Origin of the sequence: Cryobacterium sp. SO1 (assembly GCF_004210215.2) — a bacterium.
Classification (GTDB): Bacteria; Actinomycetota; Actinomycetes; order Actinomycetales; family Microbacteriaceae; genus Cryobacterium.
Genome location: NZ_CP067394.1, coordinates 2,442,748 through 2,499,604, shown reverse-complemented (window position 1 = coordinate 2,499,604; position 56,857 = coordinate 2,442,748). Strand labels below are relative to the sequence as shown.

56 protein-coding genes (1 of these 56 cut by a window edge) are annotated in these 56,857 nt (G+C 64.6%); 33 read left to right on the top strand and 23 right to left on the bottom strand.

Annotated features, from left to right (window positions below; genetic code table 11):
- Positions 1–1,412: the 3' portion of a PhoX family phosphatase gene (locus tag BJQ95_RS11795; RefSeq protein ID WP_130179039.1), read on the top strand. It extends 646 nt beyond the left edge of the window; 1,412 of the gene's 2,058 nt are visible here — the last part of the coding sequence; its start codon lies off the left edge, out of view; the stop codon is at positions 1,410–1,412.
- Positions 1,413–1,566: 154 nt separating this feature from the next.
- On the opposite strand, the gene BJQ95_RS11790 is transcribed toward BJQ95_RS11795, so the two are convergent.
- On the bottom strand, positions 1,567–2,196 hold the full coding sequence (locus tag BJQ95_RS11790) for a TetR/AcrR family transcriptional regulator (protein ID WP_130179040.1): 630 nt from the start codon (positions 2,194–2,196) through the stop codon (positions 1,567–1,569).
- Positions 2,197–2,295: 99 nt separating this feature from the next.
- Here BJQ95_RS11790 and BJQ95_RS11785 point away from each other — a divergent pair, with 99 nt between their 5' ends.
- The 5 genes from BJQ95_RS11785 to BJQ95_RS11765 all read left to right on the top strand — a co-directional run bounded on the left by BJQ95_RS11785 (position 2,296) and on the right by BJQ95_RS11765 (position 7,676).
- On the top strand, positions 2,296–3,144 hold the full coding sequence (locus BJQ95_RS11785) for an SDR family NAD(P)-dependent oxidoreductase (protein WP_240694915.1): 849 nt from the start codon (positions 2,296–2,298) through the stop codon (positions 3,142–3,144).
- 190 nt (positions 3,145–3,334) lie between these two features.
- On the top strand, positions 3,335–4,048 hold the full coding sequence (locus BJQ95_RS11780; RefSeq protein WP_240694916.1) for a MerR family transcriptional regulator: 714 nt from the start codon (positions 3,335–3,337) through the stop codon (positions 4,046–4,048).
- Between the two features lie 184 nt (positions 4,049–4,232).
- Positions 4,233–5,714 (top strand): alpha/beta hydrolase, encoded by a 1,482-nt coding sequence (locus BJQ95_RS11775; RefSeq protein WP_256041366.1) that lies wholly within the window; start codon positions 4,233–4,235, stop codon positions 5,712–5,714.
- A 55-nt stretch (positions 5,715–5,769) separates the two neighbouring features.
- Positions 5,770–6,186: a hypothetical protein gene (locus BJQ95_RS11770; protein WP_256041365.1), complete on the top strand. Its 417-nt coding sequence runs from the start codon at positions 5,770–5,772 to the stop codon at positions 6,184–6,186.
- Positions 6,171–7,676, top strand: a complete 1,506-nt coding sequence (locus tag BJQ95_RS11765; RefSeq protein WP_256041364.1) for a S9 family peptidase — start codon at positions 6,171–6,173, stop codon at positions 7,674–7,676. Before BJQ95_RS11770 ends, BJQ95_RS11765 begins: the two co-directional genes overlap by 16 nt.
- 87 nt (positions 7,677–7,763) lie before the next feature.
- Here BJQ95_RS11765 and BJQ95_RS11760 read toward each other — a convergent pair whose 3' ends face one another.
- Positions 7,764–8,669, bottom strand: coding sequence for a zinc-binding dehydrogenase (locus BJQ95_RS11760; RefSeq protein ID WP_205750236.1), 906 nt, complete (start codon positions 8,667–8,669; stop codon positions 7,764–7,766).
- A gap of 238 nt (positions 8,670–8,907) precedes the next feature.
- Between BJQ95_RS11760 and BJQ95_RS11755 the strand changes: the two genes are divergently transcribed.
- The 3 genes from BJQ95_RS11755 (at position 8,908) to BJQ95_RS11745 (ending at position 11,293) form a co-directional block, all read left to right on the top strand.
- Complete coding sequence (locus tag BJQ95_RS11755) at positions 8,908–9,894, top strand: GlxA family transcriptional regulator (protein ID WP_130179044.1); 987 nt, start codon at positions 8,908–8,910, stop codon at positions 9,892–9,894.
- Between the two features lie 73 nt (positions 9,895–9,967).
- Positions 9,968–10,603: a hypothetical protein gene (locus tag BJQ95_RS11750; RefSeq protein ID WP_205750237.1), complete on the top strand. Its 636-nt coding sequence runs from the start codon at positions 9,968–9,970 to the stop codon at positions 10,601–10,603.
- A 102-nt stretch (positions 10,604–10,705) separates the two neighbouring features.
- Positions 10,706–11,293, top strand: coding sequence for a small multidrug efflux protein (locus tag BJQ95_RS11745; RefSeq protein WP_130179045.1), 588 nt, complete (start codon positions 10,706–10,708; stop codon positions 11,291–11,293).
- A 219-nt stretch (positions 11,294–11,512) separates the two neighbouring features.
- Here BJQ95_RS11745 and BJQ95_RS11740 read toward each other — a convergent pair whose 3' ends face one another.
- The 6 genes from BJQ95_RS11740 to BJQ95_RS11715 all read right to left on the bottom strand — a co-directional run bounded on the left by BJQ95_RS11740 (position 11,513) and on the right by BJQ95_RS11715 (position 17,232).
- Positions 11,513–12,775, bottom strand: a complete 1,263-nt coding sequence (locus BJQ95_RS11740) for an acyltransferase (RefSeq protein ID WP_240694917.1) — start codon at positions 12,773–12,775, stop codon at positions 11,513–11,515.
- Positions 12,776–12,892: 117 nt separating this feature from the next.
- Positions 12,893–13,561, bottom strand: coding sequence for a response regulator transcription factor (locus tag BJQ95_RS11735; RefSeq protein WP_130179046.1), 669 nt, complete (start codon positions 13,559–13,561; stop codon positions 12,893–12,895).
- Positions 13,558–14,766, bottom strand: coding sequence for a sensor histidine kinase (locus BJQ95_RS11730; protein ID WP_130179047.1), 1,209 nt, complete (start codon positions 14,764–14,766; stop codon positions 13,558–13,560). Before BJQ95_RS11730 ends, BJQ95_RS11735 begins: the two co-directional genes overlap by 4 nt.
- Positions 14,763–15,428, bottom strand: coding sequence for a DedA family protein (locus BJQ95_RS11725; protein WP_130179048.1), 666 nt, complete (start codon positions 15,426–15,428; stop codon positions 14,763–14,765). The genes BJQ95_RS11730 and BJQ95_RS11725 overlap by 4 nt, the downstream gene beginning before the upstream one ends.
- Positions 15,429–15,598: 170 nt before the next feature.
- Complete coding sequence (locus BJQ95_RS11720; RefSeq protein ID WP_130179049.1) at positions 15,599–16,795, bottom strand: glycosyltransferase; 1,197 nt, start codon at positions 16,793–16,795, stop codon at positions 15,599–15,601.
- A 236-nt stretch (positions 16,796–17,031) separates the two neighbouring features.
- Positions 17,032–17,232 (bottom strand): three-helix bundle dimerization domain-containing protein, encoded by a 201-nt coding sequence (locus BJQ95_RS11715; protein WP_130179050.1) that lies wholly within the window; start codon positions 17,230–17,232, stop codon positions 17,032–17,034.
- A 332-nt stretch (positions 17,233–17,564) separates the two neighbouring features.
- On the opposite strand from BJQ95_RS11715, the gene BJQ95_RS11710 reads away from it, so the two are divergent.
- Together BJQ95_RS11710 and BJQ95_RS11705 are read left to right on the top strand one after the other, a co-directional pair.
- On the top strand, positions 17,565–17,762 hold the full coding sequence (locus BJQ95_RS11710; protein ID WP_130179051.1) for a hypothetical protein: 198 nt from the start codon (positions 17,565–17,567) through the stop codon (positions 17,760–17,762).
- Positions 17,763–18,063: 301 nt separating this feature from the next.
- Complete coding sequence (locus BJQ95_RS11705; RefSeq protein WP_130179052.1) at positions 18,064–18,270, top strand: ANTAR domain-containing protein; 207 nt, start codon at positions 18,064–18,066, stop codon at positions 18,268–18,270.
- 110 nt (positions 18,271–18,380) lie between these two features.
- Here the strand turns inward: BJQ95_RS11705 and BJQ95_RS11700 are convergent, their stop codons facing one another.
- Complete coding sequence (locus BJQ95_RS11700) at positions 18,381–18,902, bottom strand: hypothetical protein (protein ID WP_130179053.1); 522 nt, start codon at positions 18,900–18,902, stop codon at positions 18,381–18,383.
- A 245-nt stretch (positions 18,903–19,147) separates the two neighbouring features.
- On the opposite strand from BJQ95_RS11700, the gene BJQ95_RS11695 reads away from it, so the two are divergent.
- Complete coding sequence (locus BJQ95_RS11695; RefSeq protein WP_130179054.1) at positions 19,148–21,865, top strand: AAA family ATPase; 2,718 nt, start codon at positions 19,148–19,150, stop codon at positions 21,863–21,865.
- A gap of 94 nt (positions 21,866–21,959) precedes the next feature.
- Here BJQ95_RS11695 and BJQ95_RS11690 read toward each other — a convergent pair whose 3' ends face one another.
- Complete coding sequence (locus BJQ95_RS11690) at positions 21,960–23,513, bottom strand: GMC family oxidoreductase (RefSeq protein WP_130179055.1); 1,554 nt, start codon at positions 23,511–23,513, stop codon at positions 21,960–21,962.
- Between the two features lie 217 nt (positions 23,514–23,730).
- On the opposite strand from BJQ95_RS11690, the gene BJQ95_RS19545 reads away from it, so the two are divergent.
- Positions 23,731–23,970, top strand: a complete 240-nt coding sequence (locus BJQ95_RS19545; protein WP_165385016.1) for a hypothetical protein — start codon at positions 23,731–23,733, stop codon at positions 23,968–23,970.
- A 340-nt stretch (positions 23,971–24,310) separates the two neighbouring features.
- Here the strand turns inward: BJQ95_RS19545 and BJQ95_RS11685 are convergent, their stop codons facing one another.
- Together BJQ95_RS11685 and BJQ95_RS11680 are read right to left on the bottom strand one after the other, a co-directional pair.
- Positions 24,311–25,627, bottom strand: coding sequence for an alpha/beta fold hydrolase (locus BJQ95_RS11685; RefSeq protein ID WP_165385017.1), 1,317 nt, complete (start codon positions 25,625–25,627; stop codon positions 24,311–24,313).
- A gap of 31 nt (positions 25,628–25,658) precedes the next feature.
- A complete protein-coding gene (locus BJQ95_RS11680; RefSeq protein WP_130179057.1) occupies positions 25,659–25,892 on the bottom strand; it encodes a hypothetical protein in 234 nt (77 codons plus the stop codon).
- A gap of 620 nt (positions 25,893–26,512) precedes the next feature.
- Between BJQ95_RS11680 and BJQ95_RS11675 the strand changes: the two genes are divergently transcribed.
- The 7 genes from BJQ95_RS11675 (at position 26,513) to BJQ95_RS11645 (ending at position 35,583) form a co-directional block, all read left to right on the top strand.
- On the top strand, positions 26,513–26,809 hold the full coding sequence (locus BJQ95_RS11675; RefSeq protein ID WP_130179058.1) for a WXG100 family type VII secretion target: 297 nt from the start codon (positions 26,513–26,515) through the stop codon (positions 26,807–26,809).
- Between the two features lie 67 nt (positions 26,810–26,876).
- The gene (locus tag BJQ95_RS11670; RefSeq protein WP_130179059.1) at positions 26,877–27,167 is read left to right on the top strand and encodes a hypothetical protein; all 291 of its coding nucleotides are present in this window, start codon (positions 26,877–26,879) and stop codon (positions 27,165–27,167) included.
- A complete protein-coding gene (locus BJQ95_RS11665; protein WP_130179060.1) occupies positions 27,167–28,564 on the top strand; it encodes a hypothetical protein in 1,398 nt (465 codons plus the stop codon). The genes BJQ95_RS11670 and BJQ95_RS11665 overlap by 1 nt, the downstream gene beginning before the upstream one ends.
- Positions 28,565–28,623: 59 nt before the next feature.
- Positions 28,624–29,160, top strand: a complete 537-nt coding sequence (locus BJQ95_RS11660; protein ID WP_130179061.1) for a hypothetical protein — start codon at positions 28,624–28,626, stop codon at positions 29,158–29,160.
- Complete coding sequence (locus tag BJQ95_RS11655) at positions 29,157–29,825, top strand: hypothetical protein (protein WP_130179062.1); 669 nt, start codon at positions 29,157–29,159, stop codon at positions 29,823–29,825. The genes BJQ95_RS11660 and BJQ95_RS11655 overlap by 4 nt, the downstream gene beginning before the upstream one ends.
- A complete protein-coding gene (locus tag BJQ95_RS11650) occupies positions 29,822–31,204 on the top strand; it encodes a LysM peptidoglycan-binding domain-containing protein (protein ID WP_130179063.1) in 1,383 nt (460 codons plus the stop codon). Before BJQ95_RS11655 ends, BJQ95_RS11650 begins: the two co-directional genes overlap by 4 nt.
- A gap of 1,148 nt (positions 31,205–32,352) precedes the next feature.
- Entirely contained in the window at positions 32,353–35,583 is a 3,231-nt protein-coding gene (locus BJQ95_RS11645; protein ID WP_165385019.1) for an FtsK/SpoIIIE domain-containing protein, read from the top strand.
- A 116-nt stretch (positions 35,584–35,699) separates the two neighbouring features.
- Here the strand turns inward: BJQ95_RS11645 and BJQ95_RS11640 are convergent, their stop codons facing one another.
- Positions 35,700–36,485: an SDR family NAD(P)-dependent oxidoreductase gene (locus tag BJQ95_RS11640; protein ID WP_130179065.1), complete on the bottom strand. Its 786-nt coding sequence runs from the start codon at positions 36,483–36,485 to the stop codon at positions 35,700–35,702.
- A gap of 169 nt (positions 36,486–36,654) precedes the next feature.
- Here BJQ95_RS11640 and BJQ95_RS11635 point away from each other — a divergent pair, with 169 nt between their 5' ends.
- The 11 genes from BJQ95_RS11635 to BJQ95_RS11585 all read left to right on the top strand — a co-directional run bounded on the left by BJQ95_RS11635 (position 36,655) and on the right by BJQ95_RS11585 (position 44,866).
- Positions 36,655–36,948, top strand: a complete 294-nt coding sequence (locus tag BJQ95_RS11635) for a hypothetical protein (RefSeq protein WP_130179066.1) — start codon at positions 36,655–36,657, stop codon at positions 36,946–36,948.
- Positions 36,941–38,500 (top strand): hypothetical protein, encoded by a 1,560-nt coding sequence (locus BJQ95_RS11630; protein ID WP_130179067.1) that lies wholly within the window; start codon positions 36,941–36,943, stop codon positions 38,498–38,500. Before BJQ95_RS11635 ends, BJQ95_RS11630 begins: the two co-directional genes overlap by 8 nt.
- A complete protein-coding gene (locus tag BJQ95_RS11625; protein ID WP_130179068.1) occupies positions 38,497–39,123 on the top strand; it encodes a hypothetical protein in 627 nt (208 codons plus the stop codon). Before BJQ95_RS11630 ends, BJQ95_RS11625 begins: the two co-directional genes overlap by 4 nt.
- Positions 39,116–39,763 (top strand): hypothetical protein, encoded by a 648-nt coding sequence (locus BJQ95_RS11620; protein WP_130179069.1) that lies wholly within the window; start codon positions 39,116–39,118, stop codon positions 39,761–39,763. Before BJQ95_RS11625 ends, BJQ95_RS11620 begins: the two co-directional genes overlap by 8 nt.
- Complete coding sequence (locus BJQ95_RS11615; protein ID WP_130179070.1) at positions 39,760–40,365, top strand: hypothetical protein; 606 nt, start codon at positions 39,760–39,762, stop codon at positions 40,363–40,365. The genes BJQ95_RS11620 and BJQ95_RS11615 overlap by 4 nt, the downstream gene beginning before the upstream one ends.
- Before the next feature lie 128 nt (positions 40,366–40,493).
- A complete protein-coding gene (locus BJQ95_RS11610) occupies positions 40,494–40,736 on the top strand; it encodes a hypothetical protein (RefSeq protein ID WP_130179071.1) in 243 nt (80 codons plus the stop codon).
- A 44-nt stretch (positions 40,737–40,780) separates the two neighbouring features.
- Positions 40,781–41,905 carry a sensor histidine kinase gene (locus BJQ95_RS11605; RefSeq protein WP_165385020.1) on the top strand — a complete coding sequence of 375 codons (1,125 nt, stop codon included), beginning with the start codon at positions 40,781–40,783 and terminating at the stop codon, positions 41,903–41,905.
- Positions 41,902–42,516, top strand: coding sequence for a DNA-binding response regulator (locus BJQ95_RS11600; RefSeq protein WP_130179073.1), 615 nt, complete (start codon positions 41,902–41,904; stop codon positions 42,514–42,516). The genes BJQ95_RS11605 and BJQ95_RS11600 overlap by 4 nt, the downstream gene beginning before the upstream one ends.
- Before the next feature lie 176 nt (positions 42,517–42,692).
- Entirely contained in the window at positions 42,693–43,577 is an 885-nt protein-coding gene (locus BJQ95_RS11595) for a MerR family transcriptional regulator (RefSeq protein ID WP_240694918.1), read from the top strand.
- 278 nt (positions 43,578–43,855) lie between these two features.
- Entirely contained in the window at positions 43,856–44,428 is a 573-nt protein-coding gene (locus BJQ95_RS11590; RefSeq protein WP_130179074.1) for a septum formation family protein, read from the top strand.
- A gap of 258 nt (positions 44,429–44,686) precedes the next feature.
- Positions 44,687–44,866 (top strand): hypothetical protein, encoded by a 180-nt coding sequence (locus BJQ95_RS11585; protein WP_165385021.1) that lies wholly within the window; start codon positions 44,687–44,689, stop codon positions 44,864–44,866.
- A gap of 95 nt (positions 44,867–44,961) precedes the next feature.
- On the opposite strand, the gene BJQ95_RS11580 is transcribed toward BJQ95_RS11585, so the two are convergent.
- Both BJQ95_RS11580 and BJQ95_RS11575 read right to left on the bottom strand, forming a co-directional pair.
- Positions 44,962–46,239 carry a hemolysin family protein gene (locus BJQ95_RS11580; protein ID WP_130179075.1) on the bottom strand — a complete coding sequence of 426 codons (1,278 nt, stop codon included), beginning with the start codon at positions 46,237–46,239 and terminating at the stop codon, positions 44,962–44,964.
- Between the two features lie 142 nt (positions 46,240–46,381).
- On the bottom strand, positions 46,382–47,242 hold the full coding sequence (locus BJQ95_RS11575; RefSeq protein ID WP_130179076.1) for an alpha/beta fold hydrolase: 861 nt from the start codon (positions 47,240–47,242) through the stop codon (positions 46,382–46,384).
- 87 nt (positions 47,243–47,329) lie between these two features.
- Between BJQ95_RS11575 and BJQ95_RS11570 the strand changes: the two genes are divergently transcribed.
- A complete protein-coding gene (locus BJQ95_RS11570; RefSeq protein WP_205750238.1) occupies positions 47,330–47,827 on the top strand; it encodes a CGNR zinc finger domain-containing protein in 498 nt (165 codons plus the stop codon).
- A 113-nt stretch (positions 47,828–47,940) separates the two neighbouring features.
- On the opposite strand, the gene BJQ95_RS11565 is transcribed toward BJQ95_RS11570, so the two are convergent.
- From BJQ95_RS11565 to BJQ95_RS11540, 6 genes are all read right to left on the bottom strand, one after another.
- Entirely contained in the window at positions 47,941–48,660 is a 720-nt protein-coding gene (locus BJQ95_RS11565; protein ID WP_240694919.1) for a GPP34 family phosphoprotein, read from the bottom strand.
- A 287-nt stretch (positions 48,661–48,947) separates the two neighbouring features.
- The gene (gene bla / locus BJQ95_RS11560) at positions 48,948–49,883 is read right to left on the bottom strand and encodes a class A beta-lactamase (RefSeq protein WP_130179078.1); all 936 of its coding nucleotides are present in this window, start codon (positions 49,881–49,883) and stop codon (positions 48,948–48,950) included.
- Positions 49,884–50,131: 248 nt separating this feature from the next.
- Entirely contained in the window at positions 50,132–51,190 is a 1,059-nt protein-coding gene (locus BJQ95_RS11555) for an ABC transporter ATP-binding protein (protein WP_130179079.1), read from the bottom strand.
- Positions 51,187–52,767 carry an iron ABC transporter permease gene (locus BJQ95_RS11550; RefSeq protein WP_130179080.1) on the bottom strand — a complete coding sequence of 527 codons (1,581 nt, stop codon included), beginning with the start codon at positions 52,765–52,767 and terminating at the stop codon, positions 51,187–51,189. The genes BJQ95_RS11555 and BJQ95_RS11550 overlap by 4 nt, the downstream gene beginning before the upstream one ends.
- A gap of 30 nt (positions 52,768–52,797) precedes the next feature.
- Positions 52,798–53,853: an iron ABC transporter substrate-binding protein gene (locus BJQ95_RS11545; RefSeq protein ID WP_130179081.1), complete on the bottom strand. Its 1,056-nt coding sequence runs from the start codon at positions 53,851–53,853 to the stop codon at positions 52,798–52,800.
- A 215-nt stretch (positions 53,854–54,068) separates the two neighbouring features.
- On the bottom strand, positions 54,069–54,413 hold the full coding sequence (locus BJQ95_RS11540; protein ID WP_130179082.1) for a hypothetical protein: 345 nt from the start codon (positions 54,411–54,413) through the stop codon (positions 54,069–54,071).
- A 397-nt stretch (positions 54,414–54,810) separates the two neighbouring features.
- On the opposite strand from BJQ95_RS11540, the gene BJQ95_RS11535 reads away from it, so the two are divergent.
- Positions 54,811–55,458: a phosphoribosyltransferase gene (locus tag BJQ95_RS11535; protein WP_205750239.1), complete on the top strand. Its 648-nt coding sequence runs from the start codon at positions 54,811–54,813 to the stop codon at positions 55,456–55,458.
- Between the two features lie 302 nt (positions 55,459–55,760).
- On the opposite strand, the gene BJQ95_RS11530 is transcribed toward BJQ95_RS11535, so the two are convergent.
- Complete coding sequence (locus tag BJQ95_RS11530) at positions 55,761–56,138, bottom strand: YciI family protein (protein ID WP_130179084.1); 378 nt, start codon at positions 56,136–56,138, stop codon at positions 55,761–55,763.
- A 59-nt stretch (positions 56,139–56,197) separates the two neighbouring features.
- Entirely contained in the window at positions 56,198–56,836 is a 639-nt protein-coding gene (locus BJQ95_RS11525; RefSeq protein ID WP_130179085.1) for an MBL fold metallo-hydrolase, read from the bottom strand.
- Between the last annotated feature and the right edge of the window lie 21 nt (positions 56,837–56,857).

Below are 56,857 nucleotides of genomic sequence, written 5' to 3'. Positions count from 1 at the left end.
CGTGGGCTTACCTGCGTTCCTCCGCTTACAACCGCCGCATTACGGCATCCACCCCGTTTCGTCTGACCGGTCCGGCCGCCGGGCACGACCTGATGAAGACGCAGGCTGACCCCGAGGGTCTGACCGTACTCGGAACGTTCGGAAACTGCGCCGGCGGCACCACCCCGTGGGGAACCGTTCTGTCGGGCGAGGAGAACTTCAATAACTACTTCCGCTCGCCGGCAGTGACGGCGGGGCAGAAGCGGTACGGCCTGTCGGCATCGCCGTCCACCTACGGCTGGGAGGCCATCGACCCGCGCTTTGACGCCGTGGCGAACCCCGGCTACGTGAACGAGCCGAACCGGTTCGGCTACGTCGTGGAGATCGACCCTCTCGACCCCAGCTCCACCCCCGTAAAGCACACCGCCATGGGTCGGATGAAGCACGAGGGCGCCAACGTCACCGTCGCCGGCGACGGCCGCGTCGTGGCCTATATGGGTGACGATGAGCGTTTCGACTACCTATATAAGTTTGTTTCTCACAAGACCTTTCGCACGGGGAACAGCGTCAAGGCCCGTGCGCATAACAAGACGATTCTCGAGTCCGGCGACCTCTATGTTGCCCGTTTCAGCGGCAACTCTCCGGCGGCCGAGATCACCGGCACGGGCGCCCTGCCGACCGATGGTGCGTTTGACGGCGGCGGCCAGTGGATCCCGCTGACGCTGAACGGGGCAAGCGCCGTTCCCGGCTTCACCGTCGAGGAGGTGCTCCTGCACACCCGCCTCGCCGCCGATGCTGTCAGCGCCACCAAGATGGACCGCCCGGAGGATGTGCAACCGCACCCCACCACCGGCAAGGTATACGTCGCCTGCACCAACAACACGGAGCGTGGCCTGCCCGGAAGGGCCGGAGTCGACGAGGTCAACCCGAGGACGGTGAACCGCGACGGCCACGTGATCGAGATCACCGAGTCGCGAAACGACGCCACCGCGACGAGCTTCGGATGGACCATCCTGTTAGTGTGCGGCGACCCCGCCGTCTCCGGCTCGGCATACTTCGCTGGGTTTCCGCGCGACCAGGTCTCACCGATCTCCTGCCCAGACAACCTGGCATTCGACACCGCCGGCAACCTGTGGATCTCCACCGACGGCCAGCCGGGCACCATCGGCTACAACGACGGCCTGTTCCGTGTCGGACTCGAAGGAACCAACCGAGGCCGCGTCGACCAGTTCCTCGCCGTGCCGCGCGAGTCAGAGACCTGTGGCCCCATCATTCGAGACGACGAGCGAATGGTCTATGTGGCCGTGCAGCACCCGGGCGAAGACGGGAGCTTTGCCAACCAGCACTCCTACTTCCCTGACTACACGACCACCGGCGGCGGCGGGCGGGTCGCCGCCCCACGTCCGTCGGTCGTTCAGGTCTGGCAGGGTTAGAAATCACTGGGGACAGCTGACGGCCCAACCTGGACCACGACCGCGCACATGGTGGGTTGACGGTTCCTCGACCACACGAACGAGCAGACTGCCTCATCGGGCTCTGTTCGTTCGAGGTTCGCGCTGTCGCGCGGACTCAATTCTTGTTGGTGCGTCAGCTCCAGTCGCCTGCAGGTCCTACCAGGGCGTGCCGCCCGCGATCGGAGAGTGGGATCGCTGAAAGCGAGGTCAGGCCGACAGCCGTCAGGTTTGTCCTGGAGACCCCTGAACCCCCGAGAATCGCCATCCCCTCGATAAGGGCCAGGAAGAATGCCCCCAGGGCGTCAGCGTCAGCGTCGGCCTCTACCTCGCCGGCGTCTTGCGCTTCGATGATGCACGCCCGGTAATGGATCTGCATAGCGTTGAAGGTACTGAGAACCGATGCGGAAACCTTCGGGTCTTGGCTTGAGAGTTCCATCGCAGCCTTGGCGAACAGTGAGGGCTGCTCCCGACCCGAGCCGTAGGTGACCGCGACCCTCAAGAGCTGCGCGCGGATGCGGACGATAGGGCTGTCGACACCGTGGCGCAGCGCTTCAACGGCTGCGACTGCGTCCTCGGTGTCGCTGAGGAGGGCACGCATGAAGAGTTCCTTCTTGCCGCCGAATGCGTTGTAGAGGCTCTGTCGGCCGAGTCCGGTTGCAGCGACGAGATCATCCACCGAGGTGCCGGCGTAACCGGTCTTGGCAAACGCCCGGCTCGCTGAGGCGATTACCTCCGTTTCGTCGAACTTTCGTGGTCGTGGCATTCAGCGCGTCCCTTCGGCGGCGCTGGCGACCGCCTCGATTCTTGACTGTTAGGTCAAATATGGCCTACAGTTATTGACTATCCAGTCAGAAACATTACCATGATCGGCTCACCGGTAGACAAAGCCCATAGCGCAGAGAGCGTGACGCGCTGCAGGGCGCCGGGCGGATTGTGGGACTTCAACGAAAAGGAGCAGATCATGGGAAGACTCGACAACAAGGTGGCCTTGGTCACCGGCGGAACGCAGGGAATCGGCCTCGCCACGGCGGAACGGTTCGCGACGGAAGGGGCACATGTCTACGTGACCGGTCGGCGACAGCACCAGCTCGACGAAGCAGTCCAACAGATCGGCCACGGCGCAATCGGCGTGCTGGGTGACGTCAGCAGTGACACGGATCTGGACGTCCTCTTCGCCGCGGTCAAAGCGGGCGGGCGCGGATTGGATGTGCTCTTCGCCAATGCCGGAGGCGGCGAATTCGCTGCACTCGCGGACCTGACCCGTGACCATCTCGAGAGCACCTTCGCGCGCAACGTCTTCGGGACCGTTTTCACCGTCCAAAAGGCACTGCCGTTGCTCAACCACGGCGCGTCCGTGATCTTGACCGGCTCCACCTCCGCCAGCAATGGCACTCCGGCATTCACCGCGTACGCCGCGTCGAAGGCGGCCATCCGTTCCTTCGGTCGTACCTGGGCCGCCGAGCTTGCTAGCGCACGCATTCGAGTCAATACCCTCGTTCCGGGTTCCACGGAGACGCCAGGCCTCACGGACCTGGCTCCAGGGCCTACCGAGGCTGCCGCCATGCTGAAGGCGATGGCTGACGACTCGCCCATGGGTCGGCTCGGTCGTCCCGATGAGATCGCTGGCGTAGCGTTGTTCCTCGCTTCCGATGACAGCACGTATATGACCGGGGCCGAAGTCTTCGTCGACGGCGGCAGCGAGCAGGTGTGACCTTGGACCCGCTGCAGGCCTTCGCCCGCCGACTGGCGTGACACGGCGCACGCTAAACGCCCGTTGCCTGAGTCGGACTCATGAACATGGACTTAGATGGTCCTGACTACCAGGCCGTCAACCGGCAGGGGAGAATGGACGAACCATGCCATGGAGTACACGGGAGATCGCGGAGCTCGCCGGAACGTCGGTGAATACCGTGCGCTACTACCACCGCTCGGGTCTGCTCGACGAACCGGGTCGGACGTCCAACGGCTACAAACAGTACGGCGCCAGGCACCTCGTACGGTTGCTGCAGGTCCGGCGCTTGCGAGACCTGGGCGTACCACTCGCGCAGATCGAAACCGTGGGCTTCGGAGGGGGGCCTCCGACGGCCGCGCTTCTGGCGATCGAGGCGGACCTCACCGTCAACATCGAGCGACTGCAGAGGACCCGCGCCGAGATTCGAGCCACCCTCGATGGGTCCTCTGCCATCGATGTGCCGTCGGGCTTCGAGGATGTGGCATCTCGGCTGTCCGATCCGGATCGTTCGCTCTTGCTCGTCTATTCGCGGCTCTACAACGAGTCAGCGATGACAGACGTCAAACGCATGATTGAGTCCGAGCCGGAGCCCGACGGCGCCAGTGCGGCATTCGACACACTTCACGCAGACGCCGATGACGCGACGAGGCAGCTCGTCGCCGAGACGCTCGCACCCAAGCTCGCCCAGCACCTCGTGGACTACCCGTGGGTGATGGAGCCGGTCGAGCATATCTCGAAGGGTCAACGAGTCACCCGAGAGGCAGTCACCGAGGCCCTTAGAGAGTTGTACAACGTGGCGCAGCTCGACGTGCTGGGGCGCGCGAGCGCCATCGCGCAGGAGCGGCTAAACGTCGGTCAGCGATCAGCGACGCATACAGCCTGAACAGATTGACTGTGTAGCTGGTACATAGTGTTATCTGCTGAACATGAGGCAACGAGAACAGTTATCCCCGCCAGTGGTTTCGGGGCACGGCAACAGCACACGAGCACAATGGCGCGGGATGACGGTGACGGCTGCTGTGGTCGCCCTCGGGGTCCTGCTCGTCGGGTGCGCACCCGCAGGTGGCGTGCCCGCGGACGATCCCCAGAATAAGCCGATCGACCGCTACCACACCCAGGAGCTCGTATGGGAGAGTTGCGAGAGCTACGCGGTCACAGCCCTGGATGAGCAGTACTTCCCCCTCGCGCCCAATCAGCCGGAGTGCGCGCGGCTCGAGGTGCCGATGGACTACTCCGACCCTGAGGGTGAGACGGCGTCGGTTGCGGTTGTCCGGATCGCCGCTCGGGGCGAGTCAATGGGATCGCTGCTGTACAACCCGGGCGGTCCGGGCGGAGCCGGGCTTCTCACAACGATGGGCGCGTCGGTGACGTTGGGGGAAAGCGCGATCACCGAACGCTTCGACCTGGTCGGATTCGACCCCCGCGGGGTCGGTGCCACCGAGCCGGCGGTCGACTGCTACTCGGAAGACAGCACAACCGCAGGCGACAAGGTGTTCGAACGCCTCGGCTCGATCGCGCCGGCGCTCACCGAAGCAGACACTCAGGCGCTCGTCGAGCGGTGCGCTGAAGGATCGGGCGGCATAAATGCCCTCGCGAACATGGGCAGTCGCACCACGGCGAAGGACATGGACGTGCTCCGCGAGGCGCTCGGCGAGGAAAAGCTCAACTTCCTGGGACAGAGCTACGGATCACGCCTCGGCTCGGTCTATGCCGAAGAGTTCCCGGAGAACGTGCGGGCGATGATTCTCGACGGGGCATTCGATCCCACCCTGCAGCTGCAGGATCGACTTCTCGCGTCCTACACCGGTTTCCAGGTGGCATTCGACGCAATGGCAGCCTCCTGCGCCACACAGCACGACTGCCCGTTGGGTACCGACCCGGCTGGATGGACCGCAGCGTTCCAGGCCATCCTTCAGCCCCTGGGAGAGAGTCCGGTCCCCGCGCTGGAGGAGGAAGTCAATTTCGAGGTCGCACTCAGCGGCGTCATGGGCGGCCTGTACTCGCCCGACGCCTGGCCACGCATCATCACCGGCCTGCAAGAGGTGCAGCAAGGCCGTGGGAACGAACTACTCGCACTCGCGTACGGCATCAGCGGCTTCGAGGGCGACGGAGACACCTCCGACGGCAGCACCGAGGCACTCATGGCGATCAACTGCGTCGACGAGGATGAGCTGTCGGCCGACGACCTCGCCGCGCTGCGGACGGATACCTACGAGCAGGCGCCGTTCATGGACCCGGGTACCGACGTGACCGAGGCCGCCCGCTCCCACTGTGCAGATTGGCCGGAGACCGGCGAGCTGGGTATCCCATACGCGCATGAAATCGAAGGGCTCCCCGCCACACTCGTTGTGTCGACTACAGGCGACCCGACCACCCCACATTCGGGCGGCATCCGCCTCGCAGAATCGCTCGGCAGCTCCCTGCTGACGGTCGAGGGCGAAGGACATACAGTTGTCTCGGGTGGCGCGAGCCCGTGCGTGGACGAAATTGCCGCGGCTTATCTCATCCACCTCGAACTGCCAGAGGGCGAGTTGGCGTGCACGCTCTGATTCGCCGACCGCCCTTTCGAGACGCCAAGCACAGCCACCCCGAAGGATCACCGCTATGCACTCGCAACTGAATCATGGCTCACCGCCCCGCCTGATCGCTGTCGAGGAGTTCTTCGCGGATCCGGCCTTTTCCCATCCGTCGATTTCGCCGGACGGATCGAAGATCGCCTACCTCGCACCCGCCCATGGACGACGCAACGTGTGGGTGCGGGGGGTCAACGCGGACCATGCCGACGCGGTGTGCGTCAGCCATGATGACCGACGAGGTATCACTACCTACTACTGGGGTGACGACTCTCGCTGGGTGCTGTATCTGCAAGACACCGATGGCAACGAGGACTGGCACCTGTACCGGGTCGACCTCAGCAGACCAGACGAACCGGCAGAGGACCTCACGCCTCTGCCCCGGGGTCACGTGTCTTCGGTGCCGAGCCGTTGCCGTCGCACCCGGGCAGCATGCTCGTCGCCATGAACAAGCGACCGGTTGCGATCGATCTGTTCCTCATCGATGTGGCAACCGGTGAGATGACCCTCCATCATGAGCAGACCGATCCGACGGAGAACGTACTGCTGGACCAGCACGGGTCGCCGGCGTTTTCCACCCGCATGACGGCGGACGGAACGATGGAATTCTCGGCGATTGATCGTCGAACCGGTGCGCGCAAACAACTCCGACGCATAGGCGGCGCCGAGTACCCCGTGGGCGTGCAGCCTCAACTCGTCACCCCTGATGGGACGGGTCTATTGATCGGCGCGTACGGTGACTCGGACCATCTCCGGCTGATCCGCATCGATCGAGACACCGGCGATGAGACAGTCGTTGCCGCCGCCGGGGGCTCCAGCCTCGACATCCTCGGGACAATGGCACCCGGAGTCCTCCCGCCCACGGTCTTCACCAGCCGCCGCACAGGTGAGGTCATCGCAGCGAGATTCATCGGTGATCGGCCACGCATCGAAGTGCTGGATGACAGTTTCACCGAGGTTTTCAGAGCGCTGTCGAAGCTCTCGGACGGGGTGCTGGGCACTCTGTCCTCCGACCAGACAGAACGACGCTGGGTCGCAACATTCATTCATGACCGCGATCCCGCGACGAGCTGGCTTTACGACCACGCCACCGGGGAAGCCCACATCCTGTTCCGTCCTTATCCGCATCTCGAGCCGGCCCACCTCGCGTCGATGGAAGCGGTCGGATTCTCGGCTCGCGATGGGTTGGAGTTGCGAGGCTTTCTCTCACTTCCCGTCGGAGTGGCCCCCGCGAACCTTCCCCTGGTGCTCCTGGTGCACGGTGGTCCTTGGCAGCACGATACCTGGGGCTACAACCCGCAGGTACAGCTGCTCGCCAACCGAGGCTATGCGGTGCTGCAGGTCAATTTCCGCGGCTCGACCGGCTACGGTCGACATCACACCACGGCCGCGATCGGCGAGTTCGCGCGCGCTATGCACACCGACCTCATCGACGCCGTCGACTGGGCCGTGGCGCAAGGATACGTCGACCCACAACGCGTCGGCATCATGGGCGGATCCTACGGCGGTTACGCTGCCCTCGTCGGCGCAGCGCTCTCGCCTGATCGGTTTGCTGCAGCAGTCGACTACGTAGGAGTGTCCGACCTCGTGAACTTCATGCGGTCGCTCCCGCCGTTCACCAGGCCCTATATGGCCAATAGCTGGTTCCGGTACGTCGGCGACCCCGATGACCCCGCCGCTGCAGAGGATATGCGCTCCCGATCGCCCATCGCCATGATCGATCAGATTGAGACCCCTCTGCTGGTCGCACAGGGAGCCAATGACGCCCGGGTCGTGCAGGCCGAGTCAGACAACATCGTCACCCCACTGAGGGAACGCGGCATCCCCGTCGAATACATTCTCGCCACCGACGAGGGCCACGGCTTCGACAACCCGGAGAATCAGATCCTCCTTCACCGTGCGATCGAGCGCCACTTCGAAGCGTATCTCGGCAGCTAGCGCAAAGCCTGGTTGTTCTGGATGTTCATCGAAACCGTCACATCGAGGCTGAAAGTCAGTCGGTCGACGACCTCGATCCGCTCACACCTAGGCGCGAGTGGGCAGGGCGACAGTGTCGCCTGCCACGTCGATCGCAATCTTGCCGTGAAGTGCATAAGACCGCCTGTTCTCCAGGAGCTCATGAGCCTCGCCCATCCGAGCGAGCGGGAGAGTCGCGCCGATGACCGGCTTCACGAGACCGCGCTCGACAAGGTTGGTGAGGGCATCCAGCTTGCCGCGGTTTTGCCGAGTGAAAACGAAATGATAGGCGGCATTCTTGCCCCACGCCTCGATCAGGTTTTGCGGCTGCGCAATGTCGACGATGCTGACGACGCGTCCGAAGTCGGCGAGCGTGAGCGGGCTTCGTGTGAGCGTGTCTCCGCCGATCGTGTCGAGGACGACGTCGACTCCCTTGCCTCTCGTCATCTCGGCCACGGCATCGACGTAATCCGCCGAAGTGAAGTCGATCGCCTCATCGGCGCCGAGAGAGCGCACGAACTCGTGGTCGCCGGCTTTCGCTGTGGTGATCACCCGTGCGCCCATGGCCTTCGCGACCTGGATCGCTATCGTGCCGACACCCCCCGCGCCGCCATGGATGAGGATGCTCTCACCCACTGTGAGCAGAGCTCGTGTCACGAGAGCCTCCCACACCGTCCCGCCGACGAGCGTCATGCTTGCCGCCTCGAGGTGGCTGAGATTCGCCGGCTTCCGGCCGACGAGATCAACGTTGGCGACGTGCTGCTCGGCGTACGAGCCGGTGCCGCCGAAGATTTGGGGTGTGTAGTAGACCTCGTCGCCTGCGCGGAATTCGGTCACGTGGGAGCCGACTTCCTCGATCACGCCGGATATGTCGTGTCCAATGATCGCGGGGAGAGGGACGTGATCTGCGTAGTCTCCGCGGCGGATCTGAATGTCGAGCGGGTTGACGGCGGTCGCATGGACGCGCACCCGCACCTGGCGGGGTTCGACCTTCGGTACGGGAACGGTGCGCAGTTCGAACGCAGCAACACCGCCGAAACGGGGAAGGACAATGGCATTCATGGTGTCAGTAATGATAGGTATTCCTCATCTGGAGTGTCGGGCGCGACCGCGCCCGAACGGGTGTCATCTCAGTGTCTGGTACTGGGTACCGGCACTCCAGTGGCGGCAATGCCAATATGTGTGAGGATAGTGACAACAGGGCGGTGATGTGATGCAACGACCCCATAGCGTGGTGGTTCTCGTGCTTGATGGTGCTCTCCCTCTGGACGTGGGGATTCCAGCGGAGGTGTTCCATCCTGAGACGGGGTTCCCCTATGAAGTCTCGGTCTGCGGGGTCGAGCCCGGAACGGTGCCGGCGCACGGGGGCTTCGGGTACGCCGTCTCCCGTGGGTTGGAGGCGCTGGCGGGAGCCGATACGATCATCGTCCCGGGCTACGCGCCGGCGGGTCGACAGGTGCCGACAGAGGTGTACGAAGCACTTCGGAGCGCGGCATCCCGCGGTGTGCGGATCGCGTCGATCTGCTACGGTGCGTTCGCGCTCGCCGATGCCGGTCTGCTTGACGGTCTCCGTGCGACGACGCACTGGGACGCGGCGCAGCAGCTGGCGGAGCGACACCCGGAGATCACTGTCGAGCCGAACGTGCTCTTCGTCGACGAAGGACGTATCCTCACCTCGGCGGGTGCCGCCGCCGGCATCGACCTGTGCCTGCACATTGTGCGAAGCGACCTCGGGGTGAGCGCGGCGAACGAGATCGCCCGCAGCCTCGTGACCGCGCCCTACCGGAGCGGAGGGCAAGCCCAGTATTCGCCGAAGAATAGCTCCGTACCCCGCGGTGACACTCTGGCCACGACCCGCGAATGGGTCATGCTGCGGCTCGACCAGCACCTCACCATCGACGGTCTCGCGGCGCATGCGCGGATGTCGCCGCGCACGTTCCTGCGGCGCTTCGCCGAAGAGACCGGCAACACCCCGTTGCAGTGGATCCTGCGCGCCCGGGTCGACGCCGCGCGAGAGCTCCTGGAGACCACGAGGCTGTCCGTCGACCAGATCGCGGATCAGGTCGGCCTGGGAACCGGATCGAACCTACGGCTGCACTTCCGCAGGATCGTGGATGTGACCCCCTCCGAGTATCGGGCCACCTTTGCTGGGGGGAGCGGACGGGCCGGAGATGGATCGCGAGTATTGCTTGCCCGGTAGTGACGCTGTGTCATAGATCTCGGTGACACGGCGGTACTACAGCCAGAGCGCACGGTCGAGTGCAATTGGAGGTATGACAGACCACGTGCGGTTCTACCGCAAACCTTTCCGGATCATCCGGGGGAATCTCCCCGTCTTCCTCATCATCAACGCGATCGTGTTCGGCTTCTTCATCCTCGGACTCGTCGCGGCGATGGTGTTCCCCGAACTCGGAGCGCAGAAGGCGGCTTCCTCGGAAGCTGACGGGACGAACGGCCTGGTGCGCTCTCTCTTCGAAAGTCCGTGGCTGTTTGCGTTGGTCATTCTGGGAGTGAACGTCGTCAGCGCCGCCGCAGCGTGGATCGTGCTCCCGTCCCTTATCGTGCCGTTCGCCGCCATCCCTCTTTTCGCCTACAAGGCGTTCACCCTCGGATCGGGCCTGTTCCCGACCACCGAGATCGCCGCCGTCGGGTGGATCCCGCATTCGTTGACCGCGTTGATCGAATTCCACGCCTACTCAATCCTGGTCTTCGGCGCCTACCTCCTGGGCAGGTCCTGGCTGCGCCCCGCGACCATCGACGCAACCACCCGCCGGCTGGGTTACCTTCGCGGCCTTCGACAGTTCGGATGGCTCGGACTTCTGGCCCTGGGCTGGTTCATTGTGGGCGCGGTCTGGGAGGCATACTCCCTCCGCTACCTCGTGCACCCGCTCAGCGAACTGCTGCTTTAACGGCGGTCCAGCAAACCAAGCTCATTGTGAACTGCTCTACCGTGCTCGCCTCATCTCCGAAGCCGGGTAGCGCCCCCACCCCCAACCAAAGGAAGTAACTCAATGTCCAATCCCGTCGCTGATCTGATCGACGGCTTCCAAGAGCTCGTCGGACAGGTACCCGATTTTGTGCAGCCGCTCATCGTCGCCGCGGCAGGGGCGGTCCCTTTCATCGAAGGTGAAATCTCCGCCCTCATCGGAATCCTCGGTGGTCTGCATCCGCTGGTCGCTATGGCTGCAGCTGTCGCGGGAAACCTGACCTCGGTCGTGCTCGTCGTTCTGCTGGGCTCCCGAGTTCGATTGGCCGTCGTGGCCCGCCGGTCACGGACAGCTCCGGTACCAATGATGGCCTACGCCGGAGCCGTGGAAACGGGGCCGGTCAACGAAGCGGATGCCGCTGTGTTACCCGAGGAAGTCAAGCCCGAGTCGAAAGGACGGCAGAAGATCCGCCAGTGGCTGATCCGATTCGGAGTCCCTGGCGCCAGCATCCTGGGCCCTCTCGCGATCCCGACTCACTTCACCGCCGCCATCTTTGTCGCCTCCGGCATCAGCAAGGGCAGAGTCATCCTGTGGCAGGCCGTCGCCATCGTGATTTGGACGGGGATCACAACCGTCTCTGCCACACTCGCTACCGTGGTCCTCGGGACCTAGAACCAGCAACAAAGGGACGCCATCACCCTCCACCAGCCCTCCCGAGCGTTTCGGTCCTTTTGGCGATCATTGGTTTGGTGTGACACTGCTGTGATGGCTCAAGACATCGTGAACTGCTGAGCCCCCGGAAACGGGGGTTCAGCAGTTTGGTCGTTGTATCCCTGTACGGTGCATCCGTCCGCTGTGTCGTGACTGATCTTGCCGTCGCGGTCGTCGCCCTCAGGCGTTGCTGAGCTGCAGCGCCAGGAGCACCAGGGCAACCGCGGCGAACGCCGTGATGACCGTTGCGCCTGAGATGAGCATGATCACAACGCTCGCGCCGCCCAGCAGAACAGCGGCGGCGGCCTTGGCCCGGGAAGGTGTCGGAGTCCGCAACCTCACCGTTTCGAGACCCGAAACGGATGTCGCCACGATGGCGATAAGGACGAAGGCGACTATCAGCCACACGGGACGTCCCAGCCACCATGCGGCGGTACTAAGCGCCGGGAGATCTATGCCGAATACCATCGCCGAGATGGCTGAGATTCCTGCCATAGCCAGCAGCACCGGCATGTGCCAAAGGTAGATGGTCATCGCGCGTGGAGTCACGAAGCTTGTGATGGCAACGGCTCCGGGACGACGGCTGATCGTCTCCAGTCCTGCCCGAAACAGGGAGAGCCCGCTGGTGTGGGCGATACCGACCAGGAGGAGGGCCGTCGTCGGTGGGTTGACGTTGGCGATGAGATCAGGCGAGTACAGGCCCGATCCACAGGCAAGGGCAAGTGCTGCGACGGCGCCGAACCCGATGAGGGCGCGGGCGCGTCGGCTGAGACGGTCGATGGTGCCGTCGGCGAAGAAGAACCCCAGTTGCTGAAGCGCCAACCAGACGAATGCGAGGTTGAAGAAGCCCAGGGAGTCGATGCCGCTGATTGCCCTGGCAATGTCGACACCCGCCGCGAGAGTCGTGAGAGCTGCGAGGGAGCGCAGTGGGGCGCGCTCGTGGGCTGTGGTGAGGGCGGGCAGTAAGGCCTGGCAGAGTAGAAAGACGCCGAGGAACCACAGCGGTTGGCTGTAATAGAGCCCGGCGACGCCTACGAGGTTGGCAGGCACGCCGAGGAGAGTGAGCAGCGCAAGCCCTGATCCGACGACGGCGAACACGAGCAGCGCCGGCAAGAGAAGCCGGTGTATGCGGGCGGCTATGAAACCTGCGGCTGTGCCGCCCGTGGCGCGCAGGCGTCGGTAGAACAGGATGCCCGAGAACCCGCCGATGACGAAGAACAATGGCACCACCATAAGCACCCAGCTCAGAGGTGCTACCCACCAGGTCCCGTGGCTGGCGTTGCTGAACACCGGCCCCGTGTTGCCGACGGTGACGCCCACCATGATGGCGTGCATCAGCACGACGCCGATGATGCACAGCGCACGCACGAAATCGATTCCCGTTTCGCGCACACGCTCACGGGCGGCGGGCAGCGCTACGGGTGTTGCTTGCTCAATGGTCAAAGTGACCTCCTTGGTCGTTGTCCAAGGAGCCTAAGAATGCGGTGCCGGGGCGCACATCAACCGTCGGTGCCGCCTGCACCCTACCGGGGGCCTAGACCGGAGCGACGTCTCGCAAAGCTATGCGGGTTCGGCCAGCCCCGTGTCGTAGGCGAAGATCACAGCCTGCACCCGGTCGCGGGCACCGATTTTTGCCAGGATCTTGCCGACGTGCGTCTTCACCGTCTGCTCGGCGATGAACAGCGATGCGCCGATCTCCCTGTTCGACCTTCCCGCACCGATGAGCACGAGCACTTCGCGCTCACGATCGGTGAGATCTGCGAGTTGAGCCGAGGTGCGCGCTTCGCGAGGCTTCTGGGCGGCGAACCGGGCGATCATCCGCCGGGTAACGCTGGGGGCCAACAGTGCGTCGCCGGCGGCGACGACGCGGACCGCATGCACCAGTTCCTCCGGCAAGGCGTCCTTGAGGATGAAACCGCTCGCGCCCGCTTGAAGCGCGTCATAGACGTAGTCGTCGATGTCGAACGTGGTGAGCATGAGGATACGTGGCACATGCGCTGCTGGGTAGGTGGGGCCCAGGATGCGTTGGGTCGCTTGGATCCCGTCGAGCTGCGGCATCCGGACGTCCATCAGGATCACATCGGGGTCGAGCCGGGCGGAGAGGTTCACGGCTGCGGCGCCGTCGGCGGCCTGGCCCACGACGCGGATGCCGTCGTGTGCGTCCAAGAGCGCCGCGAAGCCGGCACGCACCATCGCCTGGTCATCGACGATCAGTACGCTTATTGTCACGGATTCTCCTTTTCCATACCGGGCTCAGGATGCCACCGAAGCACTGCTTCGACGGTCCAACCACCGTCGGCATCAGGACCGGCCTCGAAGGTCCCGTCGAGGAGCGCGACGCGTTCACGCATCCCCGTCAGGCCATGGCCTTCGCCCTGTACCGGCGGCACGCCGGCAGCGGTGTTGTGCACGCGCAGCCGGAGCATCAAGGGCTCCGTCCGGACCTGGACGGACACGGAGGCGCCTGGGGCGTGGCGGACCGCGTTGCTCAGCGACTCCTGGACGATGCGGAACGCCGCGATCTGCACGGTTGGCGGGACGTCGGGGGTCAGGGCGATGAGCTCCAGTGCGACGTCCACGCCGGTACGCCGGGTGCTGTCGATCAGAGCGGGAATGTCCTCGATTCCCTGTTGCGGGGCGAGTTCCGCGGTCTGGTCGTCGGTGCGCAGCACGCCGAGGAGGCGGCGCATCTCGGTGAGGGATCCGCGGGCAGTGGCTGCGATATCGGCCAGTTCTTTGGCGGCGTTGTCGGCCAGATCGGGGACGCGGTACCGTGCGGTGGACGCCTGTACCTGGATGAGGGACAGGCTGTGAGCCACGACATCGTGCAGTTCGCGGGCAATTCGGTTGCGTTCCTCCACCAGGACACGGCGGGACTGCTCCTGCGCGGTGAGATCCCGCTCGCTGGTGAGTTCCTTGGTGGCGCGGATGCGTCCGGCCAGGAGTATCGCGACCATATATGCGACAACGCTGATCGACGCGGCGACGATGAGATCGGCTGTCGGCGGGTTCGCCGCTGCAACCTCGGGTTGCAGCAGAGGCGCCGCGAGTGAGCCCGCGTTGCCGACGAGCAGCGGGGTCAGACCCATTCTCCAGCCGTGCAGGAAAGTGATCACGCCGACGAATGCGGCAAACGTGATCAGCGCAGGTACCGTCCATGGCCACGGCCCGACACTTTCCGGAATCACGAACAGCGGTAGCAGGAATGCCGCGAGCGAGAACAGCCCGATGGCAATCCGGGGGCGGGGGATGGCGACGAGCAGGGAGGCGGTGAGCACGACGCCGAGCAGGAGCGCAAGCGGAACAGCTGTGCCGTAGACGGCGGCGTGGACGGGGACGAGCACGGCCGCCAGCGCGACGGTGGCGATCATCAGGAGTGTCAGCTGAACAGTGCTCTTCCTGCTGTGTCGCACGGTTCCATCCATGTCGGTCATCCTGTCACGCTCGGCTGGCGAGCCGTGGCCACGGCATTCGTCTCAACGCGTGTGACGACTCGGCCGAGGCTGTAGCGTCGCCGAAATTCCATCAGCCGATCGATGACCAGGCCGATGAGGAGGGCGAGTGCGGTGCCGAGAAGCGCGCTCAGCAGCGGCTGTTTTTCAAGCCACTGGCCGGCTGCGAGGCCGAGGCCCGCGCTGTACGCCGCCCACGCCACTCCGGCGACGACGCTAAGCGGGAGGAACCGCCGCCACGGGTACCCCACCGCACCCGCTGACATGTTGACGGCCACGCGTCCGACCGGGATGAAGCGTCCAGCGAGGATCAGGCCCGCGCCGCTGTTTCGAAGACGTCGCTGCGCCCACTCGAAGCTTGCCGCCACTCGCGGTCGCCGCATCCAGCCAAAGCGCGTGCTCCCGACGGCCCGACCGATCGTGTAAGCGATGTTGTCGCCGATGATTGCTCCGACGGCTGCCACGGCAGCGAGGACGACGAGGTTCGGGCCGCCGGCTGATACCGCGACGGCCGCTGCGGCCACGAGCACTGTCTCGCTGGGGATCGGAGGGAAGAACCCGTCGACTATCGCTACCGCGAACATGACGAGGTAGAGCCACGGGGAGGTGACCGCCACGGTGATGAGCTCATTGATGAAATCCATAACCTCGACGCTACGAAGTGTGGTCATGCTGGGGCATCACTCGGAGGTATCCGCGCACCCATACCGCGGAGCTGTCTTGCTCGCGACGTGTTCCCGCCATCTGCCTGTCCCGGCATTCTGGTGAGTAGGCGCAGAGGCAGTCGTCCACTCCGTTGCTCGGAGAGCCCTTGTCAGGCCGCTGCCCGATTGCTCCCCAGCAGGGTGCCCACGACGGCTACGTAATCGGCAATCATTCGTTGGCGTCCGAAGCGATCGCGCGCGGAGAGACTGCGGCTGCGGAGCTCCACTCGTCGGTCGAGTACGTCATGCCAGGTCGCGGCGATGTTCGCGGGGTCGTGCGTCGTGACGAATCCGATGCCCTGCACCGTAACTGCGGAGTCGCCGACATCGGTTGTGACTGGCGTCGCTCCTGAGGCAGCGCCTTCGAGGAGGCAGAGTGGTGAGGCCTCACCGAAAGCACTCGTGAGCGAAACGATGTCGGCGATCTGGTAGATCGTCGGCATGTCGTCGCGAAGGCCGAGGGCGTGAACGTTCGTTGTACCGCTGACACCCGACTCGGTGAGCAGGGTGCGGAATGCGTCGTTCCCCGGCGTCATTCCAGCGCCGCACACAAGGAAGTGCGTCTCGGGACGCTGCCGCGACAACAGGACGGCGGAACGCAGGAACAGGCCGGGATTCTTCATCTCGTCGAATCTGGCGGCAAGCACCACGACGGGCGCCGCGGCCGGTATCCCCAACCGACTTCGTGTAAACGCTTGCTCATCCTCCGTTGCGGGGCGAAAGCGATCGGTGTCAATGCCGTTGCCGATGACGAATCGCTCAGTGGTGGGCGCGAGGAAAGGCGCGTAAGCGTCGCTGGTGGACCGGGCGCACGAGATTTCAGTTGTCAACAGACCGCTGGCAGACGCTTCGCTGAGCCAGGAGAGAGCGGCCCCCGAGTGCGTCGGGTCGGATCGATGAAGGCAGGCTGCGACCGGGATGCCGGGCATCCAGCCACGCTCGCGTAAGGCGAGCAGGAGCCCGATCGGCTGTTCCTTCAAAGACAGTACGACATCGGCTTGCCGGACCGCGTCCGCGGCGATGCGCAGCTGGCGTTCGGTGAATGTCGCTGGCGCCGGTGCGTCCGCGCCGGCCAGCCGCCCCAGGGTTGTCACCTCGATGCCTGACTGGATGAGGTGCAGGTACCGGGGGTCAGTGTGCAAGTGCTGCACGGACGACTCGCGGCGCGCTGCCGACGCGATTGACAGGACGCTGTGCACCTGGTTGGCCTGGCTGTGTAGTCCGGCGATGAGATCGGTGTGCAGGATGCGGGCTCCACCGGCGAAGAAGCCTTCGTAGAGCGACAGCACTCGGATAGGACGGTTCATCGCGACGCCTTTCGGGAGGGAGCATGGTGCAGGTTCGGGTGCGGCGAATCTTCGAGAGCATCAGGTGGCATCAGACAGAAAGCGAGGATGCCGTTCGGACAATGTTGTAAGGAGCACGGCGCGAAGTCGATTAACTGACAGTGTGCATCGGATGAACGACCGCTGACGATTGATCGCGCGGAGGTTGCTGGCGCGGGTCCCGGTCGATGCTGGTTTGCTGCTGGCGCTCCGATCGTCTACTCGGCCTTCCGAAGTCGCTTCTTTGCCGCGCGCTCAGTGAGTATGGTGAGGAAGTCCCTCACAGGTCGGTCGGCGAGGGCCGCGAATTCGGATCGAGTAACGTCCTCGATCTGAATTCGGGGGAGATCGGGGAACTTCTTCTCGAGCCGGTCGACGACTTGGCGGATGGTCTCTTCATCATCTATGTCCGTGGTCACGATCTGAGTGTCCTCAAAATGCCAGGCCCCGTCAATTCCCACCCGAACGCCCGGTGGTTTTCAGAGCGAGTGTTCATCTGCCGCACTGTATGGCACTGCTTTGAGTGGGGAAAGGCAGCGCACATCCCAGCGCCTTTCCGGTGAGCACCAGCCGCAACAACGTGGCCCAGTTCCGGTGTCTGCTGCCAGCCGAGTCGCTCGGACGGATCGTGGTTGTCCTGGTTACGACACCCGCTATTAAACAAATGGACAGCTACGCCAGTGGCATACGAAGAGCACACTTGAATCGCGGAAGACATCCGCAGGCAATCCGGAGACGTGAGGCACTCTCGATGGACTATGAACAGCTTTTCTCGGTTGTGGGGGCCGGGCCGGCGATGTGGGAAGTGCGTCACGAGGTCACCAACGAGCTGGCGGGCGCCATTCAACGCACGCCTCGAGGATTCCTGGTCCGGGACGATCAGGCGCACCCAATCGGTAGCTTCGACTCAATCACCTGCGCCCTCGAAAGGCTGTACGAAGTGGCGTAACAGCCAGGTCTGCTGTTCGAACATCAGAGACACCGACACAACACGGGCTCCTCCGTCTGTGAGAACGAGGACCTCGCGGGATGTTGTTCCCTCCGGGCAGCTGAAGAATACGCTGGGTCGCGGTCGCAAGGCTGAGTCGGCCGGGCACACTGAAGGAATAAGCCGGCCTCTAGCCCTCCACCGGAAAACTCGACGGGCCCGAGACAGCTCACCGAAGATGGTATTGACCCATTCGGGGGACGTGCTTCAGAATGGATGCGAGCCTCACCACCCGAAATCGAGGCGGAAAGCCAGACAGAACGTGTCCATCGAAAGCCATCAACAGTTCAAGCTATCCACCAGCTGGTACAACCCAGAGGTGCACCAAGCCACCGGTGTGATCATCGCTCAGACCCACACGGACCCAGACGATGCGCTGCGACGCCTGGTGGGGTATGCGGAAGCCACAGGACTACTCGTGGATGCCGTGGCCGCGGACGTTATCGCTTGCCGGATTACCTTCATCTAACGCCTTCGGTTGCTTTTCCGGGCACTCGTGGAAACTATCAGGGCTCTGAGCGACGAAGGCGTAGACGAGAGAAACTCCGGGGTGGGCCAGAGGGGGTCCTCCGCCTGACACTAGTCAGCCAGGGACTGCTCTGCCGCTGCATCCGACTCATCGACCACTTTGACAAGTTCGAACAACACGACAACCAGTCGAATTGCCCCGTGGGCGGCCAGGAGGACACACGCTTCAAGGGCCCAGAGAGCGACGCTGGTTGCGCCGGCGGAGGCCAGGGCTGACGCAAGGAGCGAACCGAATGCGGCCGCGAGCGGGGTCGTCACCACCGACATCCAATTGCGCTGAAGGCTCGTGGACGCCATGAGGCGCACGGTGCGAAACCGCTGGTCGATACTGCTCAAGCCGAAGAGCACGACAACGCCGGAGAATCCACCGACCATCGCCGCGACGCCAGCAACTCCCAGCGCCAACGCACTGACAGCGACCTGCCGTCGCTCTGTGCCGAGGCCGTCGAATGGCGCAGACACCGCGACGGCGGGGATCCATAGCGACACCACGAACTGGGCAAGCACCATGCCGATGAGGGATCCCGTCACCACACTCGGATGGTCGAGCAGGAAGTCGCCAATCCGTCTCACAGTAGGTCCGATGTCCGTGACGATGGGAGCCCCGTGATCCGCGATCGGTCCACGCGCGTGATTGCTCTCATCTGATGAGCGTATTGAAGTGGCTCAGGCCGAGTCATCCGTGGAAGTACGGAGATCTCAGGGGGATGAGCAGCGAGTCGTTGACGGAGGCCATCTGGTGTGGCCGAGATGACAGGCCGACTCACTAAGGTGGGTCGAATCGGAGAAAGCGCGACCGCCGTGAGGAAGCTGACAAAATGACCAGAACGCTGCTTCTGGCAGAGATTGCCGCGATGCCGCACGGGCAAGCGAGACAGATTCTGGTGACCGGTGAGGCCGGCATGGGCAAGTCGACGGTGATCGGCGAGGCCGCGGCCCGGTTCACGGCGGCGGGCTTCATCGTGCTGCGAGCCACGCCCTCGTTCGCTGAGCGGCACACGTCTTACAGCATGCTTTGGGACCTGCTGGAACCGCTGGATTTGAGTTCGTTCACGAGCGTTCCCGATGAGTATCGTTCTTTTCTGCAGATCGCGATGGGCCGTCAACCCGCTGCCACTGAGCTGCCGTCGCTGGCTACTGCCATCGCTTTCGAGGGCATTCTGGCCGATATCTCGTCGCGGAGACCTGTTGCGATCGTGATCGATGATGCCCAGTGGGCGGATGCCGAATCGCGAGCCACAGTCGAGCGCGCCTTCAGGCGTTCGGCGAGCCACCGGGTGTACCTACTCGCAGCGAGTCGGCCGACCGTCGATTCCCCCAGCAAAGCACTCGACCTGGGGTTTGACCTCACAGACGAGCGCGTCCTTCAGGGCCTGTCGGTTGAGGAACTCGACGGTGTGATCCGTCCGGGCTGGCCGTCGACCCTGACCCAGGCGCAGGTGGTCGCCTTGCGCGAGCACACGGGCGGTAATCCGCTCTGGGCACTCGAACTGATGAGCCGTGGGTCTCTCGCTGACCTTGGTGCCCGCATGCTTGGCACGGTCGCGGTTCCACCGTCGCTGGCGGGGGCCATCGCCGAGCGGTTGCGCTTTTTGAGCGCGGAAGCCAGCGACGTCGTGTCGATCGTGGCGTTGCTGGGCCATCCCAAACATGATCTTCTGGCTGCCGTTCTGTCGTTCGCGGGAATCTCAGAGGGTGCCGTTGATGACGCGGAAGCCGCCGGCTTCCTGTCCTTGACCACGGAGACGGTGAGAACGCGGCATCCGCTTCATGCTTCGGCAGCGGCAGCTCGTCTTACCCCTGGCCGTCGCCGAAACCTGCACCGGTTCATTGCCGATGCGGTGCACGACCCCGTCGTCAAGGCGCAGCATCTGCAGCAGTCGCAGCCCAGCGGGCCCGATGAATTCATCTCAGCAGCCCTCTCGGAGGCCGCGGTTGTCATGCGGCAGCGTGGGGCCCGTCTGCGCTCGGCTCACTTCGCTGCCCAGGCAGTCTGGCGAACCGATCCCGCGTCTACGCAGTATGTGGATCGGGTGCTGAGTCAGGCGCAGCAGCTCTCCTCCGCCGGAGATCTGGCGGCGTGCCTCACCGCACTCGAGCACGTGGCCACAGAACGGCTAGACATACACCAGTTCGACGCCTTCATTGCCCTATCGACGAGTGCACTCGCATCCGTCAGCGGTCGGAATGCTGTGACCGCTTTCCTCGTTCGACACCTTGACAAGGCAGCGGACGATCGGATCCGGCAAGCGGTCGTGCAAGCGCACATGGTTGCTGACGATCTCATGACGGTCACGGAGCGCGGCCAACTCTCGTCGCTGGCATTCGACCGGCTCAGAAGTGTCGACGCTCCAAACGCGGTCCATCGAGCGCTGAGGGGCACCATCCGGTCTCAACTCGACGCCGGCGGCGGTCTCAATGCGGAACTGATCGACGAAAGCACTCGCCGTCAGGGCATCCAGATCGTGTCGGGTCTTGAGGACACCGGCCTGGCCGCGACCGGGTTTCTCGCGCATCTCGTCGACGATTTCGCCTCCTCGCGTCTCGCTCTTTCCGAACTCGTGGACTGGGCCAGGACCGAAGGGAAGGACGGCATCGAGCGTGCGTTCCTGGCGCACGCCGCCCACGTCGAGCTGACGGGCGGGAACGTGGCGGCCGCGATAGCACTCCTGGCAGAGTCAGGTCACCGTGCCGACTCTTCCAGTCTGCCCGCCAGCGTGTTGCCAATCGTGGGTCTGGTGCTGGTCAGCGAGGCCAGGCACGATGAGCTGCGTGAAATGCTCGGACGTTGGCACGACTCGGATGTAGGCACGGGCCAATTCGTGAAGATGATCGTGCCCGCACTTCGCGGGTTCTCCGCTCTTGCGCAAAGAAATTGGTCGGCTGCTGTCGATCATCTTCGACAGGCTGCGTTGGTTGCCGATGCGCTGCAACTCGTCGAACCCGGCAGTCGCTTTCGCATCGACCTGCCTTTGATCGAGGCACTCTTCATGATGGGGAACAACGAGGAGGCAGCGGATCGCCTTGCCGTGATGCGCTCGTTCCTGGCAACGAGGGACCGACCGCTCGCACGCATCGGCCTGCACCGGCTGACTTCGATGGAATTCGCTGCGGCCGGCCGTCTCGAGGAGGCACTCGCCGAAGCCGGCCTCGCTGTAGACGCGGCTGTCCACGCCCACCGCTTCGCAGACGAGGCGCTGTGCCGCCTACAGCGGGCTCGAGTGCTGAGCCGACTTCGCAAGGTGACGCTCGGCCGCCGGGAACTCGATATGGCTACGGAGCGTGCCAACGCGAGCGACAGCGTCGATGTCCGTGAGCAGGTCGCTGCCGCCGTCGCGACAGCGCGCAAGACCAGGTCGAGTTCCGCGTTGACCGCCGCACAACAGCGGGTGCGGGTGGCTCTGGTTGCGGGTCACACCAACCGGGAGATCGCGGCCGAACTGTTTGTCAGCATCCGCACCGTCGAATCTCACGTATCGGCGATTCTGCGGAAAACCGGCGCGGCGTCTCGTTCCAAAATCCGGGACCCCCGCTGACGGCCTGACGCCACCTGGCGACCCGCGCCGATCACGATCACCTTGCGCGTGCCGGGCCCAACAGGCCTCTCCAGGCCTGTTGGGGGGAGGCTACTTAGCCCCTAATGAGTTCGGCTGCGCGCTCCGCGATTGCGTAGACCGTGGCATTCGTGTTTGCCGAGACAGGCGACGGCATGATGGATGCATCGGCCACCCGAAGATTGGCGATGCCACGAACTCGGAGTTCGGGGTCGACAACCGCAAGGTCGTCGGTGCCCACGCGGCAGGTTCCGGCGTAGTGGAAGTAGACCAGTAGGCTCTCCCGGAGGTAGTCGAGCACATCCTCATTGTCATTCAGCGGTCGGCCCGGCTGAGCCTCGTCTCCGCGCCACGCGGCAAGTGCAGCGGCGCGGCCGATGCTTTGAGCCACGCGTAGACCTTCCGTCATGACCTCGACGTCGCGTGGGTCAGAGAGGTAGCGGGGGTCGATGAGGGGCCCCATGGCCGGGTCGGAGCTCTGCAGTCGTACCGTGCCGCGGCTGTGCGGCACTATCGCCGAGAATCCGATGGCGTATCCATTGTCTGGACCGGGAAGCGTTTGGGCGCGGTACGGCTGGCTGATCAGAAGGATTTGCAGATCGGGTCCGGCGGCGGAACCGGTGGTCTGTACGAGGCCGATTCCCTGGCCCCAGACGCTGCTCGGAATGGTCTCGAGCGGGGATGCTGCCTCATAGAGAACCGTGGACATCGGGTGATCATGAAGATTTGTGCCGACACCGGGTAGGTCCAACGCCAGGTCGATGCCGAGCTCGGCCAGGTGGTCGGCAGGGCCGATACCCGAGAGCAGCAGCAACTGCGCGGAGCCAATCGCCCCCGCGGTGAGGATGACTTCTCGCTGGGCAGTGGCGGTCATCGAAGCTCCAGAGATGGTGAATTCGACTCCGGTGCACACGCCGTCGCCGATGACGAGGCGGCTCACGGTCGCGTCGGTGACGACGTGGAGGTTCGGGCGAGCCATCGCGGGACGCAGGTACGCATCGGCGGCGCTCTGGCGCACACCGTCTTTCACGTTGACATCCGCCAATCCGAAGCCGTCCTCAAGTCCGCCGCTGATGTCGTCGGCCATCGGGTAGCCGAGTTCCGCAGCAGCGGCCAACGCAGCCACCACGGCGGGGCTGGGATCGGGTGTGGGCCCTACCGTCAGCGGACCATCGGTGCCGCGGAGGGCGCCGTCGCGCTGGACCGCGCACTCGCTGCGCCGGAAGTACGGGAGCAGGTCATCAAATCCCCAGCCCGATGCACCCTGCTTAACCCAGGAATCGTAGCTGGACCGGTGGCCGCGAGCGTAGGTCAGCCCGTTGATGCTGGACGAGCCGCCCAGGGCCTTTCCGCGGGGGGCCGCGATGCTCTGGCCGGTGAAATCCTGAACGACTGTGTTGTCGCACCAACTTGCGGACGAGCCGAGCAGCATGGGCCAGACCACCGGAGTTGCCATCCCAGGCAGGGGAGTGCTCGACCCGGCCTCGAGCAGGAGGACCCGCACTTCGGGATCCTCGGTCAGACGAGTGGCGATGACACTGCCGGCTGTGCCTGCCCCCACCACGATGTAATCGTATTGAGCATGTGACTGCGTCTGCTGAGTCTCGGTCGGCTGGTCGGTGAATGACATGGAGTCTCCATCGGTAGTTGGTGAGAGATGTCGAAAGCGACACCGTTCAACCGAAGCTACGGATTATCTGCGCCGATTCCATCAGTGGAAGCACTGACGTGTCCCCGTCTTGGCCGTCGGCCGCCCAATCGGGTTCAGGCGTTTCTACTTTGGGTGATGGCGCCACCCGCTCGAATGAAAGCGATCTACGTCGCTGGGTTCGGTTCTCGCCGTTCAGGTGAGCGGAAGTGACGCGATTGCGGGTGCGGCTGCCACGCTCAGCACCTTGGGAGCAGGCCGTGCCGTGGTGCCGTTTGGCCGGCTCACGGAGCGGTTTGGTCGCCACACCTCTCTCGGAATCGGCACGATGATCTCGGTGCTCGGAACCGTGCTCGGTGTCGTCGCAGCGGCGCCGACGGTATTCCCTCTCTTGCTGATCGGGTTCACGCTCCTGGGCGCCGGGCGGCGCCCAACGTAAGATCCATCAGTCCGTGGTTTCACCGATGCAGATGGTCGCCGTGATTTCTAACCTCGAAAGATGACAACAGTATTGAATCCAAACGAGTCGACAGGCGCGGCTGCATCAGTAGTGCTCATTTCTGGTGCCTCATCCGGCATCGGCTTCGCGGGGCGGGGAAACGGCGGATCAGAGACCCGCGGAATGGTCCCGTGCCGGAACACTGGGGTCTGTGAACGTCGGTTGCCCGTCCTCTGAGCCGATGTGCTCACCGTGCTTGTCAAGCGGCCACCATGATTCGAACTCTGACGCCTCCAGCGGGACACGGCGGGCGCCCGTGACGGTGATGGCACCCTGTCGGTCACCGCCCGAGAGGGAACTCCGTTACCGGAGTGTCGACACCGTGAGTGCCGTACGGGAAGGCGCCGTGCACTCCTTCGTTGTTGATGAGGAGGAGGCTGGTGTTCGGAAGCTTTGTGCCGGTGGTTCGTCCGCTTTCCAGGGGGGTGAGTGCGTCGACTTCACTCTGAATCACCAGCGTCTCGGGGAAATCCGCCGGCGGGCCCGGCATCGCCAGCTTGCTCGGCCACCACGCGCACAGCGGCGGCGCGTCCAGTCGGCCCAGTTGCTTCGTCAACGGTGCGACGTCGGCGGTCTTCGCGTTCTCGGCCGTCCAATATCCCGCACCCTGGGTCCACTGACCGTCGTTGCAATAGGCGAAGTCGACGGTGCTGGCGAAGGTACGCGTCTCCGGCTCAGCGGGAGCGGGCTGTGATTGAAAGGCGATCTGTGCGCGTGCAGCATCCACAAGTGGGGTGGGGACAACCGCCGGGTCAAGGCGGTCAAGGATCCGGGAGGCCGCGCCCGCAGGGTCGCCCGTCGGGGCCACCGCACTGTCGGCTTCCGACTCGCCCTCGGCGATGATCTGTTGCACGAGTTCGGCTGCGACGGGGTAGGGGACATTCTTGCTGAACGTCGCCAACGCTCCCGTGGTGGTCCAGACAAGTCCAGCCGCTTCCGAAAACTCCGGTTGGTCGGAGGCCGCGAAGTATCGCGTCCAGATTGCCTCGGGATCGTCGCCGAGACCGTAAGCGGCGTCGTTGCGAGCGATCCGATTCATCAGGTGGAGGCGGAACTGTCGATCGAAGCCGGTGTACTGCGCCGACAGGAAATGCTCCATCGAATCGTGGGTGACATCGAGGGCGGAATCGAAGACCATCCGGTCGATGTTCTCAGGAAAGAGCGACCCGAACCACGTGCCGAGCCAGGTGCCATACGACGAGCCGAAGTAGGTCACCGACGGCGCTCCGAGCAGATGGCGGATGAAGTCCATGTCGTAGGCGGTCTTTTCGGAGGTGACGGTGCGCACTTCGGGGACGTCGGAGCAGGCCGCGGCGATCGCCTCCAGCTCACCCTGCTCGCCCGCTACCGGGTCGTACCGATACTCGCACTCCACGATGCTGCTCTGGCCGATGCCGCGCTGGTCGAAAGTCACGAAGTTGGTGGTCGCCTTCAAGTCGGGCGTTGCCTGCTGGATCTGCGCGGCAAAGGGCAGGCCGGGCGCGGCGGGACCGCCCGGGTGAATGAGCACGGTGGAGTTGTAGTCGGGATCGTCGGTCTCGATGTTCTTTGCTTGCGAGATACGCAGATCCCAGGTCTTTGTGGGGGTCGGGGTCATTCCAATTCTGCGGCACCTTGACCGTGGCGCACTACACATTGCTGATGTCGGTGTCTGTGGGATCGAGCGCCGAGGCGAACTGGCAGTTGTCCCACGAGAGTTCCTGGTCGGCGAGCGGGCCGGCGAGTGCGGCGACGTCGGGCATCGTGGTGTGCTCGCTTTCGGCAGCGTCAGGGCTGCAGGCACTCAGCAGCCCGATGCCGATCACAGCGAGCACGGCAACTAAGCGCCTCGCTCCGGACCGGTTGGTGACGGTCGATGACATCCGAATCTCCTTGTAACGGCGTGAGATTCCATCACACACTATGTCCTAGGGACCGGGTCAAGCCGGGCCCGAAAATGCCCAAATGGGCCCAACATCGGCCTGCCGCTCACCCGGATCGCCGCCATGCGCAGCGCCCACGACGATCCGGGCGAAGCGCTTCGGACACTCGACGCCGAGCTTGCCGTGACGATCGGGCGCCTGCAGCGGATGCGCTCAGAGTTCGCGGACATCGCAGAGCACGGTGCACCGCCCGAACGAGTTCGAGGAGCTGGCAGCGGGCGAGACGGACGACCGTGCCGCCGCCTCTGAGGAGATCCAGTGACCAGCAAACCGCGACTATCGATGTACCGGCTCGATCCGTCCGTCGTCAAGACGGGCGATCTTGACTGTTCCGTAGACCCACTGGAGGCGATGCCGGCGGCGGTCCCGGTCCGGGCCTGAGGGGGAAGTGTGGTGCGGGAGGCGCCTTTCTCTCGCCGACACGCCGCGTAACCCGTTAGACACGCCGTGTAACCCGTAGGAGGGTGGACGGCACGTTCCAATGTGTATAGCGTTGCTTCCGGACAGTGCACCTACAAAACAAATAGACCAGACCACAATGCAAATTGAAAGGCCTTGACATGGCGAATTTGAACGTGACCTATGACGAAATGGATGACGCTGCCAAGCGACTGCAGAACGGTCAGATGGACTTGGAGTCCAAGCTGGGGGAGTTGAAGAACCTCGTCGGCGGCCTCGTCTCAGGCGGCTTCGTGACCGAGAAGGCGTCCGTCGCATTCGAAGCCACCTACACCGACTTCAACGAATCTGCGACGAAGATGGTCGGTTCACTCGACGGCATCAGCGAATACATCAAGCAGGCGGCACTCGCCCTGCGAGGCACAGACGAGGAGCTCGCCAAGGTCATCAAGGGCTGACAACAAGTCTCCAAGCGATCCGGCCGCGATCGCGGCCGGGTCGTCCGGTCTGCGGAAGGAACCCTTAATGCCCGACCTTGTGGTCACCTCCATCGCCGTCGACGAAGCGGCTGAACAGCTTAAGGCGATCTTCGACGAGTTCACCAACGCCAATAAAAGCAGGGATGATCAAAAAGACATCTGGGGGCACGAAACAGTGGAATCCGCGATGTACGACTTCGTCGAAGACTGGTGGGTCAAACGGGAGAAGCTGACCGTGAACCTCAAAGACCTCCAGGCCAAGATGCAACAGGCCTCTGAGACGTGGGGCGAGACCGAGATCCAGCTCGCTGACGTGATCACCCCGGCGGACACCTGATGGGGGCACGCGCCGCCGACTGGCATTTGCTCGACCACGCCACCGATCCCGTGCCGAGCGGGGCGGTCGACCTTGATCCAGCCATCCTTCACTACAAGGAAATCTCCTCGGCGCTCACCACCCAGGCGACGCTGCTCAAGAAGATCGGCGACGGCGACGAAACCCTTCTTAAGGGAGTGTCCGCTGACGCGATGCGCAAACGGGCGAGGGACAGCGCGGAGGCGATCGGCAAGGCGGCTAACCGGTATGACCAGGTGGAGCGCGCTCTCGTCGGCTATCGAGAGGACTTGGAACTCGCGCGGTCGGAAACCTGGAGGGCGGTATCCGAGGCGTCGGAGGCATCTGCCAGCAAACGCTCGGCCGAGAATCTGCCTGATCCTTTGGACACGCGCACCGCAGACGCACCACCGCCCACTCCCACGGAAGACCGGGAGTCGCAGGCTCGGACCCGCGCTCTGGACCATGCTGGGGCCGATCTGGCGGCGGCAAAGAGCCGGGCGGAGCGGGCGATGAGCGCATTGGGTGAAGCGGCCGACCGCACCGCCGCGGCGATCCGCCACGGCTGGGACGTTGACGGACTTCAGTCGTCGACACACGAGAGGCGCATCCACGTTCTGAATAAGGTCCTCAAGAAGCTCGTCGAGGTGCTCGGCTATATCGGATTGGCGCTGGCGATCGTCGGGTTGGTGGTCAGCGGTGTCGGTATCATTGCGATCATCGGGCTGGGCGTCGCCGCTGTGGCGGTAGTCTTCAACATCATCCTGGCGGCTCAGGGAGAGACGAGCTGGCTCAACGTCATCGCCGGAGTGGTCGGCCTTGTGCTGATCGGCTTCGGGGCCATCGCTACCAAGGTGTTGAAAGCCGGGCAGGCCGCGAGCCTCAAGTTGGGGAGCAGTGCTCTCGGCCGCGACATCAGTCGTCTCTATGCCCGGATCGGCTGGACTAGGACGGGGAGGACACCCGGGGGCGGATCGCCCGCGGCGTTGACTGAATCACGGGTCGCCGCCCTGCGGAACTTCCAGACGTTCATGGACGGCAAGAAGGTGAAGCCAGCCTGGTGGGATGTGCGGAACCCGGGCTACCTCCAGGGCAACAAGGACAAATTCACCGATATAGCGGGGAAATGGCGGTGGGACAAGGTTCTCGGCATCGACGACGCCATGGACCTCAACACCATCAACCGCACCATTTTCGACACCTTCCGAGCCGGGTCGACCGGAGGGGTGCCGAAATGGCTGTACGTCGGCGGTGCCGCAAAGACCTGGGGTTGGACTGCCGGCGTGTTCGGCGGTATCGCCAATCCCTCGACAAACGCCGGCGATTCGCGCACCCAATGGTCGTGGGCCGACGCCCAGTACTCCAAACTGACGTCGGCTAGGCCGGGCGGACCGCTGTGACGGGAGACGACGATCGCCTCCGGTGGAGTTCTCTGGCGGAGGCCCCCTCGTGGCTTGTCGTGCCGGTTCCGGCGGCGGACGACTGGCGGGACTGGGCGACGATCCTGGTGGTCTCCTCGCTCGGCCCGCCCGACGGCGACGCAATCGGCCCCGAAAGCGCGGAACTCGAAGAGATGGCCACCGGCGCCGTGAGCACCCTCGCGGAGTTCGCCGCCGGGATCGGTCCGAGCAACCGCATCATCGCCGCTGTCGGCGTCGCCGGTCGAACACCGATTCCCGTTCACGTGGCGGTCGCAGCGTTCGATCCGCTGGCTCCGACGGACCTGTTGGCGGTCTGCGGGGCCACCGGCGGGACGGCCATGGATCCGCCTGATGTCGAATACCCCGAGTTCGATTCCGGCGACGCGCTCCGCGTCACCCGGGTCGACCTCGACTCAGACGGCGTCGCGTGGGCAAGTATCGTCCTCGCCCTCCGCACCGAACTCGCTGACGTAGTGCTCACTTGGCGAACGACCGACCTCGCGCTACTCCCACTTATGCCCGACGTGCTCGACGAGCTCATCGGCACCATCCACGTTCAGGAAGAGCACACATGAAACTCACAGATGCCTGGGTATTCCTTCTCCCCGAGGGGTGGGCGCGCTTTCCCGCAGGGGAGGGGAGGGAACGCGAGCTCGATGAGGCCATTGAGCAGGTGGTATCGCGCGTACTGCCCCCGGACCTTCCGCGCGACAGCACCGAACCGTTGCGACGGATGTCCCGCGACCGCCTCCGGGGCGCGATCAACGACGCGGACAACGCCGGGGCGTCGGTCGTCTATCTGCCGGTGCAGCCGATCCACGGCATTCTGGTTCCGGCTTCGATCATCGAGGTCGAGTTCGACAGCGACGCGGGTGAGGACCCTATGAAAATCGTGGCCAGCGTCATGACGGATGGCTACGACGAAAGCGAGGTGCTCGAGGTCGACGGTCGCCCGGCGGCTCGGGTCACCTCGGTCTTGCGCGATGTGGAGTCCGATCCGGAATGGCCGCAGGCCTCCTCACGGCAAGTGGTCTACACGATCAGCCGCGACGAGATCGAGGGGCAGTGGCTGACGCTGTCCTTCAACGTGATGTGGAATTCACCACAGTCCGAGCAACTCGCCGACGCTCTCGTGCTGTTCTTCGACGCGGTGATGACGACATTCCGGTGGGCAGGCGATGACGGCCCGCAGCATCTTGGCGATGCCGCCATGGTTCCCGGATCGGCTCGTGCAGCATGAGGGTGAATCGCGGGGGACTGCCGTCGTTCAGGTCCGCCCTACCGGGCCTGATCGTGGCCGGCCTTGTGGCCTTTCCGATGGTGGCGCTCAGTTCCGTGGACTCCGCGCACGCGGGCGCTCCGACGGCAGTCTCCTCGGCCCTGGCGACGGTCGAGCGGAGCTCTACCGACGAAGACGTCAACTACTACGTGGTCGTCCGAAAGGAAACCGGCGAGCCGGAGTTCCTGTTCGAGATTGCCGAGCGTTTCCTCGGCGACGGAAATCGTTTCACCGAGATCTTCGACCTGAACAAAGGCCGAGCACAGCCGGACGGCAAGACCCTGACCGATCCGACGGTAGTCGATGCGGGCTGGACGCTGCAGATGCCGTCGGATGCCGCTGGTCCGGGAATCGAGTTCGGCCCGTTGCCCGTGGTCGGCGACGTCGAAACGCCCGCGCCGGGAGAAGGCGAGGCAGGCACGGAACCTGACCAGGGCGAAGAGCCTGCCGCGGACCCCGGCGACGAGGCCGGGGCCGGGATTCCCGCCGCCGTAATCATCGGAGTGATTGCGCTCGTCGCGGGCATCGTGGCCGCCGTGGCGTTCGCGGTGCGGGCGCGCCGTCGGGCGGCATCCAAGGGGACCCCCTTTGATGACAGCCTTCTGCGCACCGACACTTCAGCGTCCTGGATTGTCGATCGTGCGCTCCGGGTTCTCATGGCCGCAGCAGAGAAGGCCGGAACGGCGGTGCCTCGAGTGCTCGGCGTGTTCTTCGAAGGACCGACGATGCGACTGAAGCTGTCGAGCCCGGTGTCTCCGGCACCCGAGCCGTGGACCGCGTCGGAGGACGGCCAGAGTTGGTCCGCGTCGATAGCCCGTCTGCAGAGCGAACCCGTCTCCGAAGGATCAACGGCTGCGTTCGCCCGCCTGGTGACGCTCGGCATAGCCGAGTCTGGCCGAGTGCTCGTCGACTTCGCATTGGCGCGCGGGCCAATCAGTCTCGAGGGACCGACCCCGGTCACCCACGAGGTCTTGCGCCGATGGCTGGGAGAGTTGACCGGAAACCCCTGGTCGGACGAGCCTCGGGTCGTGATGATCGGCAATGGCCTGCCTGAACCCGAAACCGTCGTGCGGATGTCCACCTTCGACCAACTCATCCCCGAACTCGAGGCAGAAAGCCGCGGGATTCTCGTGTTGTCCCGTGCTCCATCGGCGGCGCAGCAAGCGTTGCTCTCCGAGCGTTTCGCGAGTTCGCGCTTCGGCTGGGTCGTCATCGTTTTGGCGGATATTCCCAGCGCGAAGTGGCGGTTCACCGTTGACGACGACAACACCCTGCGCAGCGGATTTTTGCCAGACGTGCAGTTCCGTGACCGTGCCACGGCGATCAGAAACGCGGGCTGACGGTGGGGATACTTGTGGTGGCCCGAGCGGGCGCCAGGGAAGCCCTTCTGTCCATTGATGCGGATCCTCGCACCCCTTCCGCTGCCGTCGCGGAGCGTCTCGCGGCCGAGGTGGGAGCACCACGTGGTGCCACGATGTGGGTCGACGGCCGACAGATCGGCGCAGAATCCGAGCTCCGACACACGGGCCTGCGGGACGGCTCAGCGGTCGTGTTCGGAAAGACCGACGCGCCCTCGTCAGGCCCGGACGGGTCGGTCGACCTCTGTGTTGCGGGTGGTGCCGGAGCAGGCTCAGTCCTCCGCCTCGGTATAGGAGAGGCCACCGTGCAGGTCGATCCTGCGGGGCACCTTCTGGTCGACGCGCCGAGGGTGAGCGGACCCGCGGTGGTCCTGCTCGTCGCGTTCGATGGCTCAGTTTCCGTGCGGCGATCCCCGGATGCGCGACCGTCACTTGTTCCCGTGACCCTCGACACGATCGACCTCCCGCTGAGCGAGGTCGACACCCCGTGGCCGACCGGGGCACAACTCCGGCTGGGTCCCAGCGCGCTGATCGTGCAGCCCGCCGCGCGTGCGGACGCCGACCTTCTCCCTTCATCGGAACCCGGTCGACTCGACTACAACCGCCCGCCCCGCCTGCTGCCAGCGATGCCGGCAATGAACTACCGTCTTCCGGCCGCGCCGACCCAGCCCCAACGCAACCCGCTCCCGTGGCTGGCGGCAGCGATGCCCGCCCTCCTCGGGGTCGTCACCGCCGTGATCTTCAAATCACCGAGCTTCCTTCTTCTCGCGCTGGCCTCCCCGCTGATGGTTGTGGGGAACTGGTGGAACTCCCGCCGCAACGGTGTGAAGAGCCACCGTCGGCAGGTTCAGGAGCACGCGGATGAACGCGCGGCGCTCGAAGCGGAGGTGCGGGACGCTGTGCGGAAAGAGCAGCACCGTCGCCGCACCACCAGCCCTGGTCCGGCAGAACTCAGTCTGATCGCGACGACGCCGACCAGGCGTCTGTGGGAACGTCGGATCGCGGACCCGGACCACCTCGAGGTGCGTCTGGGTCTGGCGAGTGCGCCAAGCCGCGTTGTACTCGATGATCTCGCGGAGCCGGAGCACCGCCGCCGCTCCAACGGTGTGATGAGCTCAGTACCCGTCACTGTGTCGCTGCGGGAGACCGGGGTCCTGGGCATCGCCGGACCGGGGGACTGGCCGCGGCGCCGTGCGCGCTGGATCGTTGGCCAACTCGGCGTGATGCAAAGCCCGCGGGATGTGCAGATCTATGTGCTTGCCGCGTCTGAGAGCGTTGAGGCCTGGGCGTGGACCGCATGGCTGCCGCACGTTCGTCCGGCCCTTGGGCAGGACGCGCTGGCGCTTATCGGCGCCACAGCGGATACGATTTCGGCCCGCGTGTCCGAGCTGTCGACGATCATCGCTGAGCGACGGTCTGCGCAGGGTGATGCGTCAACGCGGGAATCGGTGTTCACTCCGGATCTCGTGGTTGTTCTCGACGGTGCGCGGCGACTCCGTGCTCTCCCCGGGGTCGTCGGTATTCTTCGGGACGGTCCGGGAGTCGGAGTGAGCGTCATCTGTCTGGACGGTGACGAGCAGCAACTACCCGAAGAGTGCACGGCTGTTGTGCTGGCACGCGCCGAGGGCGGCATGAGGTTGAAGCGACACAATGCGGACGAGGTCAGCGAAATCCTTGTCGACGAGGTGCGGGATGAATGGTTCGAGGAGATTGCACGGGCAATGGCCCCCATTCGAGACGTCACCGTGTCGGAATCTGAAGGCCTCATTCCCGACTCTGCCAGGCTCGTCGAGGTTCTCGCTCTGGAGGAGATGAGCGCCGAGGACATCGCGTCGCGCTGGCAGTCTGCGCGCGGATCGACCGAGGCAGTGGTCGGAATCTCCATTGATGGGCCGTTCTCGCTCGACCTTGTACGCGACGGCCCGCATGCGCTCGTCGCAGGAACCACAGGTTCGGGCAAGTCGGAGTTCCTGCAGACCGTCGTCGCGTCGCTCGCCATCGTGAACACGCCGGAGACGATGACGTTCGTGCTCGTCGACTACAAGGGAGGCGCCGCGTTCAGCGAATGCGCGCGCCTGCCTCACACTGTCGGCATGGTCACGGATCTTGACTCCCACCTCGTGGAGCGGGCGCTGGATTCGCTCCGTGCTGAGCTCACCTACCGTGAGCATGTGCTGGCGCTGGCTGAAGCCAAAGACCTCGAGGACTATCTGGACGCACAGCTCAGGGGATATGCGGGCCCGACCCTCCCGCGGCTCGCAATTGTCATCGACGAGTTCGCCGCGATGGCGAAAGAACTTCCCGACTTCGTCTCGGGTCTCGTGAACATCGCGCAGCGCGGCCGCTCACTCGGTATCCACCTCATTCTCGCGACCCAACGACCCTCCGGCGTCATCTCCCCGGAGATTCGGGCGAACACGAACCTGCGCATTGCTCTGCGCATGACCGACAAGAGTGAGTCGAGCGATGTCATCGACGCCCCGGATGCTGCTCGGATAGCCAAGACGCAGCCGGGTCGCGCCTACGCCCGCCTCGGCCACGCATCCCTGATTCCCTTCCAGACCGCTCGCGTCGGCGGCCGCCGGCTCAGCCGGAGCGAGGTCGCCGAAATCGAGCCGCTCTTCGTCGCGCGACTCTCACCCACGACACTCGGCGCTCCGGTCCCGCGTCCGAAGGTGGCCAAGCGCCGGGTCGCCGACGAAACCGACCTGTCCGCCATCGTCGACACGCTGGTCGACGCAGCCGAACGCGCCGGCATCGCGCGTCCTCGCAGCCCATGGTTGCAGCCTTTGCCGCCACTCATCGACCGCGAGTCCCTCGCGACCCCCGAGGCGCCTTCCGCGTTTGCGTGGGGCCAGGAAGATGAACCCACTGCCCAGCATCAGGGTCCTGCGGTCATCGATCTGGATGACTTCGGCCACATGTATGTGGTCGGCGCTCCGGGATCTGGCCGATCGAGTGTTCTCCGAACGATGGCGGTCAGCGCGGCATCCCGGCTCGCCGTCACCGATCTCCACCTCTACGCACTCGACTGCGGTAACGGGGCTCTTGCCGTGCTCGATGAGTTACCCCATTCGGGTGCCGTGGTGCAGCGGAGCCAGACCGACCGCGCCAAACGCTTGCTCCTGAGGCTGCGCGGCGATCTGGGCCGTCGGCAGCAGGTGCTCGGGGCGGGCAACAACGCCAATGTCACCGAGCAAAGGGAGCATGCCGCACCCGGCGAAGCCCTGCCTCACGTGATCGTGTTCATCGACCGGTGGGAGAGCTTCGTCAGCACCCTCGGCGAGATTGAGGGCGGCGTCCTCGTCGATATCGTGCACGAGTTGCTGCGCGATGGTGCGAGTGCCGGCATCCACCTTGTCATCGCGGGAGACCGCAGCCTGTTGTCGAGCCGGATGGGCGTGCTGACCGATGAGATGCTCCTCTTGCGGCTCACCGATCGGCTCGATTTCGGCATGGCGGGGATCAACCACCGCACCCTGCCCGAGGAGATTCCCCCAGGGCGTGGCTTCCGGTCCCGCAGCGGGCGCGAGGTGCAGGCCGCAGTGCTGGGAAGCGATCCGTCGGGCCGCGGACAGACCGAAGCGGTGAGGCGCGCTGCAGCAGCCATGCGCGCCGCCGCGCCCGCCGTCCCTGGCGGTCCATTCCGCGTCGACGATCTGCCCTCCGAAATCGACCTTGATGGTGCCTACGCCTACGCGGGAACGGAGGCCGCTCGCCCGATGTGGGCGATGCTGGGGATCGGCGGCGACCAGATAGGGGCAATCGGTATGGACCTCGCCGGTGACGCTCCGACATTCATCATCGCCGGACCAGCGCGGTCGGGCCGCAGCACGATGCTCCTCGTCATGGCGCAATCCCTTCTCCGCTCGGGCACGGAGCTGGTGATCGCCGCACCCCGGGTCAGTCCGCTGCGCCGACTCGAGGGACGCCCCGGTGTTCGCGCTGTCCTCGCCGAAGAGGAGGTCGAGGAGAGCGTCCTCGCCCCGTTGCTCGACCCGGACGGCAAGGATGTGGCTTTTCTCATCGACGATGCTGAGCTTCTCGCCGAAGCCCCCGCAAAAGCGTGGCTGCGCGCCTACATCCGCTCTGCATCTGACAACCGCCGCGCGCTCGTCATCGCGGGCGACGCGAGCCAGATCGCCGGCGGGTTCTCCGGATGGCAGATTGACGCGAAGAAGAACCGTCGCGGCGCGCTCCTCAGCCCTCAAACGGCGCTGGACGGCGACCTCGTCGGCGTTCGGGTGCCACGCTCGTCCATTTCGTCGCAGATCACCCTGGGCCGCGCCCTCGTCCACCTCGGATCAGGGGAGTTGGTGACCGTCCTCGTTCCCACCGTTTCCGAAGTACCGGTCCTGTGAGTGCGGCGCTCGTTCATGGCGGGGGGGTCGGCATTCGGATGGCTGCTGAGGCCCCTGTTGCCCGGTGCGGTGCGCGTCGTCCGACCGCGGGTTCCTCCTGGTGAGGCTGATGCGGCTCAGGCGCCGGCGCCGCCGTCGACCGGCACGATTGCCCCTGTCACGTAGGAGGCCCGGTCGCTGAGCAGCCATGCGGCTACTTCAGCGATCTGGTGAGGTTCGGCCAGGCGTCCAAGCGGTATCGAAGCGGTGATTTGATCGACGATACCGGGGACCTCTGCCTCGAACGTGACCATCATCTGGGTGGTAGTTGCGCCTGGGGTGATGCCGTTGACCCGGATACCGGCACCGGCCCAACTGACCGCGGCGGTTTCGGTGATGCTGTTGAGCGCCCTTTTCATTGCACCGTACGCGGGCAGGACCGGGTTCGCGCGGCGGCTGCCGATGCTCGAGGTATTGACGATCGCCCCACCGCTGCCGCGGCGCATCAGCGCGGCTTCGGCGTTCATTGCGGTCCAGTGTGAGCGGAAGTTCACAGCGAACTGCTCATCGATGTCTTCCTCGGTGACGGTGTCAAGCAGTCCGATCTGCTTCGGTGCGATTGCACCGTTGTTGAAGGCTCCGTCGAGCCGGCCATGAAGTTCATCGACGCGGTCAACGGCGGCGAGAATACTCGCACGATCGGCGAGGTCCAAGGTGACCGCGTCCGCGACTCCTCCCTCAGCGCGGATATCGGAGACGATGCGGTTGAGGGCCTCCCTGCCGCGGGCGGCCAGCACGACGGCGGCTCCCTCCCGCGCGAAGAGCCGAGCGGCGGCCTCGCCGATGCCGCGGCTGGCGCCGGTGATGAAAACAACTTTGTTGGTGAGCAGGCCGATGGGAGTGCTGGTGAGGGGCTGAATCATGTCCTCAGTGTAGGGACCGCCGCTATCGCGACACCCCCGTTAAGGGGACTATCGGATGAACGTGTGTTAGCGTTCCGACCAGCATTATTGCGCAGAGTGGATGCCCGCGTGCTGACCACGCATCCATAACGACAAGACGCTGCATTTTGATTCAGGCGGGGGGATTCCAGTGGATATTCTGGTCGACGCGACTCTTGACGACACGAACGCGAATCTGAGAGCGATTCATGACGAGCTCGACAACGCTAAAGAGACCATGGACAGCGAGCGCGACATCTGGGGCCAGGACGATGTTCGCGAAGCGATGACCGAATTCGTCGAGAACTGGCGGGTTCATCGCGAGAAGATGCTCAAGGGCATTAAGAGCCTCGGCGACAAAGTCGACGAAGGCTGCCAGACGTGGCCGGAGGTCGACAAGCAGTTGACCGAAATACTGAGCCCGGACGGTGGCGGCAGTGCCTAAGCGCCCCGGCCAGTGGGAACTGCTGGATCAGGACGGGGATCCGGTCACCGCGGATACGTTTGCGGTTGAGGCGCGTGCCAGCCAGTACCGCAAGTTCGCGCAGGTACTGGAGCTCGAGGCCGCGACTCTCGAGAAGATCGCGGGCGGCGATGTCCTGAAAGGACAATACGCTGACGCGCTTCGAGAGTCGGCCCGCGAGGTGTCGGAGGACCTGCACAAGGTCGTCGGCCGGTACCAGCACGTTGTGGACGCCGTGACCGGCTTCCTGCCCGCGATCGAAATCGGTCTGCAAGGTTCGGCCGACGCCCTTGATGACGCTGTGGAGGCCGACGGACGAGGCCGGGCAGCATCTGCAGTGCCGGACATCATCGCGCCAGAGGACGGTACCCTGTCGGCGGAGGATGAGGCGGCGAACACCGAGAATTCCCGACGCCAGGACATCTCCGTAGAGGACCTCCTAGCGGCCAAAGCGAAGCTCGGCTCGGTGTTGGCCGAGCTCAACGCCGCCGGAAGTCGGGCGGCGAAGACTATCCGGGCGGGATTCGACGACGGCTTGACCGACACCACCGGCGACCGCATCAAGGCGTGGTTCGTGAAATTCCTCCAGATCCTCACGCAAGTCCTGATGGTGATCGGCATGGCTTTGGCGGTCATCGCGCTGCTGATTCCGGGCTTGGGCGCGGCCGTTCTGATGGCCATCGCGGGCATCGAGCTTGCGCTCGTGGCAGTCGAAGTTGCGGCGCAGGCGGCTCTCCTCGGCCTGGGGGGCGGAAGCCTGGCCGACCTGGGATTCGCTATCGCCGGGTTGCTCATCGGCGGTGGCGTAATGCTCCTGATGGTTCGGAGCGCGGCCAAGGCCGCGGCGAATGCCGCAAAGGCCGCCCGCGCCACTCCGGATGGCGCACCTGTTCCGGACTTCCCTCGGAGATTCGGGCCCGACACTGAGATGACGGACGCACCACCACTTCGCCTGGATTCACCACCACTTCGCCTGGATTCACCACCACTTCGCCGGGATCCAGACACCGTCATGCCGGACGCACCACCCATCCTGCACCCAGTGCTCCAGGCCATCTGGAACAACAGCCGTGCTGTGGGCACAAACGGGAGACACTTCATGGACCCCGTCAAAGACGCGGGGCACATCGCCGGCGCGGCGAAGATGGACCTGTCTCCCAACTCCTACAACGTGTTCGTGCACGGCAGTTCTGATTTGGTACATATCGGCAACTGGAACTTGAGCGCCTCCCACCTTGCGACCCTCATCCGGATGGATCCGGCAGCGAAGAACTTCAGCCACATAACCCTGATCTCCTGCAATACGGGCACAAGAGGCGGAGGCTTCGCAACGCAGTTCGCAAACCATATGGATACCGTGGTGGTTGCCCCGAAGGGCTCTCCTTTTGTCAGGAGCGACGGAGCGACCCATATTATCCATCCCTTCGTACCTGATTCGTGGTACATAGCAAAGGATTTTGATTTCGTGAGCTCCAAGTTCCCCGCGGGGTCGTGGCGGACTCACCTGCCCCAAAGTTGGAGTGTGTCCTCATGAAGTTCACCGCGACCCCCGTTCGCCGGGATCAGGACCTCGACCCGCGTGAGGCTGCGAGAGTCATCGACTACCTCACCGCCGGAACCGTTGTGTTTGCCGCGCCTGGCTGGGGAGAGGATGAACTGGACCCCGCGCGTTCCCTCGTTGTGCCGCTGCGATACCACTGCGACGGCGAATGGGTCTGGCCTGCATCGCTCGCGTATTATGCAGAAACGTACGGCATCTTCCCTGAGCAGGACTTCGTGGATCGGATGCGGAATCTCGGTTTCACCCCGCCAGCGGTGCCGTCTGACGTGATCGCGCAGGTTGCCGAACAGATGATGGGGCCGGCGCAGCCGCCGCCGGTTCCTCCGCCGCCCGCGACAGTGCTGAAGGACCGGGATGCCCGGCCGACCCCGTGGGCTCCGACACCGGAGATCCACTTCACGCGCACCGTCCTGCCCGAAGTGGGTGGAGACAAGCGTGAAGTGCGACTTCTTTCTCCGACTCTGCGTGCAGGCGCTTCCGTCACATCCAACGATTCGCTGACGAACTGGCAGGTCCAACGCCCGACGGTGCGGAAGCCGGACGTCGGCGACGAGAGTGGCGAGCTGCCCGAACGACGGGAGGACGACGATGAGTGACACTGCCACGACCCTGATGCTCACCCCAGGGTTGACCAGCTGGTTCCACCTCCCAGCGCGATCGAGCGGCAAGAATGCGGCCGCGGTGCACGACGACGCGGAGACCAGGCAGCAGATCAAAGCCGTGCTCCGCGAACAGGCGGTGCGTCGGTCGGATCTGAACCTCCCGGCCGGGCAGGATTCGGTCACGGATCGTGATGCAGACCTGGACGTGCTCGTGGATGCCTGCATCGAGATCTCGCGAAGCGCGCCCGGTGTCGAGACGTTCCTTGCAACTGGGCTGCCTGCCACCGACCCGATCCTGGCCACGCTGCGTGTCACGCCGCAGCTGCGCGACGATCCCGACTATCTGTTCGAGGTCGCGGGGGCACTGGACCCTGGATCAGTCCGTCCGCCAACAGTGGAGACCCTGCCCGCCGAGTTCGATGACGGCATTTCGGTGCTCAGGTTGGATGACCTGCCTGGCGAGTCGATCGTGGCCAGTCTCACGGTGGCTCGCCGGGCCTGGGAGCACGACATCGTCGTCGCGGTTCGAACATTCGATCTCGGAATCATCCCCGAGGCGGCCGATGCGATCCTCGAACTTCTGGGATCCGTGCGCCCTGTCGTACCCCAGCCTGCTGTGCCGGTGGCTTCATGACGGCCTACTCCCTGATTGGCATCCCCGGCTGGGAGACGCTCTCGTTGGCACCCGATGCAAGCGTTGATGTCGATCGTCGGATCGACGAGCTGACCTTCCGGGCCTTTCCTGCCGAGTTGCCACGCGACAGTGTCACGCCGTTCCGGAACGAACTGCACAGGCATTTCAGCCGGCTCGTCGAGCAGGCACGGCACGCCGGAGCCGCCGAGCTGTGCTTGCCAACCCAGCGGATGGGCGAGGTGGTCATCCCCGCTTCGTACAGTGTTGCGGAGTTCCGGGACGGCCAGCCCGAGGGTGACCCGGAGGCAATGCTCGATTCTATTGAGCGCCACTCTCTCGGCCAGGCACGGCGTATCGACGTCGGCGGACAGCTGGCCCTCCGTGAAGAGACAGTGGCGTATCCGGATCAGCACACCGAAGAGCCGCTCGCCCTCGCGCCCGGCCGTCAGGTCACCTACACGGTATCCGCTCCCGGAGACGTTGGCTGCTGGCTGATCTTCAGTTTCATCACCATTGGAGATGGTGATCCGGTCGGTGCCTTTGCCGATCTGCTTGTGCGGCTGTTCGATGCTCATATCGGCACGCTCCAGTGGACGTCCTGACTTCTTTTCGCGCCGGTCTGGCCGGCGGGGCGTCGAACTGACCGGTGGCTCTGCCTTAACAGCGTCACCTGGATCCATGACACGGTGTCACTACCGTGAAAACCGGGCGGCGGGGAGAGTTGCAGATTATGAAACTTCTCAATCTCGCCCTCAACGCAATCACCGCGCTCTCCGCCACAATCTTCATCGCCTACTTCGGGCTACGAAACAACACTGGGGTACTCGCATCCTTGCCCGATACCATCTCGGATATCTTCCTCCAGAATGAGGGCATCCAGTTCGTTGCCCTTGCCATGGTCGTGGTGGCGCTCGCGGTCAAAGTACCGGTAATGGCGGCGCTGAAGCGCAAAAAATCAGAGAGCCGGATGTGACCAACAAAGATAGCGGGACCGGAGACGCAGCGACAATGCGACGCATGCGTCTGATTGCGATGCTCACTGCGATCGTCGCGATCGCCCCTCTGAGCGTTGTCGGGGTTGTACTCACTGCCCAGTCCTGGTGGGAAGGGCTCATCGTCGTTGCTGGACTCCTCGTCTTCCTTATCGTGTTGAAGGAATGGAGCCTCGATGGATACCCGCGCCGCGTCATCTTTGTTCTGATCTACACTGGGGGCGCCTGGCTGGTCGGAGCCCTGACCCTGGCTGGTCCGGTGGGTTTCGTTCCGTTTTCGCTCATCGGTGCGCTGATGGTGGCGCGGCTGCCGAATCATCGGCTACTCATGACCATCGCGTTTTCTCTCGGCGTCGGGCTCGTCGGTGCCGCAGCTCTCACCACACGTCCGCCTGCGCTGGACCTCGTCGACTCGTATATCCTCCTGCCCATCGCCGGCTCACTCTTCATCGCCGGTGTCGTCGCTGTGAGCGAACGGTCGTGGCTGGTCGTTCGCCGTCTTGAACGGGCAAAACAAGCCGAGGCAGAGCTTGGGATCGCTCACGAGCGAATGCGGTTCGCCGGTGATCTACACGATATCCAAGGACACACCCTGCACGTCATCAAACTGAAAACTGTGCTCGCGCAGCGGCTCGTTGTGATCGACCCGGACCGGGCCCAGAGCGAACTCGGTGAGATCCGCCGGCTCGTCGACGACACGATCCGGAAGACCAGGGAACTGGCATACGCCCGGCATGAGATCGAGTTTCCGGCCGAACTCGAAAACGCCCGGCGGCTCTGCGAAGCCGTGGGGATCGACGTTCAGGTGCGTCAGAACAGCGGTCCCGCGGTCGCGGTTCATCCGCTGCTTTCACACCTGCTGCGCGAGGCCACGACGAATCTGCTGCGCCATGCCAGCCCGCGCATCGTGTTGATCATGGTGTCGCCGGGTCGTGTCGAGGTAGAGAACGACGGAGTCGCCGACGGCCACGAGTCCGAGTTGAGGGGACTCGCCCGCCTGCGTGCACGCATCGAGCTCGCTGGCGGCGAACTCCATACCCGCCGGTCGACCGGTCGATTTGCCGTCTGGGCGACCCTCGATGCCGAAGACAGTATCGATGCACCTCGCCCGACCGCCGAAGCCGCGGAAGCCGGGGGAGCACCACGATGACGGGCGACAAGATCAGTGTTGTGCTCGCGGACGACGAGCAACTGCTCCGATCGGCGATGGCAGCCCTGCTTCCCCTCAACGGCGCGATCGAGGTCGTTGCCGAGGCAGAAGACGGAGCCGCAGCCGTCGAAGCGACTCTGCGATGCCGGCCACACGTGCTCGTCATCGACCTCGAAATGCCCCGCATGGACGGGCTCGAGGCCGTCGAAGTGATCCTGCGTGACCTGCCGACGCAGACGATCCTCATGCTCACCCGCCACGCCCGACCAGGTGTCCTCCGTCGTGCCCTCAAGCTCGGAGTGCGCGGGTTCATGAGCAAGGCGGCCGACCCTGAAGAAATCGCCGACGTCATCCGGCATCTGCACGAGGGCGGGCGGTGGATCGCACATGATGTGCTTGAGGCTTCCGTCGTCGACGACAATCCGCTCACCGACCGCGAGCTCGACGTCCTCCGCCAGACGAGCGACGGGTACTCAGTGAAGGACATTGCCAAGCGGCTGCATCTGGCATCGGGCACGGTTCGCAACTACCTCTCGAGCAGCATGCAGAAGACCGGGACCTCCACTCGCTACGACGCCGCCCGACTATCCCGAGAACGCGGCTGGCTCTAACCACAGGGTGGCGTCCCGATCGGCCGGAGACGCCCGAGTGCAGATGAGGCGAACAGCGAGCCGAGTCGAACGTCAGAAGGCGAGCATCGGTGTCGCCCGGTAGTGACGCTGTGTCATAGATCTCGGTGACACGGCGGTACTACAGCCAGAGCGCAGGGTCGAGTGCAATTAGAGGTATGACAGGTCTCGTCGCGGCGATGGTGTTCCCCGAACTGGGAGCGCAGAAGGCGGCGTCCATGGAAGCGGACGGCACGCATGGTCGGGTGCGCTCACAGAACGGAGAAAACAGCGTGGCATGGAGCACTAGCCAACTTGCGGAACTCGCGGGCACAACAATCAAATCCGTCAGGCACTATCACAAGGTCGGACTCCTTGACATGCCGGAGCGAAAGTCGAATGGGTACAAACAGTACGCAGTTGCCCACCTCCTGCGCCTGCTGCAGATCACGCGGCTCGCGGGGCTCGGGGTGCCGTTAGCGCAGATCTCCGCCCTTGGTCACGCCGACGACTACGCCGACGGTGCGATCGTTGTGCTGGATGCCGAGCTTGAGGCAACGATCCAACGCCTGCAACGCGCCCGCGGCGAACTCGCGCTGATCCTCCGGCACAAAGCGCCCCCGGAACTCCCGGTGCAGTTCAGTGATGTCGCGGTCGATCTTTCTCCGGTCGACCGCGCGATGATCATGGTCTTTTCGCGGATCTCCAACGACTCGGCCATGAGTGAACTGGCCAGCATGATGCGTGACGAGCCGCGTACTGAATCAAGTTCTGAATTCGACCGACTCGCGGCGGACGCCGATCGGGCCACCCGTCAGCGTCTGGGCGCGGCTCTCGCCCCAGCCCTGAGTCGTGCAGTCGAGGAGTATCCGAGGCTCAGGAATCTCGCTTCCCTGGGATCCCGCGGCACCGCGTTTACCAAGAACACTCTGGTCGCGGTAGCTCAGGACCTGTACAACCCTGCTCAGCTCGACGTGTTGTACCGCGCTCATCTCATCGCCACAGAGGAAGCGGACCTGCTCGCTGACCTGGAAGCGGCTCTCGACGCGAAGGCCATCAACTGACCAGAGCTACCAGGCACTGGATGGAACGCCAGAAACCCGAGGGGACTCGATATGACCGGCTCAGAACCACAGGAACGCTGCTGCTCGCCATCGGTTTCACGATGCTCATGCTCGCATGGGTCATCACAGACCCGTACGCCAATGACGCGAACATCGGCGCCGGCGGGTTGATCTTCTTCGGCCGACCCGTGGCGGGGAGCGGTATCGTGCTTCTCGTGGCCGATGCGGTCCTCAGAGCTACGCGGAGACGCCGGGTGGCGCGACCGAGTGCTAGTTGAATGTTTGGATACGTGTTCTCAGAAAATAAGGTACGCGCCGGCCGTCTTGCCCTCGGTGCAGTCCTGGCGGGGATGCTCGTTGCCGGCGCGAGCGGATGCGCGGGTCAGCGACCCGACATCGCTGAAGAATTCACCGCGCAACGTGCCCTGCCTGCAGACACGCCGTCAGCGTTCCCGATTCCCGCTCCTGAGGGTTCCCCTGCCGACGCTCAGCTCTTCCACCCGGAGGTCGGCCAATGCGTTGATGTGAGGAAAGACGGTCCGACTGGTCCAGAGTCCGTCGTTCCCTGCACCGAAACACATGACGATGAGGCGTATGCACGCGTCACGCTGGGCGGCGCCGACGGCGTTGAGTATCCCGGCGAGGCCACCACCCAAGAGCTCGCGAACACTCTGTGCCGACAGGAATTCGCGGACTTCGTCGGTATCCGCTACGAAGACTCCGTGTTCGAGTTCCTACCGATGTATCCGTCGGAGAGCAGCTGGAACCTGCACGCGGACAGAAGGGTCACCTGCTTGATCTGGTACCCCTCGGACAGCTTGACCGTGTCACTTCGAGGTGCGGGCTACTAGGGCAGGCATCGGATATCTCGGTTCTCGCCAACAACTACATGGAGAAAGGCCTGCTCGCGATTCGTGGGGTCACTCGCTCGCACCCGAATGCTTCGACGCCGCACCTTGAGATGACGCGCTATTCACTTCGACAGCTCAAAGTGGACACTGGCGTTCGTGTGCACGACGTTCACAACCGGATGACGAACTTCGGCATTGATGCCATGTGGACAAGTCACGAGCCATGGCTGGTGCCCTCCGGGCGTGCAGACGAAGCTGATGAATCAGCAGGACAGCGACCAGAGTATGCCGCTCGACGAGTTCCTCGACGAGATCATGGCACTGCTGCAGGAGCATCCTGACGCCGAGCAGATTCTCGTGGAGGACGTGAAGCCCATCCGCTTCGCAGAGGCGAATGGAGCATTCAACGACGTCCTCGCCGCCCTCTCCAGCTCCTAACCTGTCTGCGCAAGCCGCCACTTGATTCGTTATCTCCTCACCGAGCGGCGGCGTTGCAGGTGGGTTAACCGAGTGCGCGTCACCGTGGTCGAGTCTCAGCTGGACAGCACCTCGATCTGGGTGACGCGCAGGCCCTCGATGGTGGCAACCCTCAGCCGGTGCGTACCCACGGGAACAATATCGTCGCGGCGCGGCAGCCGGCCCAACCGTGCGGTGACGAAGCCAGCCGCTGTGTCGTAGGGGCCATCTTCGAGTTCAACACCGGTGAGTTCCGCGAAATCCTCGATGTTCAAGCCTGCATCGACGATCCATGTGCCGTCTGACCCGACGGATCGCGGTTCAGGCTCCGGCGGGTCGTACTCGTCCCGGATCTTTCCGACGAGTTCTTCAACGAGGTCCTCCAAGGTAACGATTCCGTCTGTTCCCCCGTGTTCGTCGATGACAACGGCGATGTGTACGCCGGCTCGGCGCAGCTGGGTCATTGCCGGCAGAATACGATTCGTGCCCGGAAAATAGAGGATCGGGCGGCACAGGTCTGCGACGGTGCCGGTGGAGGATTCGGTCGGACCGAGGAGGTCGCGGACGTGGACGAATCCGAGGATGTCGTCCATCGACCGGCCGATGACCGGATACCGGGTATACGGCATCGCCCGAACCTCGAGAGCAGCGTCGGACACCGGTTGGCTGCCGGTCAGGAACGTCACGTCCGCCCGGTGACGCATCACCTCCCCGACAGTGCGCTCGGTGACCGTGAGGACCTCGCTCAGGATCCGTCGTTCCTCAGCCTCCAGACCGGGGTGGGCGCGCAGAAGATCGCGCAGTTCCTCATCCGACATCGCCTCATTCTTCAGGTGAGGGTCCCCGCCCAAGATCCTGACGACGGCGTTCGTCGTGACAGACAGCAACCAGATCACCGGTCGCATGACCGCCGAAAAAACCAGCAATGGTGGAGCCAGGGCAAGGGACACACCAGCAGACCTCTGCAACGCCAGCCGTTTCGGGACGAGCTCGCCCAAGACCAGGGACAGGTACGCGATCATCAATGTCATCCCGATGAGCGCCACAACGCTCGCCGCCTCCGTCGGCAGACCGATCGCCTCGAGCGGCGGCATAAGAGCCGGCGCGAGCGTAGACGCCCCGTAAGCGGCGGAGAGAAATCCCGTGACCGTGACGCCGATTTGAACTGCCGCCAAGAATTTGTTGGGGTCACGCGCGAGGGAAACGACTTTCGCCCCGCGGCTTCCTCGTTTACGCAGACCATGCAGTTGGCTTTCCCGCAACGAAACCAAGGCCATCTCCGTCGCCGCGAACACACCCCCGACCAGAACGAACAGCAGCACAAGTCCGACGTTGATCCACGTGTTTGAATCCACAGAGGGCGCCCCGTCAGCTCCCGCGTCCACCCGAAGGCGAGACCCGGCGGCAACTTCGAGAGTCATCCACATCTTCATTTTACGAGCCTGGGCAAGAAATCTGGCAAGAGATCGGATTAGCGTTTGCCCGGGCGTGGGGCGGTTAGAACTCCTGGCGCCACTCGAGAATAGTGTCAGCCACCTGATCCAGGTCGGATTCGAGGAGGAAGTGGCCACCGTCGACGAGCTCGATCCGAGCGTGCGGGGCATCGTGGCTGAACGCCTCGGCGCCGGCCGCGGCGAAGATCTCGTCATTCCGGCCCCAAACCGCCAGAACGGGCACCCTGGATGATCGCAGCCACTCGTGAAGTGCGGGGTACAGTGCGCGGTTGCTCACGTAGTCCCTAAAGAGTGCAAGCTGCACGAGGTCCAGTCCCGGGCGGCCCAGAAGTGCGAGGGCGTGCTCCCAGGCATCGGGGTCGACGGTCGTGGGATCGGGGACGCCGTGAAGGTATTGCCACTCGACGGCCGTGCGCTCAAGGGCTGGACGCAATGCATCCCGTGTTTCCGTCGTCTGTTCGGCCGCGTCGGCCCAGATCGCGTCCCAGAACTCGGGGACAAAGCCCTCTTCATAGGCGTTGCCATTCTGCGAGATGACACCCTCCACGGCTGCGGGATCGGCGAGGGCGAGGCGCCAGCCGATCGGGGCGCCGTAGTCCTGCACATAAATCGTGTACTTTTGCACGCCTATCGTTTTGAGAAACCTCTGTGTTACAGCGGTCAGCGCGTCGAAGGTGTAGTCGAAGTTGTCGACGGACGGTGCTGACGAGCGGCCGAAGCCGATGTGATCGGGAGCGATGACTCGGTAGCGGTCGGCCAGCAGCGGGATGAGGTGGCGGAACATGTGCGAACTCGTCGGGTATCCGTGCAGCAGGAGGAGTACCGGGGCGTCGGTCTGACCGGCTTCGCGCCAGAAGACGTCGAGACCGTCGACCGAGACAGTGCTGTAGTGGACAGTAACCATGATTAACCCCCTTGGATTGTTTTAGTGGTTATTGAGACGCTAGCATAGGTGTAGCGCAGTGCACAGGATGGATGATGGAGAGTGACCGTGACCGATGAAGACCTGTTGCTGGCAGTGCTGAACAGCGCGCCGGTTGTCGACGGATCGGTCATCGACGAGCTTGATGGCGTTGCCGGTGGCACCTTCGCCCGTCGCCTGGGAGGTTCAGGCTCGTCGCCTGAGGTCTCTCGACTTCGCCGGGTGCGAGCGGCGTTGCACGCAGTGATCCGGAACCCGGCGGACGCCGATGTCGCTGCGCTCGCCGCCGTGCTGAACCAGGTCGTGCGCACTCCCCAGGTGACTCTTGCCGGGGTCAGGTGGGAGGTGCGTGCACCTGCAGAGGATCTGCTCGCCGTCCGGGTCCTTATCGCCTGGTCAGACATCGTAGAGAAACACCCGGGCCGCTTGCGGCCATGCGCCAACGTCGAATGCAACCTCTTCCTCGTAGATCACAGCCGCCCGGGCAGCGCGAAATGGTGCTCGATGACCACCTGCGGCAATCGGATGAAGGCGCGCGCTTATGCACGCCGCACGCGGTCGGCCTGATCACGTCATCTCATGAACTGTGTCTCGCGCGAGATGCCGGCGAACCACGTCACTTCTCCGAATCAGCCATGACGCCGGATCATCTACTCGACCGCAAGCGGGTTCTTGAACGCTCAGTCCGGACGCGCCAGCGTGGCCACGGTCGTCGCGAACGCTGTGGACACGACCTGCGCGACGAGGGAGGCAACGATGATGTCCGAAGCGGCCTTGGCGCCCCACTCGCCGCGTTCGAACTCCTTGCCCCGGGTGTAGATGCTACCCGACCACGGAATGTCGGCGTGCATCGCGGGGAGGCTATTGCTCGCCGAGAGTAGCGCGATGAGCGCAGCTGTGCGGCCATCAGTCGCGGCGCCGTCGACCAGCGCCGCCCGAACGGGACCGAGCAGGCCTTCCCGTGTATCGGTGTCGCCGCCCTCAAGCGCATGAGTCGGAAAGAGCCCGAGAAAACGGCGCGGAACCCGGCGGATTTCCCCCCGGTCCACGAGCCGGTTCAACGTGGGCTCCCGCGACCGGGTGCCGATGTCGATCACGAGCGATCTCATGCCTCTCGCAGTAGTCGGTATGCGGTCCCAGGCTCCTCCCAGGAGGGGATCCGCGGGAGCGTCCCCGACAGCGCGCACGCTGCGCTTACCGTCGAGTTCAATGTGCTTTCGGAGAGCGAGTTCGGTGAGCACCGCTCCGCCGAGGGTATACATCAGGGGCAGCCCCTCACCGGCGATGGTTCCGTTCCGGGGGTCGAACAGAAGTAGCATGAGGGCCTCGGGGAGGGTCGCCTCGCCGGATACGTTGGCAGCCGTGCCATCCGGCTGGACATGGGCGTCGTCGTCGCTCACTTCATCCTTCCGTCGATGGCGCTGTGCGCATGCAAAGTTCTCGTCCCAAGCATTGTGCCCTCCACTTTCGGTAGTGAACACAGTCAAGACCATGTCCTAGGGACACAGTCAAGCCCGGTCGCAAGTCCCCGGCCTCGACGCGTTCGCGGTGCGCGACAACCTACCGAACAGATGCTGACGGGTGTGCCGACGGGCGAAGAGCTGTTGCCCGGACCACAGTCCGGCGCCGAGCGTAGCTCCTCTCGGAGCACATTCAGCGCCCCCAGTCGTCCGTTTGCGCCTATCGTTCAGTCATTCACGGCATCGAGGGCGACCATCGCGGCAGCAGCGGCTTCAGCTATGAGTTTGTCGTCGGACTCGGCATCCGGCTCGGCTTTGCTGGACATGACCGAGATGATGATGGGTGCCCGACCGGGCGGGCGGATGAGGGCAAGATCATTGCGGGTGCCGTAGCCGCCCGAACCGGATTTGTCACCAACTACCCAGTCTGCGGGAAGGTCGGCGCGAACCAGCGTGTCGCCCGTCTGAGTACCTGTCAGCCACGTCTCCAGCTGTGCTTTCTCCTCGCCGCTCAGTTGCTCTCCGAACAGGTATGCGTTGAGGTTCGTGGCGAACGCTCTCGGCGTGGTCGTGTCCCGATCGTCCCCGGGTACTGCCTCGTTCAGGTCAGGTTCGGTGCGGGACACGACGGTTGTGTCGTCGCCGAGGCCGCTCAAGTCCGCGTCGAGGGCGGCGGGTCCATCAAGTGCCTCGAACATGAGGTTCGCCGCGGTGTTGTCGCTGACGGTCATCGCGGCGTGAGCGATCTCGCCCAGTGTCATCGAGCCGCCGACCCGGGGCTCGGTGACCGGGGAGTACGGCACGATGTCCGACTCTTCGATCGGCACCGGGGTCGCCAATCCGGCCAGCCCCACCGTGTCGAGGAGAGCAGCAGCGGCCATCGCCTTGATAGTGGACGCGTACGCAAATCGTTCATCGTCTCTCCAGGAGACCTCACTGCCCGTTCCGGTATCCAATGCATAAACACCCAGGCGTGCGTCGTACGTCGCCTCGAGTGAGGTGAATTCCGCGGCGCCGTCGACGGGCTGTGCCGGGGGCGCGCCCGGCGGCACCGAGCTCGCGTCCGTTGACGGGGAGGTCGATGCGCATCCGGTGAGCACCAGCCCGGAAAGAGCGACGATCGCGAACTGTGCTCGCAGGTATCGGGGAATCGGAGAGATCATTAGCCCATCCAAACCCATGTCCTAGGGACAGGGTCAAATCGAAGACGCTGTGATCCATAGATCTGCCCGCGGTTAGGCGCCGATGATCACCAGCGCGAGTGCGGGCCATAGAGCCAGCCAGACGGATGGCGATCGCCCTGCTGGTCCCTTTGGTCATTGCGGCAGCGATTAGACGCATCAGCCGAGCTGACGGCGGCAGGTCAGGCGTCAGCGCTGGGAGTGTCACAGAGGATAGCCGGGTACCGACCTCAGCGAGCGGGCGAGTAGACGCCCACGGCTCCGGCCGCGGAGAGGGCAACGGCAGTGCCGACCGAATACCCGTCCGGATGGGCTGTCATGAGATCGAAGGTGAGCACGGAGTCGGTGGTTGCGCCCGGATCGGTCAGCCGAAGGTCAAGTCGCACGGTCGAACCGCTGAACGACGAGCGCACGATCACCGCGTTGGTGCGGTCAGGGTTCAAATCCAGGCTCAGTTGTGTCGGCCGCAGCAGGGCGCGGGCCTCGCCTCCGCCGGCGCGGTGGTCGTAGGCGACATTCAGCCGCCCCAGCGCACTCTCGGCAATCGCCCCCTGCACCTGACACGGCACGAAGATGGCGTCGCCGAGAAAGTCCGCGGTTTGGGGACTGGACGGATTCTGGAACACCTGGATGGGCGAGCCCGCCTGATCGATCCGGCCGCCGGAGATCACGGCGATCTGCTGACCGAACGAGAGCGCCTCGGCCTGGTCGTGGGTGACGAGCACCGTCGTGGTGCCGGTGAGTTCGACCGCCTCCACGACGGCATGCCGGGTCTGGTTGCGCAATCCGGAGTCCAGGGCGCTGAACGGTTCGTCCAGCAGTAGGATCCGCGGTCCCGGAGCCAGTGCGCGGGCCAGCGCCACCCGCTGTTGCTGGCCTCCGGAGAGCTCATGGGGGTAGCGCTTCAGCAGGCGCACATCGAGTCCGACGAGCTCGGCCGCGGCATCCGCCTCGTGGCCCCGGCGTTGAGGGCCTCGAAGGCCGAAACGGATGTTCTGCGCCACGGTGAGGTGCGGGAAGAGAGCGCCATCCTGGGCGACGTAGCCGATGCCGCGGAGATGCGCCGGCACGAACACGGTGTCATCGGAGACGAGGGAATCGTCGATGAGCACGCTTCCGCTGTCAGGCCGGTCGAAGCCGGCGATCAGTCGCAGCAGGGTGCTCTTGCCGCTTCCCGATGCGCCCACCACGGCCAGCCGGCTGCCGGCCTCCAACGACAGTGACACGGCGCGCAGAACGGGTGATCCGCCGAGGCTCTTGGAGACCTGTTCGATGGTGAGGGACGTCATCCGCGCTCCCGCTTTCTGGACTGGGTGAAGAGAATCGCTACGGCTGGCGCGGCGAGGAGGATGAGCAGGACCGCGTACGGTGCGGCGTTCGCATAGGCCACGGCGGAGCTGGCCGACCAGAATTGCGTCGCCAGCGTTCTCGTGCCGTTGGGCGCCAGGAGGAGGGTGGCGGTGAGTTCGTTTGCCGCGCCGAGTCCGACGAGAGCCGCGCCGGCGCCGATAGCCGGCAGGATGAGCGGAAGGGTGACGTGGATGCGGGCGACCATCGGCGAGCGCCCCAGCGCCCTCGCGGCCTCTTCGAGAGCGATCGGCGCCTGCGCGAGCCCGGACCTGAGGCTGACCAGTGCTCGAGGCATGAAGATGATCACATACGCGAAGACGACCGTCCACGTTGTCTGATACAGCGCCGGCACCGTCCGCAGGGTCACCGTGACCAGGGCCAGCGCCACGATGATGGCCGGCAAGCTGCTGGACACGTAGGTGGCGCCCTCGAGGGTGCGGGCGATGCGTCCGGGCTGGCGCACCGCGAGCCAGGCCACCGGCATCGCCACGGCGATTGCCGCCGCTGCGCCGCCTCCGGCGAGGAGCATCGTCTGCACGACGGCGGTGCCCAGCTCAGGCTGGACCCAGGCGGCGGCTCCTCCGGCGATCAGCCACCGCCAGAGGCTGGCCAGTGGAACGCCCAACGACAGCATGACCAGTGCGCCGAGGGCCGCCACGGCGAGGGGCGCAGATAGGCCGAGGGGTAGGCGCATGCCCGGCCGGCCGCTTCCCGAGCCGATCTTGGCGTAACGGGCGTGACCCCGGGTGGACGCTTCGAGAACCAGAAGCACCAGGCAGATCATGGCCAGCACGACGCCGAGCGCGCTGGCCGCCGGCCCGGCGAACGTCGACTGATACTGAACCACGATCGCGGTGGTGAAGGTGTCGAACCGGATCAGGGCAAACGCACCATACTCCGACAGAAGGTGCAGGGCCACGACGAGCCCGCCGCCCCAGATCGCCAAACGGAGTTGCGGCAGCACCACGGTGAAGAACACACCCCAGGAGCCGTATCCCAGGCTGCGCGCCGTTTCTTCCAGAGACGGGTCGAGACGGCGGATGGTCGCGGCAGCCGGCAGGTAGACGAGGGGGAAATACGCCAGTGTGGCCACCAGCAAGCCCCCGCCCAGCCCCCCGAGAGACGGCACGGCGCTGACCCAGCCGTAACTGCTGACGAAGGCCGGCACGGCCAGGGGAGCGGCGAGCAGAACCGCCCACAGTCGTCGTCCCGGCAGGACCGTGCGTTCCACCAGCCATGCCCCGCCGACGCCGATGGTCACGCAGAGGGGAACTCCGATCACCACCAGGAGAACCGAGTTGACGAGAAGTTCGCCCACCTTGGGCCGGAAGATCAACGGCGCCAGGGTGGGCCAACCCACCTGAGCGACGACGGATGCGACAAAGCCAACGGGAACGAGCACTGCGACGGCGATTACGCATACGAGTGCGAGCAGCAGGGCGCAGGGCCTGGAGCCGGGGCTCGCGATCCGCCGCCGCTGCCCCTGCGGGGCCGTCGACGTAGTCACGTTTTCCATCCTCTCGCGGGATCAGGTTACCGATCAGGGTCAGAGGATCCCGGCCTCGGTCATCAGGTCGGTGACCTTGGTGCTGTTCAGGGTGGCCGGGTCCACGACCGGAGCATCCAATGTGTCGAGCGCGGGCAACGCCGGATTCGGTGTCACCTCGCTGCCGACCGGGTACTCGAAACTGGTTCCAGTCTGGAGGATGTCCTGCCCGGTCTTGCTCGTGATGAACTTGACGAAGGCCTGGGCGGCCGCCTGGTTCTTGCTCGACGCGAGCACACCGCCGCCGGACACGCTGACAAACGCTCCCGGGTCTTGGTTCTTCAGGTAGCGCAGCTCCGTGTTCGCGCTGTTCTCTTTCGTTCCGGCCTGGTCGATGTACCAGTAGTAGTGGTAAACCACGCCCATCGGGATCTCGCCGGCGTTGACCGCCTTCATGACCGTGCTGTTGCCCTTGTAATCGACGGAGTTGGCCTTCATGGCCGTGAGCCACTCCGACGTGGCGTCGGCACCCTTCAGCTCGAGCATGGCCGACACGATGGCCTGGAAGTCCGCGCCGCTCGGCGACGCAGCCCAACGGCCCTTCCAGGCCGGGTCCGCGAGATCCTCCAGCGATGCCGGCAACTCCGCCTCACTGATCAAAGCGGGGTTGTACACCACCACGGTCGAGCGGGCGGCGATGCCGGTCCATGTTCCGGTGGACGGTTTGTAGGCATCCGGCACCTGGTCGAGAACGTCGCTGTCCAGATCGGCCAACAGGCCCGCGTTGTCAACGAGCGACATTGCCGGGGAGTTTTCGGTGAGGAACACGTCGGCCGGGGAGGCTGAGCCCTCCGCGATGATCTGGTTGCCCAGTTCGGCGTCCGACCCGTTCCGAAGAGTGAGCGTCACGCCGCTCTCCGCACTGAATTCGTCAGCCCATTCCTGGGTCAGCTCCTCGTGTTGAGCGTTGTAGACGGTCAGGTTTGAGCCGGCCAGTGAATCGGTCGGCGCCGGCGACGAGGACGTCGTTCCGGCAGAACCGGCGCACCCCGAGAGGGCAAGGACGACTGAGGCCGCTGCGGCAGTGACGACGATAGTGGAGGGCAGAGTTCTCATGGGTCCCTTGGTGACGAGGTGAAGGCGAACAATAGGAAAGCCTACCCTAAGTAACCGCGTTGTGCCGTGAGTCATCGTATTCTGGGCGCAGCGGACGCACCCTCAAGCCCTTGACGAGGGACTTCTCTTTAGGGAAATGTCGTGCCCGGTGTTGTCGTCGGGTTACGCGGTCGTGGTGACCTTCTTGACGGCTTCGCGAGCACGTTCCATCCGGCCTAAAGCACGCACAGGGAGTCCCATTCATACTCCGCGAAGGATGACGCCTCTAGGTAGCTGAGATCGTGCGGGAGCGTGATCGTCTGCATGCGACCCTGCAGGTAAGCGACGGTTTCGAGCGTATCCGGTTCGCCCGCCGTGGACTCTTCCGGGACACTGAGCAGCTCACTGCCGGGTCCGACCACAACCTGGACGACCATCTCGTCCCCGTCGCTGTTGACCGCCGGCAGTTCGAGCAACTCGGAATCGTGCCCGTCCGGCAACGCGACGACCAACGCCAAGAGTGCATCCGCGGCCCCATCAGTGGTCAGGAACGAATCTCCGCAATACGAAATTCTCTTCATGGACTAACCGCTTCCCTGCCTTGTCGGCGCGAGCCCGCCGAGTGAGGGCAACCTGACGCGGATGCCCCGGACGGACCGACTGCCTATGCGTCACGGTATCAGGGTGAGGTGTTGACCGCTGTCGGCGCAAAAGGGGACCTCCCCGAATCAGTGCCCGAAAACGGCCCCTCCGGACTCGCTTGCGGGTCAGTTCCGGCCGGGGCGGCTGGTTGGTGCGCCGCCACAGGCCGGGCCAAGGAAGATTAAAAGGAAATAGGCCGCAAGCTAGGATCCTGTGCGCGATTTGGTCCTTGAAATGTCGCTATTTCCTTATAAAGTGGCGCGGTTCGCACCCCGACAACCCGGCCGGGGCGGCTCGCGTCTAGCGCCCGGCGGCCAACGGGTCGATGATGGCCCGGTGGTGCTCTTCACCGATCGTGTCGACGCCGGCCGCCAGCTGGCCCGGCAACTCCTCTACCTGCGCGAGCGAGACGTCGTTGTGCTCGGTGTTCCGCGCGGAGGAGTGCCGGTGGCGTTCGAGGTCGCCGCGGCGCTCGGCGCACCGCTCGACGTCATCGTGGTGCGGAAGCTCGGTGTGCCGTTCCAACCCGAGTTCGCGATGGGGGCCATCGGCGAGGGCGGCGAGGAGCTTGTCGACGAATCGGTGGTGGCGTTGACGGGGGTGACCGATGCCGAGGTGAGCGCCGTCGAAGCTCGCGAACGCGAGATTCTTGAGGCCCGGGTCGAACGGTTGCGGCCGGGGCGCAGCCGGCTGCCATTCGACGGGCGCACCGTCGTGATCGTCGACGACGGTGTGGCCACCGGGGCGACCGCGCGGGTAGCCGGCGACGTGGCCCGGCGGTTCGGCGCCGAGAGGGTGATTCTCGCCGTGCCGGTGATCGCGGCCGAGACTCTGGCCAAGATGGCCGGCGCCGACGACATGGTGTACCTGGCGGCCCCGGAAACGTTCTGGGCGGTGGGACAGTTCTATACAGACTTTTCGGCCACCACCGACGACGAGGTCGCCCGACTGCTCGACGAGGCGGCCCGCCGGGTCTCCGGCTAGGACGCCGACACCGCAGCCGACCCCGCCAACGACGCGGATGTCGAGGTCGAGATTCCCGTCGATAGCGTGGTGCGACGGAGCAGCGCCTCGCTGTAAGGAAAAAGTGAGATTAGAAGGACGGGATTGGAAAAAGCATCCTCGTTAGCGGCCGTTATCCTCACAATCGGTTGAACCTGGCGGGACGTACCGCTCTGATCGTGGACGACGGGGTAGCCACCGGCTCCACGGCCACGGCGGCTCGCCGAGGCGGCCGACCGAACAGAGAGTCCACACCCAGGCAAGGACTCAGACACCGTGTGAGCTCAACTCTCGCCGCGCCAACGTCCGTCGTAGAAGGCCAGCGCCGCCGGGCGCACCTCGACAACGCCGTAGAGCGCCGCCGGGCATTTTTGGGCCCAGTCAAGTGCCGCGGCGCGGTCGGGCACGTCGATCACAAAGCAGCCGGAGAGCGATTCGACGGCGTCGATGAACGGGCCGACACGCACCTCCCGGCTGCCGCCGCGGAGCGTCACCGTGGTGGACTCCGCGGCGGGCCGGAAGATGTCCGCCGCAATCAGCGCACCCGACTCCTGCAGCGAGGCCGCGTAGGCATCGAACAGCTCCCGGAACGGCGGCAGCTCCTCCTCAGAGATGTCGCCCTCCCCGGTCTCGGCCTTGATGATGAGCAACGAGAAGCGCATGAGATCTCCTTTGATTCAAGCTGTGCGTGGTGCAGGCGGCGATGCGGCGGATGGCGCGGTTACACGTCGAGCGACTCGTGTGGTTCGAGCGGGAAGAAGGTGCCGCCGTTCTGCTCGGTGGCGGCCTTGATGCGAGAGTTTGCGAGGTCCTTGCCGCTGCGCGACAGTCCCATCTCGTGGGTGGGGAAGCTGCGCAGGGGTTTGACCGCGAGCACATAGTCGATGACCTCGCTGATCTTCAGCCACGGCGCGCCCGCCGGCACGGCCAGGGTCTTCACGTCGACACCCTCGGGAATGGTGAACGCGTCACCCGGGTAGAACAGCTCATCGTTCACGAGCACGCCCACGTTGTCGATCACCGGGATCGACGAGTGGATCACCGCATGCTTCTCGCCGAAGAACCGCAGCGTGAACGGCCCGGCGCTCACGGTGTCACCCTCGGTGACCACGGTCACGGCGATGTCGCCCGCCGCCGCAGCCACCCCGGCCGGCCCGTAGACGGGTACGCCGGGGTTCAAGGCGATCACGCGGTTCAGCTGCTCGGGCGTCCAATGGTCGGGGTGCTCATGGGTGATCACGATAGCGGCCGCATTCGCCGTCTCGGTCAAAGCGGTGGTGAACGATCCGGGATCGATGAAAAGCTTCTGCCCCGCGGCTTCGATCACGAGTGCGGCGTGTTCCAGTTTGGTCAACTTCATGTCTCGAGCTAATACCCAAAT

Excerpts from the sequence above, each read along its gene's own strand:
- BJQ95_RS11790 (WP_130179040.1), bottom strand. The coding sequence starts at position 2,196 with ATGCCACGACCACGAAAGTTCGACGAAACGGAGGTAATCGCCTCAGCG.
- BJQ95_RS11785 (WP_240694915.1), top strand. The coding sequence starts at position 2,296 with ATGATCGGCTCACCGGTAGACAAAGCCCATAGCGCAGAGAGCGTGACG.
- BJQ95_RS11770 (WP_256041365.1), top strand. The coding sequence starts at position 5,770 with ATGCACTCGCAACTGAATCATGGCTCACCGCCCCGCCTGATCGCTGTC.
- BJQ95_RS11765 (WP_256041364.1), top strand. The coding sequence starts at position 6,171 with ATGCTCGTCGCCATGAACAAGCGACCGGTTGCGATCGATCTGTTCCTC.
- BJQ95_RS11755 (WP_130179044.1), top strand. The coding sequence starts at position 8,908 with ATGCAACGACCCCATAGCGTGGTGGTTCTCGTGCTTGATGGTGCTCTC.
- BJQ95_RS11750 (WP_205750237.1), top strand. The coding sequence starts at position 9,968 with ATGACAGACCACGTGCGGTTCTACCGCAAACCTTTCCGGATCATCCGG.
- BJQ95_RS11745 (WP_130179045.1), top strand. The coding sequence starts at position 10,706 with ATGTCCAATCCCGTCGCTGATCTGATCGACGGCTTCCAAGAGCTCGTC.
- BJQ95_RS11730 (WP_130179047.1), bottom strand. The coding sequence starts at position 14,766 with ATGACCGACATGGATGGAACCGTGCGACACAGCAGGAAGAGCACTGTT.
- BJQ95_RS11725 (WP_130179048.1), bottom strand. The coding sequence starts at position 15,428 with ATGGATTTCATCAATGAGCTCATCACCGTGGCGGTCACCTCCCCGTGG.
- BJQ95_RS11720 (WP_130179049.1), bottom strand. The coding sequence starts at position 16,795 with ATGAACCGTCCTATCCGAGTGCTGTCGCTCTACGAAGGCTTCTTCGCC.
- BJQ95_RS11710 (WP_130179051.1), top strand. The coding sequence starts at position 17,565 with ATGGACTATGAACAGCTTTTCTCGGTTGTGGGGGCCGGGCCGGCGATG.
- BJQ95_RS11695 (WP_130179054.1), top strand. The coding sequence starts at position 19,148 with ATGACCAGAACGCTGCTTCTGGCAGAGATTGCCGCGATGCCGCACGGG.
- BJQ95_RS11690 (WP_130179055.1), bottom strand. The coding sequence starts at position 23,513 with ATGTCATTCACCGACCAGCCGACCGAGACTCAGCAGACGCAGTCACAT.
- BJQ95_RS11685 (WP_165385017.1), bottom strand. The coding sequence starts at position 25,627 with ATGACCCCGACCCCCACAAAGACCTGGGATCTGCGTATCTCGCAAGCA.
- BJQ95_RS11680 (WP_130179057.1), bottom strand. The coding sequence starts at position 25,892 with ATGTCATCGACCGTCACCAACCGGTCCGGAGCGAGGCGCTTAGTTGCC.
- BJQ95_RS11675 (WP_130179058.1), top strand. The coding sequence starts at position 26,513 with ATGGCGAATTTGAACGTGACCTATGACGAAATGGATGACGCTGCCAAG.
- BJQ95_RS11670 (WP_130179059.1), top strand. The coding sequence starts at position 26,877 with ATGCCCGACCTTGTGGTCACCTCCATCGCCGTCGACGAAGCGGCTGAA.
- BJQ95_RS11665 (WP_130179060.1), top strand. The coding sequence starts at position 27,167 with ATGGGGGCACGCGCCGCCGACTGGCATTTGCTCGACCACGCCACCGAT.
- BJQ95_RS11655 (WP_130179062.1), top strand. The coding sequence starts at position 29,157 with ATGAAACTCACAGATGCCTGGGTATTCCTTCTCCCCGAGGGGTGGGCG.
- BJQ95_RS11650 (WP_130179063.1), top strand. The coding sequence starts at position 29,822 with ATGAGGGTGAATCGCGGGGGACTGCCGTCGTTCAGGTCCGCCCTACCG.
- BJQ95_RS11640 (WP_130179065.1), bottom strand. The coding sequence starts at position 36,485 with ATGATTCAGCCCCTCACCAGCACTCCCATCGGCCTGCTCACCAACAAA.
- BJQ95_RS11625 (WP_130179068.1), top strand. The coding sequence starts at position 38,497 with ATGAAGTTCACCGCGACCCCCGTTCGCCGGGATCAGGACCTCGACCCG.
- BJQ95_RS11620 (WP_130179069.1), top strand. The coding sequence starts at position 39,116 with ATGAGTGACACTGCCACGACCCTGATGCTCACCCCAGGGTTGACCAGC.
- BJQ95_RS11615 (WP_130179070.1), top strand. The coding sequence starts at position 39,760 with ATGACGGCCTACTCCCTGATTGGCATCCCCGGCTGGGAGACGCTCTCG.
- BJQ95_RS11610 (WP_130179071.1), top strand. The coding sequence starts at position 40,494 with ATGAAACTTCTCAATCTCGCCCTCAACGCAATCACCGCGCTCTCCGCC.
- BJQ95_RS11605 (WP_165385020.1), top strand. The coding sequence starts at position 40,781 with ATGCGTCTGATTGCGATGCTCACTGCGATCGTCGCGATCGCCCCTCTG.
- BJQ95_RS11600 (WP_130179073.1), top strand. The coding sequence starts at position 41,902 with ATGACGGGCGACAAGATCAGTGTTGTGCTCGCGGACGACGAGCAACTG.
- BJQ95_RS11595 (WP_240694918.1), top strand. The coding sequence starts at position 42,693 with ATGACAGGTCTCGTCGCGGCGATGGTGTTCCCCGAACTGGGAGCGCAG.
- BJQ95_RS11590 (WP_130179074.1), top strand. The coding sequence starts at position 43,856 with ATGTTTGGATACGTGTTCTCAGAAAATAAGGTACGCGCCGGCCGTCTT.
- BJQ95_RS11585 (WP_165385021.1), top strand. The coding sequence starts at position 44,687 with ATGAATCAGCAGGACAGCGACCAGAGTATGCCGCTCGACGAGTTCCTC.
- BJQ95_RS11575 (WP_130179076.1), bottom strand. The coding sequence starts at position 47,242 with ATGGTTACTGTCCACTACAGCACTGTCTCGGTCGACGGTCTCGACGTC.
- bla (WP_130179078.1), bottom strand. The coding sequence starts at position 49,883 with ATGATCTCTCCGATTCCCCGATACCTGCGAGCACAGTTCGCGATCGTC.
- BJQ95_RS11555 (WP_130179079.1), bottom strand. The coding sequence starts at position 51,190 with ATGACGTCCCTCACCATCGAACAGGTCTCCAAGAGCCTCGGCGGATCA.
- BJQ95_RS11550 (WP_130179080.1), bottom strand. The coding sequence starts at position 52,767 with ATGGAAAACGTGACTACGTCGACGGCCCCGCAGGGGCAGCGGCGGCGG.
- BJQ95_RS11545 (WP_130179081.1), bottom strand. The coding sequence starts at position 53,853 with ATGAGAACTCTGCCCTCCACTATCGTCGTCACTGCCGCAGCGGCCTCA.
- BJQ95_RS11540 (WP_130179082.1), bottom strand. The coding sequence starts at position 54,413 with ATGAAGAGAATTTCGTATTGCGGAGATTCGTTCCTGACCACTGATGGG.
- BJQ95_RS11530 (WP_130179084.1), bottom strand. The coding sequence starts at position 56,138 with ATGCGCTTCTCGTTGCTCATCATCAAGGCCGAGACCGGGGAGGGCGAC.
- BJQ95_RS11525 (WP_130179085.1), bottom strand. The coding sequence starts at position 56,836 with ATGAAGTTGACCAAACTGGAACACGCCGCACTCGTGATCGAAGCCGCG.